Here is a 56,758-nt window from a genome sequence, read left to right on the forward strand (position 1 = left end):
AGTCCGGCATCGACTACACCGCAACCGCTTCGGTCGGCGACACCGTGAAGGCAGAGCGTTTCGAGCGTTCGCTGGAATTGTTCAACCGCTAAGACCATGACGACAGGATGAAGCCGGGTCCCTCCCGACCGGCTTCATTCGCTCTGACCTCCAGTCAAGAGCGTCCCTCAAAAAGCTCCGACCGAAAGGCCGGGGCTTTTTTGTATGCGGGTGCCCGCGGGGGCATTCCCGGTTCAGCGGCGGTAGGTGTTGCCGTCGGCGTCGAACAGATGAAGCTTGGCCTTGTCTGCGGTGAAGCGCAGCTTGTCGCCACGCTTGACCTGCTGGTGCCCCGGCATCTTGGCGATGATCGGTTCGTCCTCGGTCAGGTCGTCGACATAGATCAGCGTGACTTCGCCCAGTGCCTCGACAATCGATGCCGTTCCCTCGAACAGGAAATCATCGCCCGTGGTCGCGACCAGATCCTCGGGCCGGACGCCAAAGGAGGCCTTCTTGCCCTTGTCCGCGTCCGGGACCGCGATGCCGGTGTCGACCGATTTGCCATTGGCAAACGAGATGCTGGCACTTGCGCCGGCCTTTTCGATCGTGCCGGGGATGATGTTCATTGCCGGGGAGCCGATGAACTGCGCCACGAACAGGTTTTGCGGCCGGTCGTAGAGCTCCATCGGCGGGCCGACCTGCTCGATGACGCCTTTCGACAGGACCACGATGCGGTCGGCAAGGGTCATCGCCTCGACCTGGTCATGGGTGACATAGATCATCGTGGTTTCGGGCATGGACTCGTTGAGCTTGGCGATCTCGATGCGGGTCGCCACACGCAGGGCAGCGTCGAGATTGGAGAGCGGCTCATCGAACAGGAAGACCTTGGGATCGCGGCAGATGGCGCGGCCGATGGCGACGCGCTGCCTTTGCCCGCCCGAGAGCGCCTTGGGCAGCCGGTCAAGATAATCTTCAAGCTGCAGGATCTCCGCCGCGGAGCGGACCCGGCGGTCGATCTCCTCGTTGCTTTGGCCGGCAATGCGCAGGCCAAAGGCCATGTTGTCGTAGACGGTCATGTGCGGATAGAGCGCGTAGGACTGGAACACCATGGCGATGCCGCGCTTGGAGGGCGGGACATCGTTGACCACCATGCCGTCGATTTCCAGCGTTCCTTCGGTGATTTCCTCCAGCCCGGCAATCATGCGCAGCAGGGTGGACTTGCCGCAACCCGACGGGCCGACGAAGACGATGAACTCGCCCTGCTCGATTTCGAGGTCGACACCGTGAATGACCTTGACGGCACCGTAGGATTTCTTGAGCCCTTTAAGTTTCAAGCCGGCCATATTTTCTCCTCCCCATCACGCCTGACACGGTTTCATCCAAGCTTGGCGAAAAATGCATCGTAAGGTGATATTTCTATTGTATCGGGACGCAAAAATCCCGAGAAACCGTGACCATCCAGCAATTCGAGTTCGCCTTGCGGACGCGCGATGACTTGCGTTTCCTCGCTCAGATTGAAAGCGCAGAAGATTGCCTCATTGCCGTGACGGCGGATCATCGCGAGCACATCGTCGCCGGAATCAACGAATTCGAGAGTGCCTTTGACAAGCGCCGGGTGCGACTTGCGGAAAGCCACCAGCCGCCGGTAATGGTTGAGCATGGAGGCCTGGACATTGTCCTGCTCATCGACTGCCAGATGGCGGTGTTCGGGAGGAATCGGCAGCCAGGGCTGGCCGTTGGTGAAGCCGGCGGACTGTTCATGCCCGGACCAGACCATCGGCGTGCGGCATCCGTCACGGCCCTTGAAATCGGGCCAGAACTGGATGCCATAGGGATCCTGCAGGTCCTCGAAAGCCAGCTCGGCTTCGGTCAGCCCCAGTTCCTCGCCCTGATAGAGGCAGACAGACCCTCTGAGCGACATGATCAGGCCGGCGAGCAGCCGCAGGTAGTGCTCGCGGTCATTGACCTTGTCGCCCCAGCGGGTGGCGTGGCGGACGACATCATGGTTGGAAAAGGCCCAGCAGGCCCAGCCTTCAGGTGCTGCGGTCATGAAGTCCGTCATCACTGTGCGCACGCGGGAAACGGTCAGCGGTGTGCTGGACAGGAACTCGAAGGCATAGCACATGTGCATCTTGTCGCCGCCGGAAGTGTAGTCGGCGACGATCTGCAGCCCGATCTGCGCATCACCAACCTCGCCCACCGCCGTGGTGCCCGGATACTCGTCGAGCAGGGCGCGGAACCGCTTGAGAAACTCGAGGTTTTCCGGTCGGTTCTTGTCATAGACATGGAGCTGGTGGTTGTAGGGATTGACCGCCGGCGCGATGGAATCGTTGCGCAGCTCCTTGGCCAGCGGCGGGTTGTCGCGCAATTGCTCGTCGTGGAAGTAGAAATTGATGGTGTCGAGCCGGAAACCATCGACACCGCGATCAAGCCAGAAGCGCACGACATCGAGCAATGCTGCCCGGACTTCCTCGTTGTGGAAGTTCAGGTCAGGCTGCGAGGTGAGGAAATTGTGCAGGTAATACTGCTCGCGCTTGCCATCCCACTGCCAGGCCGAGCCGCCAAAGATCGACAGCCAGTTGTTGGGCGGGGTGCCATCGGGCTTGGGCTCGGCCCAGACATACCAGTCGGCCTTCGGGTTGGTGCGGTCCATCCGGCTTTCGACGAACCAGGGATGCTGGTCGGAGGAATGAGAGAGTACCAGATCGATGATGATGCGAATGCCGTGATCGTGCGCCACCCTGACCAGGTGATCGAAGTCACCAAGGGTGCCGAACATCGGATCGACATTGGTATAATCCGAGACGTCGTAGCCGAAATCCTTCATCGGCGAGGTGAAGAACGGCGAGATCCAGATGGCGTCGACACCGAGCGAGGCGATGTAGCCGATCCGTTCGGCGATGCCGATCAGATCGCCGATGCCGTCGCCGCTGGTATCCTGATAGGAGCGCGGGTAGACCTGATAGATCACGCCGCCGCGCCACCAGTCGGCATCAGGAACCAGCTCGGTGCCGGTTTGCAGCCGCTTGCCGGCAAGAGTCATGGTTTTCATAAAAGCCTCGTTACTTCACGGACCCGGCCAGAAGGCCGCGCACGAGATATTTCTGCATGGCGAAGAAGACCACCAGCGGCACCGCGATCGACACGAACGCCGAGGTGGCCAGGATCTCCCAGTTGCCGCCGCGGGTGCCGAGCAGTTCGACGATCTGCTTGGTCATGACCGTGGTCTCGCCGGTTGAATCGATGAGGAAGACCAGCGCCACCAGCAGATCGTTCCAGGTCCAGAGAAACTGGAAGATGGCAAACGAAGCCAGCGCCGGAAATGACAGCGGCAGGATGATCTTGACGAAAATCTGGAAATCGGTGGCGCCGTCGACACGGGCATTCTCGATGATGTCGCGCGGCAGGCCGACCATGTAGTTGCGCAACAGGTAGATCGCCAGCGGCAGGCCGAAGCCGGTGTGGGCGAGCCAGACACCGAGATAGCCCTTGCCGATGCCGATGTCATTGTGCAGCCGCAACAGCGGGATCAGCGCCAGCTGCAACGGCACCACCAGCAGGCCGACGACGGCTGCAATCAGCAGCGAACGGCCGGGAAAGCGCATCCAGGCCAGCGCATAGGCGGCAAAGGCGGCGATGACGATCGGGATGATGGTGGCCGGGATGGTGACGGTCAAGGTGTTGAAAAAGGCCTTGGCCATGCCTTCGCGATTGTTCGGGTCGAACAGCACGAAGCGGTAGTTCTCAAGGGTGAATTCGGGCGGACGGGTGGCCGTGGTGAAGACCCGCGGCAGCCGGTTGTCGCCGAAACTCTCGGGCGCGGAAAGGCGGAATGCCCCGTCGGTGGCGACCGTCAGGGTTTCGCCGTTGCCCAGATCGACCACCTGGTCCGGCTCATAGGCTTCGGGCGCACGCGAACTGGTGCCCCAGCGGCTGATGGTAACCTTGTCGCTTTCAAACAGATTGCCGGAAATGACGAACGCGCCGTCGATCTCTTTCTCGACACCGGCGATGCGGATTGCCGGCGCCTGGCGTTCCTGGGTGAACAGGGCTTTCCACCAGCCGGTGTTGGCGATCTGGTCGGCGGTTCGGAAAGAGGAAACGAACAGACCGACGGTGGGGAACATCCAGAGCGCGACCAAGAGCACGACCGAGATGTGAACGGCCCAGACGAGAGGTGACTTTTTCGATGATGTCGAGCGCATCGCCATCTCCCTCAGCGCATTTCTTTGCGGGCGTTGTAGACATTCCAGACCAGAATCGGGGTGACCAGCAGCATTATCACCATGGCGCTGGCGGAGCCGACACCCCAGTCATTGGCGCGGAACAGCTTGTCATACATGTAGTTGGCCAGAACCTGGGTTTCCCATTGGCCGTTGGTCATGGCGAAGACGATGTCGAACACCTTGAGCACGACGATGGTGATGGTGGTCCAGACCACGACGATGGTGCTCATGATCTGCGGCACCTTGATCTTGAAGAAGATCTGGAACGGATTGGCGCCGTCGATGACAGCCGCCTCGATGGTTTCCTCCGGGATTCCGCGCAGCGCCGCCGACAGGATGACCATGGCAAAGCCGGTCTGGATCCAGACCAGCACCACCATCAGGAAGATCGAATTCCAGAACGGGATGGTGAGCCAGGTCTGCGGTTCGCCGTAAGGCAGCCGTGCGGGGACGAGCGAAACAATCGCATCCAGCGAGAGCCAGATCATCCAGGCGGCTGCGATTGCGGCGAACGCCCTGAGAACGAACGCCCACCAATGCGACTTGCCATGGCCCTTTTCGCGACCGAGTACAGGGCGCAGGGTCCGGTAGATGGTGAAAGCCATCAGGGCAGCAAAGAGCGCAACCAGCAGCACCGGAACGATCTTGAGGAACAGGATGGAGAAGGCGCCGCCGTCAAAACTCAGCCACACCGCATTGAGAACGCCGATCTGGTCCTGATCGGCGGGCCGTGTGTCGTAGACCAGTTTCCAGATCACCGCCGCGCCGACAAAGGAGATCGCCATCGGCATGAAGATCAGCGACTTGGCGATACCGCCCCAGGAGATACGGTCGGTCAGCTGGGCGGCGAGCAAGCCGAAACCGGTCGAGAACGCAGGCACGATGATCAGCCAGAGCATGTTGTTGTGCATGGCTTCCCAGAACTTCGGCTCCTGGAACATCTGGCGATAATTGGCAAACCCGACGAAAGCGCCGCCGGCGTCACGGTCGGTCAGCGACAGCCAGAGGGTGGCGAAGACGGGATAGGCGAGATAGAGCCCGAGGGCGAAGAGGGCCGGAAACAGGAACAGCCAGGGCCGGATCTGATTGGCGCGGTTGATGTTGCGCCCGGCATTTTCGCCCTTCGCAGGAAAGAGAACCTTGTCGAGGAACTGGTTGGAAAAATAGAAGTAACCCACGCATCCGCCAACGCCGACGATGATGGTGATCAAGCCCTGAAGTGCCGGATGCATTCCCTTTTCCCCCAAAAGGCAGTTGCCAAGGCAGGCCCCGGAGTGATGCCGGGGCCTGCCGATTTGCTATCGCAAAGCCGTTACTTCAGCGCGTCCCAGGACTTCTGGATTTCCGAAGCCACTTCTTCTGCCGGTTTGCCGCCGGCATAATCGACCATGCCGGTCCAGAACGACCCGGCGCCAACGCCGCCCGGCATCAGGTCGGACCCGTCGAAGCGGAAGGTTGTGGCGCCCAAGAGAATGTCATTCATCTTCTTGAGAGTCGGATCGCCGAACACGTCGGTGTTCACAGCCTTGTAGGGGGTCAGGAAGCCCTTCTGCGCCATCCAGATTTCATGCGCGATCGGCGACTGCAGGAACTTGATCAGCGCCTGTGCACCGGGGCTGTCCTTGGTGATTGCCCAGACGGTGCCTGCGCCCAGAACCGGTTTGCCGAGATCCTTGCTTTCATAGGCAGGCATGTAGAAGAAATCAGCATCGGTGCCGACCTTGGTGCCTTCCGGGAAGAAGGCCGGGATGAAGGAGGCCTGATGGTGCATGTAGCACTGCGGCGGCGACGAGAAGAGACCCTTGGGGCTGTCGCGGAAATCGGTTGTGGCAACCGCGCCCGCGCCACCGGCAACGAACTTGTCGTTACGGGCGAACCAGCCGAATTCCTCGATCGCGCCAATGACGGCAGGATCGGTGAACTTGACCTCGTTGGAGACCCACTTGTCATAGACTTCGGGCGCCTGGGTGCGCAGCATCATGTCCTCGACCCAGTCGGTGGCCGGCCATCCGGTGGCGCCGCCTGATCCCAGGCCGATGCACCAGGGCGTGCCGCCGTCGGCGACGATCTGCTCGGTCAAGGCCTTGAGCTCTTCCATCGACTGCGGGACTTCGTAACCGGCATCCTCGAAGTTTTCCGGGATGTACCAGACCAGCGACTTCACATCGACCTTGTAGAAGAAACCGTAGAGATCCTTGGAGCCGTCCTTGCCGGCATAGGTGCCCAGATCAACCCAGGACTGGCCGGCGGCGTAGTTTTCCTTGACCCAGTCGCCCGTGCCTTCCGGCAGCGGCGACAGGAAGCCGCGCTTGGCCATATCGGCGGCAAGACCCGGCTGCGGGAAGACCGCGATGTTGGGCGCGGAACCGGCTTCGGCATCGATGACGATCTGCTGCTCGAAGCTGTCGGAACCGACATATTTGACGTCGGCGCCGGTGGCCTCGGCGAAATAGGCCAGAACGGCTTCGGCGTTTTCCTGGTCCGGTCCAAGCCACGGCCCGAAGACGGTGACTTCCTCGCCGTTGAGCTGCGTGGCTTTCAGCGCTTCGTAGCTCTCCCAGTTGAAATTGCCTTCACCCGGCGTGAACTTGAGATCGGCAGCATGGGCCGCTCCCAAGGTCAGCGCGACGGCTGCGGCGCTCATCATAAGCAGTTTTTTCATCGAATTCTTCCTCCTGGCCGACGCTGGCCACTCACGTGAAGCTGAACTAGGTCTCGGAGCCGGCGCCATGACTTTTCCAAAGCGCTTTGGCTTGCCTTCAGAGGATTACGAGTGCCTGCTTGAGTCAAGCTGAAATTTGCAATCCCTGCTTGAATTCGGGTCCGGCCTTGCGAGATCCCGAGATTGATGCTGCATTGCGGTACCTTTTCGCATCGCAATGTCCACTTTTTCGCTTTTTCCAGGCATCAAGCTACGGTTAGATGGCGCGGCGGCAAGGCTCGGGATCGCTTGAACGCAATCCCGTTGCCAAAGCGCTTTGAAGGAACTGGACCACGCATGGTGAATCTGAAGCAGCTCTCAGAGCTTCTCGAATTGTCACAGACCACCATTTCCCGGGCGCTCAACGGCTATCCGGAGGTCGGGGAAAAGACCCGGCAGCGGGTGCTCGAAGCCGCCCGCAAACATGGCTACAAGCCCAATTCCAACGCCCGCAAGCTCGCCACCGGCCGTGCGGGCTCGATCGGATATGTGCTGCCCGTCGGACACAATGTCGATCTCGATCCGCATTTTGTCGAGTTCCTGTCCGGCATGGGCGAACATGCGCTGACCCGCGAGGTCGATCTGTCGCTGACGCCTGCGCCGCGTGAACGCGAGACGGAGGCCTATCGCCGCATTGCTGCCAGCCGCTCGGTGGACGGGGTATACCTGTCCTCGATGCGCAATGACGAGCAGCGGATTTCGCTGGTTCGCGAGCTTGGCATTCCGTTCCTGGCGCATGGCCGGGCGCTTGAACCGGCCAATGGATATGCCTTTCTCGACATCGACAACGAGGGCGCCTTTCACGATGCGGCGCGGCTGCTGCTGCAGCTGGGCCATCAGCGCCTTGCCTTCATCAACGGCGACACCAATTTCGCCTTTGCTGTGCACCGGCTCAATGGCGTGATCCGGGCGATGAACGCACACGGCCTTCCGGTTAGCGCACTGCAGCACCATTCCGCCGCGATGAACGAGGAGAATGGCTACCGGCTGGCGATGGCGTTGTTTCGCGATGCCGACCCGGCAACCCGCCCGACCGGCGTGCTGAGCGCCTCTATGTTTTCGACGCTCGGGATCGTGCGCGCCTTCAACCAGCTGGGGATGCGGATACCCGACGACGTCTCGATCATCACCCATGACGATGTTTTCCCGTTTCTCAAGCCCGAGAGCTTCTCGGTGCCACTGACCACCACCCGGTCCTCGATCCGGGCGGCGGGCGCGCGGATCTGCGAACGGCTGGTCAACATCATTTCAGGCAAGGAAGCCGCGCACGTCCAGGAAATCTGGCCGGTCGAGCTGATCGTGCGTGCTTCCACGGGCCCTGCCCCGGCCGAGCGCAGGATTGTGCGGAGGCGGCCTGCGGAGGCGGCTGAATAGGCGCTTCAGGCTGATCCCGGTGTTCGGCTCACGGGAAGCATCACGGCAAGCGGACCGCTTCTTGACGGCGCAACGTTTCGGCAGCCGGCAAGCCATTTTTAACGCCCCGAAGCTATGCTTACGCAGATATGAGCAATTCTGCACAAAGCAATCACCGGGCACTCCGCCAGCGCATCTACAATGATGCGCTCAAAACGGCAATGACCGAGCGGGGCCTGCTTCCTGACCGGTTGCTGACGCCGGAAAGCCGTTTGCACGATGCTTCCCCGGCGCTCAACGCTCTTTACGAAAGCTATTCCTGGGCTGCGCATTCGCTCAAGGCACGCGCCTGGCTGCAAGCAGCTATTTTCTTCAACTTCCTGCTGATGTCATTCGACTATTTTGTCAGCCCCTCCCTTCTGGTGGCGACGCTGATCATCCGCGGCTTCATAATGTCATCCATTTTGCTGGGCCTCTACTTTCTCTGGGGACGGCAGCGTGCAAGCTGGATCCAGGGCGCAACACTGGTTGTAGTCTCGGCGACCATCATGATCGGGTCCGGCGCGCTGGGGGCACTGGGCGGAGTCTCGCTGTTTGAACGCTACACCACCGGGGCGCTGTTCACGGTGGCCACCGCGATCCTGTTCTTCCCGATCGGGTTTCGCTGGACGGTGGCTGCGGTTGTCACTGCGATCGTTCTCCATGCCGTCATGCTCGTCACCGGTCCGGTCCGCGATCCCTTGCTGGCGCTGAGCACCAGCTATTTTTACAGCGGTGCCATCGTTGCTTTCGCCTCGACGCGAAAGGCGACACTGAGGAGCCAGTGGAACAGCTTCAAATCGAAAATCCGGGAACTGCGCGACCAGGAAGCACTGGCCAAACTCAATGCCGAATTGAAGGTCGTCGCCAATCTTGACCCGCTGACCGGAATTCAGAACCGCCGTTCGACCCAGGAGAATATTGCCCGGATCTGGGACGACCCCGCTTATGCCAAGCCGGCGATCGCCGTCCTGATGCTCGATATCGACAACTTCAAACAGCTCAATGATACCCTCGGCCACGCCACCGGTGACGACTGCATAAAGGGAGTGGCCGACAAGATCAGCCTCGCTCTGCACGACGGCGGCATCGTCTCGCGCCACGGTGGGGAGGAGTTCCTCGTGGTGTTGACCGATACCACCGCAAGCGATGCTTTCGCAGTGGCCGAGCGGATACGCAAATCCGTGGAGTCGTTACAGTTGAACACCCCGGGAAATGCGCCGGCAAGCCCGGTGACCGTCAGCATCGGCCTGGCCCTGTGGGCGGGCGACCAGACACCCGACATGCTGATCAACCGTGCTGATGAGGCGTTGTACGACGCCAAGCGCAAGGGCAAGAACCAGACAGTGGTCGCGCAGCCTCCTCAGGATATCAGCGCGCACCCCGGACAGGCTCACAGCCAAAAAGCCCATGACGCTGCCTAGCAGCGCCAACGGTGCATCTGATTAACAACCCAGCTGCCGTTCTCGCGTTGAGGCGGAGGCGCGGCGCTGTTGCCGGACCGGTGTTTTTCAAAACCGATCAGCAGCCAGTACCGGCAACCGTTTAAAACCTTGGCGGCTTGAGGCCGTGGGCGCGCATGGCGGCGGTCACCGTGTTGGCCATCAGCATGGCGATGGTCATCGGGCCGACGCCGCCGGGAACCGGGGTGATGGTGCCTGCCACTTCGGCGCATTCATCAAAGGCGACATCGCCGACCAGCCGGGTCTTGCCTTCACCGCGCTCGGGCGCGTCGATGCGGTTGATGCCGACATCGATCACCGTGGCGCCGGGCTTGACCCAATCGGCCTTGACCATCTGCGGGCGGCCAACGGCGGCCACCAGAATATCGGCATTGCGGCAGACGCCGGGGAGATCCTTGGTGCGGGAGTGGGCCGTCGTCACCGTGGCGTTTGCGGCCAGCAGCAGCGCCGACATCGGCTTACCGAACAGGTTGGACCGGCCGATGACAACCGCATTGAGGCCGGAGAGATCCTCGCCGTGGGTCTGGCGGACAAACAGCATGGCGCCGGCGGGCGTGCAGGAGATCAGGCCGCCATCGAGATCGCCGGTCATCAGCTTGCCGGCATTGACGACATGCAGGCCATCAACATCCTTCTCCGGCCGGATCGACTGGATCACCGGATCGGAATCGAGATGATCCGGCAGCGGCAGCTGCACCAGGATGCCGTGAATTTCCGGATCCTCGTTGAGCCGGGCCACCAGCGCCTCGAGTTCGGCCTGGGTGGTTTCCGCGGGCAAGGTGTGCTGCACCGACTTGAAGCCGCACTGCTTGGCCATGCGGCTCTTGGATGAGACATAGACGTGGGAGGCGGGATCATCTCCGACGATGACCACGGCCAGTCCCGGGCGCGCACCGGTCTGCGCCTCCAGCGCATTGCTGGCCGCCGTCACCTGCTCGACCACGCCCGCCGCGACAGCCTTGCCGTCAATCACCTTCGCCATAATCCATCCTCTTCGATCTGCCGTCTTGCAGCCTGCGCGGCTCTACCGGAACCGTATCCCTTCGCGAACCCTAGAAAACAAGGTCCGAAGGCTGATAGCTTCTTTGCGTCTTCTGGTGACGAATTTCAAGCAGGGCGCGACTGTCAGGCGCTGCGGCGGTCTGAACCGTAGCCATCAATCCGGGAACGGAGCTGATCCATTTCCTTCCGAATCCGGTCGACCGCCTCGTCGTTGCGGACCGGCCGGGCGGGCTCGGCGGGCTGGTGCGCCTGGGCATCCGGCATTGCGGGCGCCTGTTGAACGGGCTGTGGCCAGGTTTGCGCGGGGACTGGTGCGGGCGCGAACTGCGGTTGAGGCGGATAGGCGGGCTGAGCCGGGTAGGCCGCGGCGTAAGGTTGCTGCGGCATCTGTGCGGACTGCGGATAGAACTGGGGTTGCGAAGCCGGCATCATCGGCGATGGCGGCACCGGATAGGGCTGCTGGGCTACCGAATATGCGGTGTTGTGGGCCGGGTGAACCGGCACATACGGACCCGCGGCATAACCGGGATGCTGCGGGTACGACGGCAATGGTGGCTGCTGGGGGTGCGGGTAAGCTTGCGCGTGCGGCTGCATGTAGGGCTGCGGCGCTGCCGGGTAGGCCGGCCATTGCTGCCCAGCCATCCGTGGATCCTGCATCGTAGCCATTGGTTGCTGGGGCGGCAGGGCCGGTCCGGCGTGATGCGACTGGCCATGCGCCGACATGAATGCCTGTGCGTTGCGTCCTGTTTCAGGAGCCTGATGGATTGAGTGCGTGACGGGACCTGATTGCGCCGGGAACCGGTCCCCTAAGCCGTTGTCCATGCGGCCCGGCTCGGCCTGTGCGGACTTCGCGACCACCGGCTCGACACGGACTGGCTCGTGACTGGCGGGATCTTGATCACCGGGTTCTTGCGCGAAATGAGCGCGGGCACCGGAAAATGGTTCGGCTGCGGGCTGGCCGGCAATTGTATTGGTTGCGTCCCTGGCATCGTTGCGGCGTGGCCAGAAACGGTGACCAGGCCCACCGGGAGGTGATCCAGGCGCAGGCGGCTGCGGATAGCCGCCGGAAGGTGATCCCGGGAACCGGGCTTGCGGCAGCATGCCACCATTGTAGGCACGAATGCTTTCGACCGCGCCGGCCAGCAAGGCCAAGCCCAGCCCTGCGAGGAAGCCCGCGATCATGCCGCCAAGGGCGATGAACTTGCGTGACGGGCCCATGGGCTGGAGCGGCGCTTCGGCCGGCGAAATGACACGGACGTTGCGTGTCGACAGGTTGGAGCGTTCGCTGGTCTCGCGCGAGCGGGTGAGGAAGGCCTCGTAGATGCCACGGGTGGCGTTGGCCTTGCGCTCGAGTTCGCGCAGGGTGACCAACTCCACCGACTGGTCGATGGCGCGGCTCTTGGCTACCGCCATCTGGCTTGCCAGTTCCTGCTCGGTTTCGACCGCGCGCTGCAGTTCTGTCTGGGAACTGGCGACGATGCGGCGCAGCTCGGCGCTGATCTCGTTGGTGATGGTCTGGAGCGACTGCCTTGCGGCAATGTACTGCGGATGCCGGGGCCCGAGCCGGGTTGCCAGCGATTCCGCGTTGGACTTGGTCTGGGCGTATTGCTTGCGCAGTTCGCTGAGGTTGGAAGACAGCAGCTCTTCGGGGAAGGCGCCCGAGAGGACATCGTCGATCTTCACCTTGGCCAGATTGTCGGCCTTGACCCGGATACCGACCTTCATGGCGCGCGCATTGGCGAGCTGATCGCTCAGCGCCAGGATCTCCTTGTCGTCGATATACTGCCCGCCAACGCCGACCAGACCGTTCTCGGCCTTAAAGCGCTCGACCTCGCGTTCGGCAGCATCGAGATCGGCGCGCAGCGAGTTGATCCGGGTGTCGATGGATTCCGATGTCCGCTCCAGCAGGCTGGATTGCGCCTGACCTTCGGAATCGAGGTAGGTTTCGACGATCTGGTTGGCGATCAGGGCTGACTTCTCGGGGTCCCTGGTATCGACCCCGACGATGATGACGAAGGTCTTGGCATCGCGGCCGACCGACAGCGCATCACGCAGATTGTTGAGCGCCTTCTGCTCGCCTTCGGAGGCCGGGTTCTTGCCGGTGAACAGCTCCTTGATCAGCGCCACGCCACCGCTGATGCCGCCGGACGACATCGATCCGTTGAACTCCGGATCACGGTCGAGATTCAGATCCTCGACCACTTTTTCCAGAACGCTGGTCGAGGACAATATCTGCAACTGGCTGTCGGTGATCGCCAGCATGGCTTCGGTGGAAAGCTGCTGGTTGCGGATGTCGTCCTCGGTCACCCGGATTTCGCGCGGATCAACAAACAGCCGGCTTTCGGCATAATAGCGGTGCGGCGTCGACAGGGCCATCAGCACGCCGAGCACGGCGCCGGCGACGGTCGCCGCGCCGATCAGGCGGCGGAACCGCCAGACTGCCGAAATCAGGATCGACGCATCGAGCAGCGGCCGGTTTCCATCCTCGTACTGACCGCCAGCGGAAGCGGCGTGCCAATGGTAATGATCGTCGCCGTTATACGGCTCATCACGCGGACGATCGCGGGGGAAAGACGGCTGCTGTGCCTGTTCAGCGCGTTGCGAAGGGCTCTCAGGACGGGCACGCGGCTGCGGTTCCGGCGCTGTCGCGGCAGGCTCGGGCCTGTCAGGCGCGGGTTCACGTTCGATGGCAATCGGTGCGGCCGGTTTGCTTTCCGGTGCGATCGTGCCGATCATGCGGGCGATCCGGTCGCCGAATTTCTCGCGGACGGAAGACGCGGCCCGGTCGGCGTCCGGCGGTGATGGCGCGGCGGCTGGCGCTGCCGGGGTGGCGGGAGCGGATGCGAGCAGGGATTCGGCAGGGCGCGCCGGAGCGTGACTGGCCGGTGGGGCATAGCGCGATGTGGAAATGCGGGCCGAGCGGGAGGGTGTGGCCAGAAGCGACGAGGCGGAGGCCATCGACGCCCTTTCCGTACGGGTAATTTGATCGTCGGTTCCGCGCACAGGCGCGGACGCAGCCGGTGGGGCGTCCCGGGCGTGGTCGAGCAGCGATCCGCGACGGCCGCGGGGTCTTCTGTCTTCGGGTGAATCGCTCATGTCCGGCTTTGGCCGCCCTAACTGGCAAGATTGTCGACTTCGTTAAGACAGGCTATAAATTCATGGGTAACAAATGGTTAATTTCCGGCGAAACATCTGCGAAATCGCCAGTTTTTCAGCAGTGGCGACATCGTCGGGCTTGGTGCCGCCTGGCGCGAAATCCGGACAGATTGAGCCGTTTCAAACGTCGAATTAACACATTCCCCTTATGAATAGACGGACGAAACGACGGGTGCGGCAGCTGCAGCCGTCTTCCCAAAACGGTACTCAATGATTGTTCGCCTGAGACATCTCGCAAGCGCCAATGCCGCAATCATCCGCGCCTATCTTTCCATGGTGGGGGGATCCGCAGGACGGCTGGTGATTTCGCTCGTCTATTTCATCGCGATTGCCAACACGTTGTCGATCAGCGAATTCGGGCTGTTTGCCACGGCGTCGGCCTGCGGCATCATGCTGTCACGGCTCCTGGCCTTCGGGTTTGTTTCACCGCTTTACCGGATCGCCACGGTCAAGACGCGCCTGCTCGGGGTCTATACCGCAGGCTTCCTGGGCGGAGTGGTGCTGTCCGCACCGGTCATTGCGCTGGCGGCGTGGGCGACACATGCCCTGATCTTCAGCGACCAGATGCAGCTTGCGAGCTTCGCAAAGATCATTGTCGCCGAAGTGCTGTGCTGGCGGATCATGGAAATCGTGGTCATCGTCAGCTATGGCACCAACCGTTTCGGCTCCGGTTCGGTGCTGGTGGTGGTGGCGACCGCGCTCAAGACAGTTGCCGCGGTGCTGTTTGCCTGGCTGTCCGATGCAACGCTTGCCAGCTGGGGCTGGTATTACCTTGCCGCCAACGGACTGGCGGCAGTGATCGCGATCCTGTTTTTCTATCCGCGGGTCAGGCTGCGCTGGAAGCTGGCGCTTTATACCCGCCGCTGGGTCGATGCGGTCTCCGTGGCCGGCGCGGAAGTGCTGTTTTACGTCCAGTCGGAGCTCGACAAGGTGCTGGTGCTTTCGCTGGGCGGACCGGAGACGGCCGGGATCTACGCCATCATCATGCGGCTGGTCGACCTGACCGCGCTTCCGGTGCGCGCCTTCCTGACGGTGCTGACGCAAAAACTGATGCGGGCCTCGGCCATGCTCAACAGCCTGAAGAACCGGATACTGCTCGAAGGCGTTGTGGCGGCGGTCTCGACGGCAGGGCTACTTGGCATGGCAGGCTTCCTGTGGCTGTTTCCCAATGCGCTGGGCAAGAATGTCGCCGTGGCGGCACCGCTTCTGATCTTCGTCGCCCTTGTGCCGGCATTCCGCAACCTGATCGAATACCATTCGGAGCTTCTGTATGCGACGGGCCGGACCGTGGTGCGCATGATGATCCTGGCATCGCTCGCCGTGATGAAGGCGCTGTTGCTGGCCTATGTGCTGGGGCTGCATACAGATGTGGTGATCTGGGTCGAGCTTCTGAACGCGGCGTTCCTGGTGCTCTACCTGCAATCGGCCTTGATGACGTACCGGGCGCTGCGCTCGATCAAGAAACGGCCGATCTGAAGCTCATCGCATTCCGGCGACGGGGCACGGCTTGTGAATCACCCCAGACACACGGCGCTTATTGCGGCGTGACTGAAAACGCCAGGCGGCGGATTTCGGATATCGGATGATGCACGAAAGACTGGACCCCGACCGCAACCTGGTCGGGACGCAGATCCCGCATGAAGATCTCGAGACCCTCGATTGTTTCGGGATAGGTTTCGCGGAACCAGAGCATATGACATAGCGCCTGGTCAGAGGGAGCATGCCCCTCCCCGCCCAGAACCTCGTCGGCAAACCGGCCGTAGATCGTGCATTCGGAAATGGCGCGCGAGGAGATCAGCGCACGGACCCAGTTGCGGCCGGTGGTTTTCTCGATGTGATCGAGCAATGCGCGGGCGGTGTCGGCCCGCCAGCCGATAAAGGTGTTGATGTAGTCATGTGCCGGGGTGACGGTCGCGGGCAAACCGAGCAGATGGCCGGCATGGGCCAGCCAGTCGTGATGCTCGGACATTGTCTCGCTGACACCGCCATCAATGCGGAACATCCGCATTTTCCCGTCCACCCACATGCTTGCGGGATCATAGGGACGCACCATCACCACGTCGGAATCGATCGACAACAGCATGTCGGCATCGATGTGCCGCGCCAGCGCCAGACGCCGGATCTGCTGGGCATGCCAGCCGCGCAAAGGCACGGAGAACGGGCTCAGCCAGACACGGCGGCGGCCGAAACTTGACGGATCGGGGAAGGATCGCAGCCAGCGCGGAAACAGATCGGTTTCACTGACAACGGTTCGGCGCGGACCTTCGAGTGGCTTGAATGCAGCAACATCGCGCGGCTCGACCAGAATGTAATGATGCCAGTCGCCCAACAGGAACCGGTCAAGGCTTTCACACATCAGGCTGCAACGTTCCAGGTCAGCGGACCAGGACGCGGTCATTACGGCTGTCTTCATTGCAGTTCCGGTCGGTTCCTGAAGGCGGGTATTGCGTTGGATGTCAGGCAGGCATCCCGGATTGCCGGCCCGCACCGAATACCTTGTAGCGCAAGAGATGGAAGAGGAAAACCGGGTTGCCGAGAATGTAGCGGCGCCACAGACGGGACGGTTCCTGAACCAGGCGCCAGACCCATTCGAGCCTCAGATTGCGGATGGTCTCAGGGGCACGCGGAACCGCGCCCGAGACGAAATCGAACAGTGCGCCGACGCCAAAGACAACACGGCCATGGCCCTGCCTGATGTTGCTGTCGATCCAGATTTCCTGTGACGGGCTTCCCATCGCCACAAGAGTGATGTCGGGATTGATTGCGGCGAGATCCGCGAGCACCTTCGCGCTGTCGGTCTTGTCGAAATACCCGTCCGATACGGCGACGAACTGATGCCACGGGGTGGCTGACCTGAAGTTGGCGACCGCACGCTCGAGAATTTCCGGGCGGGCACCGATCAGCGCCACTTTCAGCGGCTTCTCAGCATGTACCAGCAGTGCGGGAATGAAATCAGTGCCATTGAGGTTGGCCGGGAAGGATGTGCCGTGGAGCGCGCGTGAGGCAATATCGACGCCGACGCCGTCGGGCAGCACCTCGGACTTGCTGAGGCCCTGGCGATATTTGGCATTGCGCATGGCAAGGTTGGCATTGTTGGCGTTGAGGAAATTGAAAATGCGCTGCGGACCATTGCCGTAGATCGCATGCGTCAGCTCATCGAGCGCCTGGGCCCAGCCCAAGGCTGCGACACGGATGCCCATGATGTCGCGATGCTGACCTTTTTCCAATGCTGGCATGATAACTCCGAACACTCTGCCTTGATGCGGGCATTCCCTTGTGGGGCACCCTGACAGTGGTGTTAGCACTTCCTTAACTTTTCCGCAGCCGCATTTCACAAATGGGGTTAAAGCCTTAATTTACCTGTTGTTAACCATGCTGAAAGCCCCGTTCCAGACCATGCGCCAGGGCGGTCTTCAAACCATCCAGCTGCAGCGCATGAAAGGCTCTGCCATCGCGGTCGAGAGGCTCTCCTGCGCGTGAGCGGCCGACCATCTCGATCAGCGACCGGGCGAAGGCTTCGGGGTCATCTGCGACCGCACAATTTTCCGGCTGGGCGGAGATTCCGCGCAATGCGCTTGCCGTCGCCACCGATGGCAACCCCATCTCGAATGTCTCGATCGTCTTGAGCTGGACACCGGTGCCGGTGCGCGAGATCAGCGGCACGACCCGGCAGGATTGAACGAAGGCGCGGGCATCGGGGACACGCCCCAGAAACGCAACATTGTCCGGGGCACCCGGCAGGTCGGAGCCGATGCCGCCGGCAATCGCGATACGGAAATCGCCTGGCAGGCGCGGGGCGATCTCTTCAAGGAACCAGTCGAGACCGGACCGGTTGGCGGCCCAGCTCCAGGTCCCGATCATCCCGGCATCGTAGATCGGTGTGCGTGGCGAAGACGAATGCGGCGGCGTGACCGAGGTGACCAGGGGCAGAACCGTTGACCGGTCGTCGCCGGCAACACCAAGTGCCGCACGGTCAGGCTCGGCCAAGGTGAAGACATGGCCCGACATGGCACAGAGACCGTTCTCGAGTTCGGCCAGAAGCCGGGAATCGCGCCTGAACAGGAAACGGGTAACCGGATTTGCCGCATTGGCGGCATTGTCGGCAGCGCTGTCGGCCTCGACATTGTGGGCGATGAAGACCGAGGGGTAAGCCGCGAACACGTCTTTGAAGGCACCGGGCAGTTGCACCGAATTGAGGATCAGCCCATCAACCGGGCCGAGTTCGGCCAATGCGGCGCGGATGTCTGACGCTGTGACGGCGTGCATCTTGGCCACAGACACAGGTTCCCCGTGAACAAAGGCATCTTTCAGCCAGAGCGCCTTCTGCAACTTGCCGACACGCGCATTTGTCACTTCCAGCCGGCCCAGCAGCCTGGTGCCACCGGGATGGGCGGGCTTCTGGCCGGGCTGCAGGAAACCAAGCACAGACACCTTATGACCAAGCAGCCGGATCGCATCGACGATCACCCGGTTGGCAATGTCATAGCCAGACGTCGGGTTTGTCACCGGGACAAGCGATGAGATGAAGACAAGATGCATGCGAATTCCGTTCCGATGTTGGCGCAGACTATAGCGCGACGGCTTGAAAGGCCCGTTAAATGCCTGATTCAAATGCTGCATATCGCCTTCAGGCATTCTTCAGACACCTGTGATTGGATGGAAACGTACCAACCGGATATCCATCATGACGCCTGATCCCGTTTCCGTGTCCGAGCACGCCCGCTCCACAGACCTCAAGCCGGACCGTATCCGCGTCGTCATCACGCTGCCGACATTCCGCAGGCCCGACCACCTGATGATGACGCTGGACTCGCTGCAGGCGCAAGGATTTGGCGACGATACGGCCGTGGTGGTCATGGACAATGACGCCGAAGGGCTGCAGGGTGCGCGCGCCGCAGCCGACTGGCTGACGAACTCGCGGCTCAAGGGCATCGTCATCGTGGCGCACCAGCGCGGCAACTGCCACGCCTACAATGCAGGCTGGGAAACCGCGCTGGCGGAATTTCCCCGGCTCACCCATGTCGCCGTCATCGATGACGATGAAATTGCAGGTCCTGACTGGCTGTCCGGGCTGATGAAGACCGCGCAGAAGACCGGCGCGGATATCGTCGGCGGCCCGCAAATCCCGGTGTTCGCCGACAAGAGGCTGGACGGCTGGCGCAGGCATCCGGTCTTTACCCCGCATTACCAGGAATCCGGCATCGTGCCGATCCTCTATTCCTCCGGCAATGTGCTGATCTCGCGGCCGGTGCTAGACATGATGCCGAGGCCGTTTCTCGATCCGGCCTTCAATTTCATTGGCGGGGGCGACAGCGATTTCTACCGCCGCGCCAAGGCACGCGGTTTCTCCTTCGGCTGGAGTGCGGAAGCGGCGGTGATGGAGACGCTGCCATCGCGGCGGGCCGAGTTTTCGTGGCTGAACGCGCGGTCGCTGCGGAACGGGGCGATTTCGGCAATCCTGGAAAAACGGCAATGGCCGGGCATTCCAGGCCGGGCCCGCACGCTGGCCAAATCGCTGGCGCTGCTGGCCGCTTCACCGTTGCGCGGCCTCCGGCTCGGGTTTCAAACCGGTTCGGCGGTGATCGGGCTCTATCATATCCAGGTGGCTGTCGGGCGGCTGATGGCAGAATTCGGACTGGTCAACGAACAGTACCGCAACCCCGAAAGCAACTGACGCTACATCGTCAAATTCGCAATGATCGAGCCGCAGCATCTGCTGCTGCGGCTCGCCATGTACGGATCAGTGTGACTGTGCTTCAGCTGCAGGCGGCGGGGCCTCGCGTTCGATTGTCGGGTTGTTCTTGAGAGAACGGCCCTGCTGCACATTGGAGCGGATATCTTCCTTGGACAGGAAATCGATCTGTTCGACGATGACATCGTGGAACAGCTCTTCGCCGACCCGCTCGTTGAGGGTGGTTCGAATGTGGGTCTTGAACGCCTCGAGATCAAACCTCTCCATGTCGGGGAAGTCGATAACCGGTTCGCCCACCAGCGCCGTATAGAGCGCGTCGGTGATCAGCTCGTTGACCGGGACACTGAGCTTCTCGGTCTTGAGCGGATCGACCGTGTAGGACAGCCGGGTCAGGAAGTATCCCTGCACGGCTCCGCTGCTGATGACCGGAATTGATGTGACTTCACCGCGGATGGTCTCCAGGCCGCCGAACATCGCAGGATCGGGCTCAACCACTTCCTTTGTGTTGGTGACCTGGACCGAGACATAGACCGATGCCAGCGCCACCACGCATATCCAGACGCCAGTGGCGAGCAGTTTGATCATGACAGTTCGATAGCCTTGAACTGGTCAGCGGAATAGGTGCCGTCCGCTTCCCATGCCGCAACGGTTTCCTTGATCATGTCGGCAATGTCGCGAACCGCCTCCATGTGCGCCCTGACCTTGAGGTTGTTGATTTGCAGCTTGGCCCGCACAGTTTCCAGATGGGCCTTGTGCTCGGGCTCGAGATCTTCGGGACGAATGCCGTTGAACAGCATTGTCATGTCATAGAGGCAGCGGCTCTTGATGGTGTTCGACCGCGTGATGTCAAACTCGGGATCGGCGCCGATCGCCGCATTTTCAGCGTCGATAACAGCTTCAAGACGGGACAGGACGCCGATGATCCGGTGATCGTGTGAATTCATTTCGCTCATGCTGTTTGTTGCCCCTGGCTGGATTTTTCTATCGCGTCTTTGGATTCAACAGATCCGGCAACATCTGCGAGGACCTGTTTCTGGATTTCGTTGATCAGTCCGGCTGCGCGGTTGGACACGTTGGAGCCCAAAGCATCGGCCGATTCAGGCGCCAGCCCAGTGCTGAAACGGTCACCCATCATGCGCGCGGCAATGCCGATGCCGCCGCCCTTGGAGAGCACGGCACCGAGCTGTTCGGCCATCATGCCTTTCCAGATGTCACCTGCAGTCCCCTCGCCGTAGAGCTGTTCGCTGTCTTTGGGCAGCATGGAGCCGATGAAATTCTGCAGGATCATCGCTTCGAAGCGCTGATAGATTTCAAGTGACTTGTCGGGAACCGCGTCCTTGGCTGATGCCCCGTCCTTGCCGGACGCGACGGAGACCGATGACGAATCGGCGGATGCCAGCAGCTGGTGCTGGAATGCTGGCGTGCCGGCGGCCTGCTCGGATTTGCGAACCGAAGCCGCTTCGAGCATTGCTTCCGCCCGCTGCGCCACCGCGGGATCCGCCGCCCGGACAACATCAAGAATAATATCGGTTGCTGTTTGTATGGACAAAGAGCCTGCCTCGCAGAAACTGACCGGAAATGATCACCGTCACTTTGCCCTATGAAGCTTACGCTGGCCTTGCGCAGCCGAGCCGGCAGCAGGCGTGATTCAGTCGGACCCGCGGTGCTGAAGCGAGCTGTCGAGCAGATCGAACAGGGTTTCGTCGGTGGCCAAACGATCCTCGGCCTCGGCCGCCCGGTCAGCCTGGTCGGACAACCGGTCGGCCTTGGTCTTTTCTGTCAGCATGCGGCGTTCCTGCACGCCCTTGGCGCCTTCCAGCAACTGCGATTTTGCAGACAGCCGCTGAAACCGCTGGGCGTATTGATGCGACATCGCCGCATGGATCGGATTGAAAGAGCCGACAGCCTGCACCAGGGCGTCCTGGGTCGCCTCCGTCAAGGCCTGCTCGCGCAAGGTGAGGGACAACTCGTACTCGGCCATCCGCTCAACCTGGCGCTGAACGCGGACGAGACGGGCGAGTTTTTCCGAGCGCGACGTCGCCATTTCAGATCAACCCCATGAACAGGGCTTCAAACCCGTCGATGAACTGCGAGAAAAACGTGTGGGAGCCGAAATAGAACAGGATCAGTCCGCCGGCGAGGATGTAGGGAATGGAGATGAAGTAGACCGGAATCTGCGGTGCGAGCTTGTTGACCATGCCGATCGACAGGTTGAAAATCAGACCATAGACCATGAACGGACTGGCCAGCCTGAGAACCAGCATGAACGAGCCTGCAAGCGTGTCGGTGAGGGTCATCAACGCAAGCCTGGGCTCGAACCCGGTGCTCATCGGCATGAAGCTGTAGGAGCGGACCAGCGAGCCGATTATCATGTGGTGGAAGTCGGTCAGGAACAGGATGAACAGCGCGGTAAAGGTGATCAGCGACGTCAGCTGGCCTTCCGGTTCGTTCTCTATGACCCCGCCGCCGGGCGAGGAGTTGAAACCGATCGCCATCGACATGGCCGTGCCGGCATATTGAAGCGACAGAACAATGAAGCGGGCAACCAGGCCCAGGGTGACGCCAATGAGAATTTCGGCGCCGACAAGAAGGATATAGTCGCCGTTGCCGCCCTGCACCTTGGGGTAGATGGTGTCCCAGAGGATGGGAAGCAGCGCCATGGAAACGCCGACCGCAACGAAAAGGCGAACCTGGACCGGAACCCGAAAACTGGAGAAACCCGGCAGCACCATGAAGCAGCCGCCGATCCGGCAGAACGCCAGGAACAGCGCAAGAACCGTTCCTTGCGGGTCCTCGATCACGAAATCGAGCCGAGAAGCTTGATCTCGATACCCTTCGCGATTTCGACGTGCGAGAGCACCGGCAATGTTGCAAAAATCCGTTCGACAATCATGCGGACATAAGGCCGTGAGTCGGGCGAAGTTACCAGCACAAACGGCACGCCCTTGTCCATGTGTTCACGGATAACCTTGGTTGCTTCCTCGGAAAACTCCTCAAGCATGCGCGGATCGATGTCGAATTCGATGATCTCGCCCTTCGGATCGCGCTTGAGCGCCTGGTGGAAGGCCAGATCCCAGCGGTTGCCGAGCCTGAGCACGTTGAGCTGACCGTCGCGGGCAATGTCGCCGCAGAGCTGCTGGGCCATGCGGATGCGAACATGCTCGACGATCTGCTCGGTCTTGCGCACATGCGGCGCGAGTTCGGCAACGGCTTCGAGAATGAGATGCAGGTTGCGGATCGAGACCCGTTCGGCAAGCAGGAGCTTGAGAACCGCCTGGAAACCGGAATAGGTCATGTGCGAGGTGCAGATCTCGTCGGCCAGCTTGCGGTATTCCGGATCGAGCCTGTCGATGAGGATCTTCATGTCCTTGTAGGACAGCAGCTGCGGTAGGTTGTTGCGGATCACCTCGGAAAGGTGGGTCAGCACGACGGAGACGTTGTCGATCGGCTGGAAGCCTTCACGCTTGAGGTCAGCACCAAAGCTTTCAGGCACAGACAGTGCGGGCAGACCGAACGCGGGTTCGCGGATCTCGTCGCCGGGAATCGACGGACGATGCGAACCGGCAAGAACCACAAGAAGCTCGCCGACCCGGAGGTCATTGGCGGCCACCGTGGTTCCGTGAATCCGGATATGATAGCTCTTGTCCTTGATCGAGATGTCGTCGGTGACCTTGATCTCGGGCACGACGAAGCCGTACTGGGTGGCGAATTTCTTGCGCATCTTGGCGACGCGGAAGGCCAGTTCCTCGTGCGATCCGAGCAACTTGGTGGCAACCTGCTTGCCGAGCACCAGTTCGATTTCGGCGGTCTTGAGGATGTTTTTGACGGAATCCTTTTCCTTGTCCTTTTCCTCCTGCTCGGAGCGATGGATCTCCTGCGCCTCGGCGCGGGCCTTCTGGTCGCGCTGACGCGGGATGATCCAGCTTCCGAAAGCCATGCCGGCGCCCAGCAGCACGAAGGGGATGAACGGCAGGCCTGGCATGACGGCCAGCAGGAACAGCAATCCGGAAGATGCAAACAGCGCGCGGGGATAGCCGCCGAGCTGATCGATGACAGCCTCGTCGGTGGAGCCCAGCTGACCACCGCGGGAGACCAGGAGGCCCGCTGCCAGCGACACGATCAGGGCCGGGATCTGGCTGACCAGTCCGTCGCCCACGGAGAGCCGTACGAACACATCGGCCGCTTCGCCGATCTGCATGTCATGGCGGGCGTAACCGATGATCACGCCGCCGAACATGTTGATGCCGGTAATCAGCAGGCCGGCAATGGCGTCGCCGCGCACGAACTTCGAGGCACCGTCCATGGAGCCGAAGAACGAGCTCTCCATCTCCAGTTCCTTGCGCCGGTCGTGGGCCTGCTTGTCATCGATCATGCCGGCCGAGAGATCGGCGTCGATGGCCATCTGCTTGCCGGGAATGGCGTCAAGGGTAAAGCGGGCGCCGACTTCAGCGATACGGGTGGCGCCCTTGGTGATGACGATGAAGTTCACAGTCACCAGAATGAGAAAGACGATAACGCCGATGACGAAGTCACCCGACATCACCATCTGCGAAAAACCGCCGATGACCTTTCCGGCCGCCTCCGGGCCAAGATGGCCTTCGGACAGGATCACACGCGTGGTCGCGATGTTGAGCGACAGGCGCATCATCGTGGCGATCAGCAGAATGGTCGGGAACGAGGAGAAATCGAGCGGACGCCGGATCCACAATGCCACCATCAGGATAAGCACCGAGAACGCGATCGAGAACGCCAGTCCGATATCAATAAGGAAAGCCGGAATCGGCAAAAAGAGAATAGACAGGATGACGACAATGCCAAAGGCAAAGCCCATGTCCTTTCCCTGAAAGCTTGTTTTCTGGATCGCCAGCGCTTGCGGGTTGGCCATGTTTGCGGAGCTCCGGAACACAGCGCAGGCATCATGCCCACGCAATAAGTCACCGGGACCCTAGAGGCCGAAGCTTGCGCGAAGGTGGCATTGTGATTGCTGGTGCGGGATCATGGCGTTTTCCGCCGCAGGCTGTTTGCCCGGTTCGCGCAGCATATCGCCAGCATCAGGAGAGTGCGAAACACCACGGTCAGCCGTCGTGTTTTTCCAGGCCTTCTGTCAGTCCCTGAGACTGAGTTAGAAGCCGGATTCGATGCGCTGGAAAACGATATTGGTGAAGGTCGAAATCTGGGCGCCGACGAAAGGCGCGGAGATGGCCACGGTAATGAGAATGGCCACGATCTTGGGAACGAAGGTCAGGGTGATTTCCTGAACCTGGGTCAGGGCCTGGATGAAGGCGATGCCAACGCCGACGAACATTGCGACAAAGACCGCAGGGCCCGAGCAAACCAGCACGGTCCAGATCGCAGTCTGTACAATATCGAGGGCGTCAGCTTCGTTCATCTCAGCTGATCGTCACGCCGGCACCGACCAGAACCTTGCTGCCGTCTTCAAGCACGGCAATAAGTCCGTCAGAAAAGACCTGAACTTCCTTGATAACGCCCGAAACGGTCTCGTCAGCACTGGTAATCGTGCGACCGATGATGGTTCCGGCCTGATTAAGGGTCGAGGACTGAAGCAGGTTTTCCAGGTTTTTGTTGGTCTGGATGGTCTGCTCTACCTGGCTGAAGGTCGCCAGCTGGGCGATCTGCTCGGTCGCGTCCATCGGCTCTGTCGGGTCCTGGTTCTTCATCTGCTGGACAAGCAGGGTCAGAAACGTGTCGTAATCGAGCGTGGCCTTCTTGGATGCGCTTTCAGCTGCCGAACCGGCTGCCGCTGAAGAACTGCTGACTGCACTTACGTCCATGGGGCCAACTCCTTGCGAATCTGTTCGATGGTGCCGGCAGACATTCCGGCGGTATCGAGGATCTGCTCCTCGATCGGGTAGAGCGCACGAATCGCCTTGAGCGCTTCGAAGGCTCGACCCTGGGTGACCATACCATCAATATGCTTGAGCTCGGTAAGAACTTGTTCATTTTTGAAGCAGGTCAACAACATGACGACCGACTTGCGGAACATCCCCATCGCCTGTTCGGCACCTTCCGGGTTGATCAGCATCATCTGGACGATGAAATAGAGCTGCCTGAGCGGTGTGGTTGCCTGTTCGGGCTGCAGAACATGGTTCTCCAGCAGGAAGGTAACGTCATTGAGGAACTCAAGCGCCACCTTGCGGTCGACACGAAGCACCGCCCCGTTGATGAAGATCCGTTCGCCCGCCTTTAGGGAGATGCGCAGAGAGCTTTTCATTTCAAGCCGTCCCTGATGATGATCGAAATATCGATAATGCCCTGGAAATTGTCGGACTCGCGTTTCCGGATCCGCTCGGATTCCTTGATTATCCAGATGCCTATGGAGATCAGGTTAGCCCGGAGCTCCTCGGCGAGTTGATTGTCAGGCGAGGCCAGATCCTCGACAAACCGGACCCAAAGGCGGCTGACAAAGTAGACAGCTTCGATTGCGTCGCGGGATTCAAGACCATTGGTCTTGGCTGCTTGCAGCAGCGAAATCGAATGATTGATAGCCTCACGCTCGCGTTCGCGCGCTTCGGCAACACCATCCTCCTGAACATCCGCATAGGAAAATTGGTACATTCAGACGCCCTTCATGTTTGTCCACTCACGCCCGATAACTCCGGGCCATGCAGCTACAAGTAATTCATCAAACTCATCTGCTGGATCCGGGCCGTGAGCGTGTAGGATGTCTCGACCTGGGCCAGCAAAGATTTCATGCGCGTGGAAGCCTCGTAGGCATCCACACCTTCGACATCACCCAAGTGCAGGGTGATGATACGTAATTGAGATTCGAGCGCGGTGTTTGCCTTGGTGATGCGGTTTTCCGACACCCCGAGCATACTGCGTTCATTGTCGATCCCGGTCGCGGCAGCACCGGCATACTTGATCGCGGAATCATTGAGCGAGGCGCGGACTTCGGCCGAAATCGGCGAATTGAGCAACTCAACTCCGATGACCGCGGCCATCGCAAAATTACGCATCCCCGCAGTGTTGGTGTTGGTACTGGATTCCACCACCTCGTTGATCTTGATGCGGCTTGATATGTTGGTATCCGATGCGCTCGACCAGTTCGTATTCCAGTCGGTGCCGCTGAAGGCCGGCTCGAGATAGTTGTCGAGGAAATCCTGCATGTCGGCGACCGAGATGGTCGAAGCCAGCGGGTCATCCTGGGCAAAACCAAACTTGCTGACAAAGAGCGCATCAAAGGCGACCTTTGGCGGCGATCCTGCCGTGAGAAAATCCTGGAGCGGCTGCGTGTTGGTGTTGATGCCGGCGAACAGATATTCGCCATTGGATGAGGTGTTGGCAGCAACTGTAAACTCGCCGAGAGCCGTTTCTACATCGCGCTGGGCGATCAACAAGCGGTTGGCATCGTCTGATCCACTGACAGCGATGAATGCCCCCATCATCTGCTGGGCGGCATCTGCCATCAGGTCCAGCGCGGACTGGGAAGCCGAAAGCCGCTGGGTCACCAGCGCGTTCGAATCCAGGATAGCTTGCAGCCTGGACACGTCACTGTTGAGGGTGACGCTGTTGGACGCCTTGGCGCCGAGCGCCAGACCGATGTCAGCGTAACGGCCGGTGACAATTTCCGTGTTCAGCTTCTGGATTTCATTCTGCCCGCGGCCGATGGTCAGCCGCATGGCGTTCTGCATTGCTAGATTTGAAACGAAACTCGTTTTCATCTGATTACCTCGCCACCGCCAAGAGGGCCTGGAGCATTTCGTCGACCGCCGTGATCAAACGGGCCGACGCCTTGTAGGACTGCTCCAGTTCGAGCAGGATCGACATCTCTTCATCCAGCGAGACGCTGGTGATGTTCGAAAAGGCCTCGACCGACCGGAACCGCGAAGCCTCGCGTGCTTCAGCTGCCGATTCCGCATCGCTGCGGTTGAGTTCGAGCCAGCCGATCGATTCGGCGGCAAATCCAAGAATGCTGGCTGACGTGGAAATCCCGGCCGCAGCATCGAACGCAACCGGCTCATCAAGAGCCTGCACATGAGCATCCAACAGAGTGGAAAACCCGGAAGCCCCGGAGGGATTGGAGCTGTATGCAGCGCCGTTGATGCCGCCGTCGCGCAACAGATTTGGATCGCCGCCAAGCGACTGTATCAGAGCCGGATTGACCTTTATCGAAGATGCAATACCGGGAATGATCGTTGCGCCAACAGGAACTGCCGGTCCGCCGGACCATGTAAAGAGGCCAGTCTGATCCGGCAGCGCACTGGCCGTCTGATCCGATTCGGCGAATGCGACGACAAGTCCACGCGCGATTTCATCGAGGTGGTCCTGCATTGATGGAGCATAGTCATCACGGATCTGTATCAGCGACTGCAGAGAACCGCGACCAGTCGTGTTGGCACCCTGACCTGCCGCCAGCGGCACTCCATCGATGAAGACCTGCTTGCCGACAAGCGAAGCAGAGAAACCCGATGAGGTTTCAAATTCCACCGGACGCGCCACTGTTTCAAACAGCGTGACGCCATCGCTCGTGTAGAGCGCCATGTCATTGCCTGAGCGGGTAACCTGGGTAACACCGATGATCGACGAGATCTGCTTGATCAACGAATCGCGCTCGTCCAGGTCGGCACTGACATCCTTGCCTGTCTGGGTGCCGCTATAGACCTTGTTGTTGGTGGTTTCGAAGCGCGCGAGCAATTCGTTGAGCTTCTGAACCTGTTCGCCTATCGCCTTGTCAGCTTCATATCTGACACTTTGAACGGACTTTGAAGCATCCTGAAGCCCGTTTGCAACGGTAACCGCATCGGCGATCGCCATTTGAGCAAGCGTGGCTTCACCGGGCTTTGCCGCATATGTCGCGAGAGTATCGCGCATGGTTGCGATCAATACAGCCGGTGACGTTTCGTAATCATTGCCACCCAGTATGTTCTTCAGGTCCGACAACCCGGTGAGCAGGGTTTCCTGAGCACTGGATGTCGAGGTGTCGGTAATGCTCCGCACAAACAGAGCCATATCCTGGGCGCGCTGAATGCTGACGCCCTGCGCTCCGATGGTCGAGTTCGTCAGAACCGCATCCCGCCGGACATAATCCGGATTGGAGGCGTTGGATATGTTGCGCGAAATCACACTTGTCTGTGTCGCATAGTTGGACAGAGACGATTGCGCTGTACTGAGTGCTGATGTCAGAGACATTGACTGTTCTTTCTAGCTCCCGAGTCGAAATTTATCGCTTGAGATTTACGAGGACGTCCAACAGGTCCGAACCGGTCTGGAAGACCTTGGAATTGGCCGTGTAGCTGCGCTGTGACGCAATCATGTCGGTCAGTTCTGTGGCCAGATCGACATTCGATCCTTCAGTGGCGCCGGAGATGATATTGCCGAAGCCGCCCGAACCGCCGAAACCGGTGGTGATGACGCCGGACTCGATGCCTTGCGAGTAGACGTTTCCGGGAAGCGGAATGAGATTGTTCGGGCTGGCGACATTTGCAAGCGCCACGCGGTAGAGCGGCTTCAGGTCGCCGTTCTCATACTTCGCATAGACCGTACCATCAGCGGAAATCTCGACATCGGTCACGGAGCTGGGCGCATTGCCGTCCACATCCGCATCATCGACGGTGAAGGGATAGTTCAGCTGCGTCATGTCGGCCAGGTCGATGGTCAATGTTGCGCCGCCCGGGACGTTGACAACGATATCGGTCGCACTACCGGCATCGAGGGCGCCATTGAGTGCAGGATCGAATGTCAGTGTCTGGCTCTGGAGAAGGGTCGCGCCGCCATAAGGGAATGCCGTTCCCGGCGCGGCGTCCGCACGGTCATAGATGGCCACCTCCCAGACGTCATCGGCAGTCTTGGAATAGTAGATATCGAGCAGAACTTCCTTGCCGACCGTGTCGTACACCACCAGCGAGCTCTTGTGATTGTATTGCGCAGTGGCGGCGTTAGCCGACGGAAGGTCGGCAGCGGGGATGATCGCGGCGCTGTCATCAAGGTTTGCGTAGAACAGACCGGTGGTGGACGGCGTGGCGGTCAGGCCCGCGGAGTTAACGTTCACGGGAACCAGCCCGTCAAAACCGTTGACCACCGGTGCGGGCGTTCCGCCGGTATAGTCGTACCCCATCAGGGTGAAACCGGCCGCGTTGACGAGATTGCCATCGCCGTCTTTGACGAAGGATCCGGCCCGCGTCAGAAACGAGCTGTCATTGCCGTCATTGACGATGAAGAAGCCGTCGCCATCGATCGCCAGGTCGGTATTTGACGTGGTGAATTCGAGAGGGCCGGCATCGGTAATGGAATAGCGGACACTTGTCTGCACCGCACCGGAGTTGTAGGTGCCGGCGCTGCTGGGCAAAAGGAGCGACGAAAATGCCGTGCTCGCCTTTTTGTAACCAGGCGTGCTGGAGTTCGCAATGTTGTCTGCAACGGTGCTCAGGCGGTTGGCTTGTGCGTTCATACCAGACGCACCGGTTTGCATCATTCCATAAAGGCTCATCGCGTAATCCCTCGTTTGCTACTGCGATTTAGATTAGCTCGCGGGCCTTGCGTGAACCTGATTGCCTGTGATGCATTTGGTGTCGGCCAACTGATTTTTGCCAGCTGGCCAAAGCCCGCTTACTTCCAATCGATCAGGTATCCGAGGAACCGCTTTGAATCGATCGGATCAAAACCCAGACGCTTGCGCAGCTTCTTGCGCAGCTTGGAAATGTGGCTCTCGACAACGTTCTCTTCCACGTCTTCATCGAAGATGCCGTAGATAGCGTTGAAGATCTGCTGCTTCGTCACCCGGCGACCGCGGTTTGCGACAAGATACTCAAGGATGCGGCGTTCGCGCCGCGGAAGCGCAAATGTGCGATCCTCGATTTCCGGATCCCGGCCATCGGAAAAGACCCGGATAGGACCGATTTCGATATGGGTGGTGATTGCCTTGAGCCGGCGGCGGATAGCCGCTGCCCGCGCCAGGATTTCCCGGGGATGGACCGGCTTGCGCACCACGTCGTCCACGCCGCTGTCGTAAAACGCCAGAGTGGATTCAAGTGACGGCGTATCGCTGACCGCGATCACCGGAGCCTGCGAACGATCACGGATCGCCCTGGGCAAATCCATCATCTGCTTGCCATGCCCGATCAGGAAAGCCTCAACGGCCTCGAGATCCGAATCTGCCGCCGCATGCACCCACTCGCCGAACTCAATGGAATCGAAGCTCGCCGATGGAACCCCTTCCCGCCCGAAAAGTGATGTGTACCCGTCTTTTACCAATTGTCGATCATCAACCACTACGATCATTCGTTCGCCTCCGAATCAGTGTGGTGCCCCGTTGACTAAGAAGTACGAATCCGCTGAATCTTGGTAAACTATGAAATGAATCCGGTGACAATTAATAATTGATTAACCATATTTTCCGCTGATTTGCCTAGATATGGTATGTCTTGGCGGCGGCAGACACAATTTTGTTGGGAAAAGTTAACAAAAGGTTAATTTTTTCCTTGCGTCGTTTAGAAACGCCTAAATCTTAACAAATTGTTACAAATCGGGCAGGAAGATGGCGGCTGCTATTTCTGGTTGCATTATCCGCAGAACGATTTGGCCTGTTTTGTCCATGCTCCGTGACCGGTTGCGATCAGATTTGCGATCACCCGGCAAACATATCTCTTCTGTGCCGGGTCGTTGTTCGGGCCGGCGTGATAGCGCGCGACTGCCATTGTCCATGTTTCATGGCGCGCGTGCAGCCGGGCAAGAAAGCGGGCGGCGTATTCGACATTGGCGTGAGGGTCGAGCATTGCGCTCACCGACGGGAATTCAGCGCCATGATAGCGATGATTGATCTGCATGCATCCGAGATCGATCAGGGTCTTGCCCTCGGCTCGGGCCTTTTCGAACTCGCGCAACGCTTCCCGGCGGTTTTTCGCATAGACCGTGCGGCCTTCGATATTCAGGGCGTAAGGGTAGAGCGATCCCTTCCGCCCGGTCTCGGTCAGGCCGACAGAATGGAGGATACCCGGGGGCACGCCGTGAGCTCTTGCCGCGGCGAGAATTTCAGCCTCGCAGACACCCGTTGCCGCTTGTGCCTGGCGTGGCGCCAATCCGTCAGAGATAGACGCCGTCAGTGCGGCCAGTACCAGGACCAGCATACGAACCTTGGTCATGGCCTTGCCCTCCCTGGGTGCCGGATCCCTGCTGCCTTGCATTGTTGCGACCGTTCTCGCTGCCGGAAGACTGTGCATCACTTGACCCCGGACCCTGCTGGTTTGGCTGGAACCCCTGCTGAGCGGTCTGGTTTGATGCGCGGTCAGATCCGGTGACATGCTGGACCGTGATCTGCTCAACACCGAACCCCTGCCCGCGCAGAGCCTTGATAATGGACTCATTGTCTTGCTTGATCTGCCGGTAGGCTTCAGCGGTCTGAACCTTGATTTCGACCGACAGGTCATCACCGGAAAGCTTCAGTACCGCGGTGACGCTGCCAAGCGAGACCGGATTGAGCTGAAGCTTGAGGGTGTGGAGTGTCTGCCCTGCCTGCGGCGCCCCGGTCTGGGCAAGCGGCTGGGCCGGAGCGGTGCGCTGCGCCGTCAAGGCGGTATTGCCGGCATCCACCAGCGTACGCGTCAGCAACTGGGCGTTTGCCGACATGTTCTGGACCGGCATGAACCGGCGCGATTCAATCACTTCGACCTTGCCACCCTTGGGGTTCATGGCCTCGTCACTGCGCCGGTCAGCGGCCTCGCCCTGCCTGCCTGCATTGCGGCCCCGGATCCTGACATCTTCAGCCGGCCGGGCTTCACCATCCATACCGAGGGCGCGCATGGCTTCCTTGATCGCGGACTGATCCTTCTGCCGGTCAGAGCCAGGCTCTGCAGCCGGAGCCTTTGCCTGAGCCTGGGTACCCTGCCCTGCCGAGCCCGCGGCGGCAGCTGAGGCCAAGGCGGCGGGCGCTGCGACTGATGATCTTGCATCAACGTCGGCCTGTTGACCCGCCTGGGTCCCGCTTGCCTGAACAGCGGCTGCCTTTTGCGCGTCGGCTGACTTCTGGGTATTGGCTGCCTGCTGAAGCAGGTTGGCGGCGGCCGTCTCTGTCTGGGCCTTGGCGCTCTTGGCGCCGGCGGCCTGCAAGCCGGCTTCGCTCACATCATCAGTTTCCGTCATGGCCGGCATGTTCGCAACGGCAACAACGGCCGGCTTGCCGGCGGGCGTTTCCTCTGCCACATCGGCATCAACCGCGTCTTCGGTTGCAATCTCTTCCGTCTGCGAATTCTTGCCGAGATCGGCGTCATCGGAATAGGCAGCGCTCGACATCAAGCCCGACAGCAGGTTGAGAACCTCGTCTGACTGTCCGGAATTGGAGGCGAGCTGATCGTCAGGTTCCGTGGTTTCGGCGCCTGTATCGGTTTCGCTATTCGAACCGACCCGGTCGCGCTCGGCTGTTGCGCTGCGCTTCTCCTGCGAAAGGGCAGCCGAGAAAGCATCGTTCCTGTTGTCTCCGGCAGCATCCGCGCCAGCGGCCCCTTCGCCAATCCTGGCGACCGGCCGTGCAGGTACTTGCCGCTGCAATACCATATCAAGTGCACTCACGACGCTTTCCTTCCCAATTCACTCAAGCAGCTTGTCTATACGCTCGAGCGCTTGCTTCCGGTCCGACACATAACCCTTGAATGCTTCTTCTTCTGCCGCCAGGTTCACCTCTTCAGCGGCAGTGGTCCGTCTGAAGATCGAGCTTCCGGCTTTCTTCTCTCCGCCGGTTGCGATCTTCGGGCTATCACCACCCTGCCGCATTTCCGGTTGCGCTATCATGGATGGCAATGCTTGCGTGAAGCTGTCGGGTATAGGTTTCCTGACAACCTCGCTCGCGACGACCTTTGCCGCCTCGCGCAATGCACGGTCACGCCGCGACAAGCGCGCGCCCGAAAGCGAGTTTATGCTTTCAAGAACATTGCCAACGCCATCAGTGGGTATTTTGGCCATGCCCGAATAGAGCTCGGCCATTGCCTGGGGCGTCTTGTCATTGGTGCCCAGCAATGCCTCGGCCTTGTCGGAGGCAAACACCGCGAGTTCGCGAAGGCCGGTGATTGCCGCCTTGCGGGCGATGCGGAGATAGATCTCGCGCTTTCTCGGACGGTCCATGAACGACAGGATTTCGCTCAGCCCCTCGTCGCCGACTTTCTCGTAATTGAGGAGCACGAGATCAACCACAAGATCGGCATACTGGCCGGCATAGGGAGAGTTGATGAACCGGCGCGCGTAAAGCTGCGCGTAATGCAGTGCCTCGTCGACCATGTTCTTTTGCGCCGCAATGAACAGCGACCGCCTCAGCGCAGCTTCCTCGACCAGGGTTCCCGGAGCGGTCAATCTCGCCCAGTCGAACAGCTCCAACGCGGCCACGTCATTCATCGAGGCCATGACATTGGCGGCCACCAAAGTGATGTAGGGGCCGATCTCGGTATCGCGATAGATCTTGACCACGTCGGTCAGCGCCGTCTTGGTCCTGGCCGCACGGCCGTTCAGATAGGCGCGGAGAACGGTGGTGACTTCATTGTCGAAATTGCCGAACTTGTCCTTGATTGCCAGAATGTCGAGCGTCGCCGGATTGCCGCCGCTCATGGCATAGATCAACGCCGCGTCGACATTGCGGGGGTCGTCAAAGACGGACTGGTCGGCCTGTCGAAGACGGCTGTCGATGACGCCGATGAGAAAGCGTTGCATCTCCATCGCCGAATGGTCGCCCTGCACCACGGCATCCTGAACAAACTGCAGCGACCGGACCAGTTTGTAAGGCTCGAGCGCCTCCATCTGGTCTTCCATCTCGAAACCGGCCACTTCACCAGGTTCCGAAAAGGGCGCCTTGACGCCTTCAGCTGCATCGGTCTTGTTCTCGTCCGTGCCGGCATGGGCTGGCCCGGCTTCATTTCCGGCTTCGCCTTCATGCGGCTTGGCCGCCGTGTCGGCATTGTCTTCCGGCGCTGCTTCGGAACGAACGTTCGGGAATGCTTCCGCGCCGTGAAACAGCTCGAATGGCAGCGGAGCCTCCGGCTCTTCCGCACACGCTCCAAACGCAAACATCGCCGCGATAACGGCGAGGCTCACAGGCGCAATTTGTCCGGCGCGCCGCACCATCAGCTCCCTTTGGCCTCAACCAGAATCTCTATCCGGCGGTTGACCTCGGAATAGGGATTGTCCGGATCCTTGAGACGGCGGTCCGCAAAGCCGGTGACCTGGGTGATGCGTTCTTCGGGCACACCGCCGCGAACCAGCATGAACAGGGCGGAATGCGCACGCGCAGTCGACAGGCGCCAGTTGTCATCATTGCCGGATGTATAGGGCCGGGCATCGGTGTGACCGCGGATGGCGATCGCTCCGGGGCGCTTTGCCAGCAACTCGCCGATTTTCTCCATCGCGACCACGAGATCCCGTCCGGGTACAGCCGAGCCGACATTGAACATGCCGAAATCGAGTTGATCGGTAAGCGAGACCAGCAGGCCACCCTCGGCAGGCGTCACCGTGAGACCTTCGGCGAGCTTGCCGACCCCACCGCCGAGCGCCTTGGCGATTTCCTGCTTGAGGACTTCGGCTTCGGCTTCGATCTTTGCCTTCGCCTGCTCGGCCTTTGCCTGCTCTGTCTCCTTGCCGGTACCGCCCTCGCCGGCGATCTCGGAAGCCTTGTTGCCCTGCGGTCCATCCTGCGTCTTGCCGCCAAAGTTGCCGGCCTGGGCATAAGGATCATCCTGCAGGCCGAAATCATCAACAGCGTCAGGTGGAGGTATGTTTCTCAGATTGTCTTCGGACTCGACCATCGACTGCGTGTCTTGCAGGGACTTCTTGTCCTGCTCGACCTGCTTCGACCAGAAATCCGGATCGAACGGATCGCGATAGGCGTCGCCGCCGGAAGCGCCCGTAGACGGTCCGGATTGGGCGGCTCCGCCGTCGCCCTTTTCGGAGATGTTGGACTGGGTTCCGGTTTCCTGGGCAATTTCGGCCAGAACCGAGAACGGGTTTTCGAAATAGTCGGATTCCGAATAGTCCTGCTTTTCGCCCGCCGAAGCGTTTTCCTGGTTGCCTGCATCGGCGCCCTGTCCGTCAGTTTTCCCGTCACCGTCGGTCTTGGATTTCGGCGCCTTGGCCTCACCGTCCTGGGTGTTGCCGACCTGCTTGATGCCGCGGTCGGTCGGCTTGTCGTCCATCAGCTTGATCGGGTTGAAGTAACTCGCGACGGATGCCTTGCTTTCCTCGTTGGCGGCATTGACCAGCCACATGACCAGGAAGAAGGCCATCATGGCTGTCATGAAGTCGGCGTAGGCGATCTTCCAAACACCACCATGGCTGCCATCGTCTTCACCACCACCACGCCTTTTGACGATGATGATTTCATTCTTGCCTTGGTGTGTTGAGTCGCCTTCTGCCATCAGAGAACCCCGGCAAGGGCTTGGGACCAGTCGGACAAGCGGCTGGCGAACTGGGTGCGGTTGACTTCGATCTCGATGTCAAATCCGTCGGTTTCCTCGATGGTCATCCGGTCGGCGTCTATACCTATCTGCTCCCGGAAGGCGTTGACGAGCGCTTCCGGACCGGTCACCCGGATCTGGCTGGCATTGTCGAGCGCGAGGATCTTGCGGATCTCGTCGGACAGGCCGGAGAGAACGCGCTTTCGCACCGCCTCGTCGATCAACGGCTTCAACACGGCCTCGACATCGCCGGCAATCAGCTCAGCGATTTCCGCGCTTCTGGCGGCAATGGCATCCGGGATGGTCTTGGCGGCGTTCGTTTCCAGTTCCACCCGCAATGCTTCCAGTTCGGCTGCGTGGAGGTTTTCTATGGCGAGATGCTCGGCTTCGAATTTCTTCGTCAGCTCTGCCCGGGCTTTCGCTTCGCCTTCAGCCCTGGCCTCGGCGCGAATGCTCTCTGTGTCTATATGTGGCAATGCCACGGGTTTTTCATCGTCATTCACATGCTGGTCAGCGTGAAACCCGCTCATGTCAGTGAATTCGAAATCAGGAAGATACCGTGCGAAACTGGCCGTCATGAGCCTCTCCGATTGGTGGCGATTGCTGACGATAGCCGGATCAATGTCTTTCCCTTCAAATTCAGAAGGCGGGGACTGTGGAATCCGACTGCGCCTTCATGCGCGTGAGAAACCTAGAGAGTTAAACTTGTGTGAGAATGACCTCAGGCTGCCCGACCTGATGAGAAATGTCGTCCCACACACGAATTAGGTGCCGGTCCGCACCAAGGGCAATTTTGGCGCGGACCAGCCAATCCACCATGTCCGTTGACCGGCGGCACGGTAGAATTGCTTCACTCCATGCGCCCCTTGGCGGGGCGCGCCAGGCTTACTGCTGGAAGAGGGAGAGAATATTCTGTGAGTTGGTGTTGGCGATCGACAGCGACTGAATGCCCAGCTGCTGCTGTGTCTGCAACGCCTTCAATCGCGTTGATTCCTCGTTCATGTCCGCATCGACCAATCGACCAACGCCCTGATCGATGGAGTCCATCAGATCGGCGACAAAGTCTTCCTGCATCTCGACACGCTTCTTGACCGCGCCGAGATTGGATGCCGCGTCCGTCATCTCGGTCAGGATCTTGTCCGCCACCCTGATCATGTCATCGACCTGGGCATCGGTGGTGTTGGCGGTCAAGGCAATGGCTGTGCCGGAACCCGCGGTTGCGGCAGTGCCATCGGCGTCGATCAGGTAATAGTTGCGAGCGGTACCGGTTGCGTTCGGGTCAAGCGCATCTGCATCAATGTCCTTGGTCAGGATACCGAGGCTTTCGTTGACGGCTCCGACCATAGTCAGACTGGTGACGTTGATGTCGAGCGTTGTGATCGAGACCAGGCCATTGACGTCGCGGTTGAAACCACCGACCACGGACTTTGTGCCTGCTGCAGCGGTGGCGGTGTTGTTGAGCCAGTTTTCACCGGAGAACGATGCCGATTCCGCAATCGAGCGAAGCTGGTTCTTCAGCTCGGTCAGTTCCTTGTCGATCTTGGTCTTGTCGACGCCAGGCTCGCGGGCTGCCACAAGCTTGGCCTTGATTTCGGAAACGACGTCGATGGAGCTGTTCATCGCCGTGTAGGCAATGTCCACCTTCGCGGCGCCGAGCCCCAAAGCATCCTTCACGGTGGAAAGAGCCTTGTTGTCGGACCGCATGGTTGTTGCGATCGACCAGTAAGCCGCGTTGTCGCCGGCTGTTTCAACGCGATATCCCGAGGATACCCGCGCCTGTGTCATCTGCATTTCGGTGTTGATGCTACGAAGAGTCTTCAGTGCAGCCATCGCGGCTGCGTTGGTCATGATGCTGGTCATATTTAAATGCCCCCTAAAATTGCCCAGGGACATACCGGCCACGATTCCGGTTACGATGAACTTGCTTCATGCAACCGGTTTTGAGTGCGTTTCACTCTTGCCGGTTCACCGTCGGTAACTAAGGAGTAAACGTTTATGGTTAACAGGGCGTTAATTCAACCCCTAAATCTACTAATGAAAAGTTCCAGCTTTTTAAAGAAACTGCTTTTTTAGCACATTTGGAAATTTGCAAATTCAACAGGTTACCGCAACGCACACAGAACGCGGCAAAACCGCTTAGACCAGAACTGCCGAATACAGAAAAGGCCGCATCGTTTCCGATGCGGCCTTGCGAAATCCACCACCGGAGACCGCCTTGTGGCGGCCCCGGGGCTGGTCGCTCTTAACGGAAGAGCGAGAGGATGTTTTCCGAGTTGGAGTTGGCAATCGACAGCGACTGAATGCCGAGCTGCTGCTGCGTCTGCAGGGCCTTCAGGCGGGTCGATTCCTCGTTCATGTCCGCATCGACCAGACGTCCCACACCAGTGGTGATCGAGTCCATCAGGTCTGCAACAAACTCTTCCTGCATGGAAACGCGCTTGTTGACGGCACCGAGGTTGGATGCTGCATCCGTCATCTGAGTGAGGATCTTGTCGACAACGCGGATCATGTCATCAACCTGGGCGTCGGAAGTGCCGGTGGCCAATGCAATGGCGGTACCCGAACCGGCACTGGCAGCCGTGCCGTCAGCATCGATCAGGTAGTAGTTGCGAGCGGTACCGGTTGCGTTCGGGTCAAGCGCATCGGCATCAACGTCGTTGGTCAGGAGGCCGAGGGTTTCGTCCTGGCTCGAGATCAGCGTGGTCGAGCTGGCGTTGACGGCCAGCGTCGTGATCGAGACCAAGCCGGCGGAGTCACGGTTGAAACCACCAACGATTTCCTTGGTGCCGAGTGCAGCGGCACCGTCGTTGTTGAGCCAGTTTTCACCGGAGAACGATGCCGATTCAGCGATCGAGACCAGCTGGTTCTTCAGCTCGGTGAGTTCCTTGTCGATCTTGGTCTTGTCCACACCAGGCTCGCGGGCTGCAACCAGCTTTGCCTTGATTTCGGAAACCACGTCGATGGCGGAGTTCATGCCGGTGTAGGCAACGTCAACCTTGGCAGCGCCGAGGCCGAGAGCGTCCTTGACGGTCGAGAGCGCCTTGTTGTCGGAACGCATGGTGGTTGCGATCGACCAGTAGGCAGAGTTGTCTGCAGCCGTTTCAACCCGGTAACCGGACGAAACGCGGTTCTGCGTCATTTCCATGTCGGAGTTGATGGAACGAAGGGTTGCGAGTGCAGCCATTGCTGCGGAGTTTGTCATGATGCTTGCCATTGAGGTGTCCCTTTTGACAAATTACGCGGGACATACCGGACTCTGCTACCGGCAACGGTGGCCAGGCATCATGCCCGTCGCTTCAGGTCATTAACAATCTGCGACCCACCATTTCTTGAGAGTGAAAATCACAGATTATGGTTACTGAAGACTTAATCAGATTCAGCTAATTCGAATTTTTTTGGGATCGATTACCGGCGGCACGAAAACCAAAAACGCCGGGGATCTCTCCCCGGCGTTCCGTTGGTTCAACTCTTGGATCGAACCTGTCGCGTTCCTTAACGGAAGAGCTGCAGGATGTTTTCCGAGTTGGAGTTGGCAATCGACAGCGACTGAATACCGAGCTGCTGCTGTGTCTGCAGGGCCTTCAGGCGGGTCGATTCCTCGTTCATGTCCGCATCGACAAGGCGGCCCACACCGGTGGTGATCGAGTCCATCAGGTCGGCAACAAAGTCTTCCTGCATGGAAACGCGCTTGTTGACGGCACCGAGGTTGGATGCAGCATCCGTCATCTGGGTGAGCATCTTGTCGACAACACGGATCATGTCGTCAACCTGGGCGTCGGTGGTGCCGGTTGCCAATGCAATCGCGGTACCCGAACCGGCACTGGCAGCGGTGCCGTCAGCATCGATCAGGTAGTAGTTGCGAGCGGTACCGGTTGCGTTCGGGTCAAGCGCATCGGCATCAACGTCGTTGGTCAGGATACCGAGGGTTTCGTCCTGGCTGGAAATCAGCGTGGTCGAGCTGGCGTTGACGGCCAGCGTCGTGATCGAGACCAGACCGGCGGCGTCACGGTTGAAGCCGCCAACGATTTCCCTGGTGCCGAGTGCAGCAGCGCCATCGTTGTTGAGCCAGTTTTCACCGGAGAACGATGCCGATTCGGCGATCGAGACCAGCTGGTTCTTCAGCTCGGTGAGTTCCTTGTCGATCTTGGTCTTGTCGACGCCGGGCTCGCGGGCTGCAACCAGCTTTGCCTTGATTTCGGAAACCACGTCGATGGCGGAGTTCATGCCGGTGTAGGCAACGTCAACCTTGGCAGCGCCGAGGCCGAGAGCGTCCTTGACGGTCGAAAGAGCCTTGTTGTCCGAACGCATGGTTGTTGCGATCGACCAGTAGGCGGAGTTGTCTGCAGCGGTTTCAACCCGGTAGCCGGACGAAACGCGGTTCTGCGTTGTTTCCATGTCGGAGTTGATCGAACGCAGGGTGGCGAGTGCAGACATTGCTGCGGAGTTGGTCATGATGCTTGTCATAGAAGTGTCCCTTTTGACAAAGTTACGCGGGACATACCGGACTCGGTTACCGGTAACAGTGGCCAGGCATCATGCCCGTCGCCTTTTTGTTTTTCAGTTCAGCGACCCACTATTTACTGAGGAGCAAAATGCAGGACCATGGTTACCGAAGCTTTAATCGCGAATTATTTATTTGAACTATTTTTCAGATCAAGAAAAAGCGCCGGGAATCTCTTCCCGACGCCTCGATTTGTTACTAATTTGTAAATTAGTACTAACTTTCCCTTAACGGAACAGGGACAGCACGTTCTGCGAGCTCGAGTTGGCGATCGACAGAGCCTGGATACCGAGCTGCTGCTGTGTCTGCAGAGCCTTCAGGCGGGTCGATTCCTCGTTCATGTCCGCATCGACGAGACGGCCAACACCCTTGGTGATGGAGTCCATCAGGTTGGAGACGAAGTCTTCCTGCATGGAAACGCGCTTGTTGACGGCGCCGAGGTTCGATGCAGCATCCGTCATCTGGGTGAGCATCTTGTCGACAACACGGATCATGTCATCAACCTGGGCGTCGGTGGTGCTGGCGGTCAACGCGATCGCGGTACCCGAACCGGCACTGGCGGCGGTGCCATCGGCATCGATCAGGTAGTAGTTGCGAGCGGTACCGGTTGCAGACGGGTCAAGCGCATCGGCATCGACGTCGTTGGTCAGGATACCGAGGGTTTCGTCCTGGCTGGAAATCAGCGTGGTCGAGCTTGCGTTGATGCCCAGCGTGGTCAGCGAGACCTTACCGCTGGAGTCACGGTTGAAGCCGGCGACGATTTCCTTGGTGCCGAGTGCAGCAGCACCGTCGTTGTTGAGCCAGTTTTCACCGGAGAACGATGCCGATTCCGAGATCGAAACCAGCTGGTTCTTCAGCTCGGTCAGTTCCTTGTCGATCTTGGTCTTGTCCACACCAGGCTCGCGGGCTGCAACCAGCTTTGCCTTGATTTCGGACACCACGTCGATGGCCGAGTTCATACCCGTGTAGGCAACGTCAACCTTGGCAGCGCCGAGGCCGAGAGCGTCCTGAACAGTCGAGAGAGCCTTGTTGTCCGAACGCATGGTGGTTGCGATCGACCAGTAAGCAGCGTTGTCTGCGGCCGTTTCAACACGGTAACCGGAAGAGACGCGGTTCTGCGTGCTTTCCATGTCATTGTTGATCGAACGAAGAGTGGCCAGTGCAGACATAGCTGCGGAGTTGGTCATGATGCTAGTCATGGGATTGTCCCTTTAAAAATTACGCAATACTGATGAGGGACATACCGGGCTTATGGATTTACCGGTCATGCGGTTCGGCATCATGCCTGTCGGAACCCTCTGACTTCGCAAAGGTGTTCCTCCCCGTCATGTTGGCACCATAATCCCATCCATGGCTTTCAATTTGATTAATCGAAATCCAAAATAGCGTGTAATTTCAACATAGTTAACCGTGAATTAAATCGACAGCACGGCCGATTAACCAGTCTGGCACAGCATGGCTTCGCCACCCGGCATCATCGATACCGGGGCGAGAAACAGCGTTGGGTTTTTCAGATGAAGGACCGCACGAGACTTCCGACCATCAGGTTCCAGCCATCGATAAGGACAAAGAACAGGATCTTGAAAGGCAGCGATATTGCCGTGGGCGGCAGCATCATCATACCCATCGACATGGTGATGGTCGCCACCACGAGATCGATGACCAGGAATGGCAGGACCACGAGGAAGCCGATTTCAAAACCGCGCCTGATTTCGGAAATCATGAAGGCGGGTACCAGAACGCGCATGTCGATCTTGCCTTCGGTTTCCGTCGCCTGACCACGCTCATCGGCAATATCGATGAACAGGGTCAGATCCTTGGGACGCGTGTTGACCAGCATGAACTCGCGAAACGGGTCAGCGACCAGTGCGATTGCTTCCTGCTCGGTGATCTCGTTTTCCAGAAGCGGGCTGATGCCCTTTTCCCAAGCCTGATCAAATGTCGGCGCCATGACATAAAAGGTCATGAACAGAGAAAGGCTGACCAGGATCATGTTGGCGGGAGTGGTGGCCAATCCCATGCCGGACCGCAGGATGGCGAAGGCAATGATGAACCGCGGGAAGCTGGTCACCATGATCAGGATGCCCGGAGCCACCGAGAGGACAGTCAGCAGCCCGAAGGTGCGAATGATCCAGCTCGCTACCGAACCGTCGACCGGCGCCTGCAGCAGATTGGGGTCCAGGATCTGGCCGTGGGCCGCCGTTGCAAAAGCCATCATGGCTGCAAAGGCTGATAAAAATCGAATCATTCGATCACAAAAGTCCTCAAAAGGAGATCGTTGACGCGGCCTTCCGACCGCAACTTCACACGTTCACGCAGGTCCTCGCGCAAATACTGAAAGCCGCGCGGTCCTTCTATCTGCTGAAGCGAGACTGTGCGCAGATAGGCAAGAATGTCCTGGTGGATCCGGTCGGCAAGCGCAATGTCGGGTTCATTGGTGAACACAAGAGACACTTCGACTCGAATCCAGTTGTCAGAAGGGTATGACAGGTTTGTGGTAATAGGATCCAGCGCGACGACGTTTTCCCGAGGTTTGTCTTCGGCTTTGTCCTCTTTTTTGTCTTTTTCCCCGTCGCCCTTGCCGTCAGCGGCCATTTCAGGCTGATCCACCTGTGGCGCAATCAGTCCGCCGACCATCCAGCCGCCACCCGCAGCGATCAGGCTGAGAACCAGCACAATCGCTATGGTGACGATAAGTCCGGACTTCTTCTTGCCGTCGTCTTCTTCTTCGCTGTCAAAATCAGCCATGGATCAAGCCATCAAATTGGGGAGAGAATGTCGACAAGCTGCTGACCGATCGGCGGTTGCTGGACTTCCGTCAACCTTCCACGGCCACCGTAGGAAACACGGGCTTCGGCGATCTTGTCATAGGCCACGGTGTTGTTGTGATCCACATCCAGGGGCCGCACGATGCCTGCAACGTTGAGAATGCGGAGTTCCTGGTTGACCCGCACTTCCTGGCTGCCGCTGATGACCAGGTTGCCGTTCTGCAGGATCCCGGTGACGACGGCCGCTACCCGCAACTGCAGTTTCTCGGAACGTTCGGTGGTCCCGGAGCCCTTGGTCGAGGTGTCTGAACCATAGGTCAGGTCATTGCTGCCGATCGTCGAGATGACCGGGAGATTGAGGCTCGCATTGATGCCGCTGGAATTCTTGCGGCTGCGGTCGGTGGCATTGTCGAAGCTGGCCTTGTCATTGATGGCAAGGTCGACGGTAAGAATGTCGCCGATACTGACCGCGCGGGCATCCTGGAACAGTTTCGACCGGCGGTCATCCCACAGGGAGAAGTTGCTCGACCGCACCGGCGGCTGCTTGGGATAGGCCGCCATCTGCGGGGTCTCGCCATAGGCAAGACCCGAGCCCACAGGGCTCATCGAAGGCGCCCGGCCAACCTCTTTGAGAGTTTGCGAACTGCACCCGGACAGGGTGAGCGCAAGAACGGTAATGGCTAAGGCCCTAATCATGACGGATCCTCGGGTTGCTCGGGCGCTGCGGCAGCAGCAAGAATGCTGGTAAGCGCCGCAGCCTTTTTGGTATCCATCTCGTTGAGAATCTGGCTCGCCAGCCGCGGACTGAGCTTCATGACGATTGCCGCCGCTATTCCCGGCTTGACGATTTCCAGTTGCTTGGCAGCGGAATCAGCCGCCATGTTCTTGTAGATTTCAACCAGTTGTGTATCGGCGACGCGCATGAAGTCTTCACGTTTCTTCAGCCAGTCGCGGTATTTGACAGTGCGCTCCTCGAGCAGGCGGATTCTTTCGTCCACGCCGGCCTGAAGCTCTTCGAGTTCTTTCTTCTGCAGAAGATAGCGCTGATCACGCGCGGCATCGGCAATGTTGCCGCAAAACGCACGGATCTCGTCTTCGAGACTTTGCGCCGGCGCCTGCTGTGCCAGGGCACCGGGCGCGATCATGCCGAGCATGACGACCAGCGCGGCGCCTGCGCCACGCGACCATCTGCGGGAGGTCAGCTTCCGGTTTGTGCTCATTGCAGCACCAGTTCAGCATGCAATGCCCCTGCGGACTTGATGCCCTGGAGAATGGCGATGATGCCATCAGGCTTGACCCCGATCGAATTCAGACCTGCAACGAGGGTTCTGAGATTGGGTCCGTCGATGATGGCGACCTGGCCGCCCTCGACGCCAGCAGTGATGTCTGTGAGCGGTTCGACCGCAGTCACCCCGTCGGTAAACGGCAATGGCTGCACGATCGTCGGGGTTTCATTGATCTGCACGGTCAGCGTTCCGTGGCTGACGGCGACCTTGGAGATGCGAACGTCATTGCCGATCACGATTGTGCCGGTGCGTTCATTGACCACCACGCGTGCCGGCGAGTCGGTTTCAACGACCAGGCCCTCGAGTTCCGCCGTCAAGCGGGCAAGGTCAGCGCGCGGAGGTTTGCGAACCGCCACCGTGGTGGAGTCACGTGCCTCGGCAATGGCAGTGCCGTAACGCGCTTCGGAGAAGGCGTTGATGACATCGGCCATTCCCACCGCGGTGGTGAAATCGGGATTGCGAAGCTGGTAGACAAGTCCGTCGACCTGCTTGAAGGACGCCGGAATTTCGCGTTCGATGATCGCGCCTCCGGGCAACCGGCCGGCAGTGGCTATGCCCTGCTGCAATGTTGCTGCATCGCCCTGCGCGTTAACGGCAGAAACGATCACGGATCCTTGCGCGACCGCATAGATCTGGCCGTCGGCGCCCGACAGCGATGTCATCACCAGCGTACCGCCGCGCAACGATGTCGCGTCTCCGAGAGAGGAGACGGTCACATCGATCCGCGACCCCAGGCTGGCGAAAGGCGGCAGATTGGCGGTAACGATCACGGCGGCGACATTGTTGACCCGCGATGCACCGCCTTCGGTGGAAATGCCAAGATTTTGCAGCATGGCGCGCAATGATTGCTCGGTAAACGGTGAATTGCGCAAGCCATCCCCCGTGCCCTGCAATCCGACAACGAGACCGTAACCGATGAGCTGGTTGTCGCGTCCTGCCTGCAGAGAGGCAATATCCTTGATGCGCGAGGAGGCACCGGCAGGCCGGATGAAACTCAGGCCCGATCCGGATACGAATTGCTCGACGGAACCTGCTCCGGTTCCGGTTCCCGTTGCGGGACCAGGGCCGGAGCCGGCCAGGCAAATCATGGCCATCCAGATGCTGACTATCTTGGCAAGTTTACGGATCATTTCGCGGCCACCCGAACGCTGCCGTTCTGCATCACCGTTCCGGAGATGATGACACCGGATTCAATGTTGCGGACACGAATGAAATCGCCAATCGCCGCATTTTGAAGCGGAGTCCCCGTTGCCGTGATGGTCAGGCCTGTGCCGCTGAATATCAGCTGAACCGGCTTGCCGCGCACCACGGCCCAGGAATCGCGCAATGCCGCGACCGGAATGGTCCGGCCCGGCAGCAATGTGCGGGTTGTCACCTTGCCCACCACTTCGCTGGTGACTTCGGCATAGCCGCCGCGCAGGTTCGGATTGGTAACCTCGACCTCGCGGAGCAGTTCCGCCGCGAGTTCCTCGCCGGGGTAAATGGTTCGTTCGGGAACCACCGCAGTCCCGCGGCCGGCCTGCGCCATGGGCATGGCGCAGAGCAGACCGAGCAGGACAATGGCCGCGCGAACGAGGCCTTGCAAAGGCAAATTTGGGCGAAACGTCATGTCTGCCTTGTCCTTTGTTACCTAGAGGTTCTGGGAAACGACGGACGCCATTTCATCCGCCGCCTTGATGATCTTCGAATTCATTTCATAGGCGCGCTGCGCAGAGATCAGGTCGGTGATTTCCTTGACCGGGTCGACGTTGGAAGCTTCCAGGTAACCCTGCTGGATATGGGCAAATCCGGGATCAGCCGGAGCGCCGATGATCGCCGGGCCCGATGCCACCGTCTGACGGAAGAGATTGTCGCCCAGAGGCTCCAGACCTGCTTCGTTGACGAAGTTGGCCAGGGTCAGCTGACCCAGATCCTGCAATTCGACGTCGTCACCGACACGGGCCAGCACCTGGCCGGTACGGGAAATCTGAACTTCGCTGGTTTCATCGGGGAAGGTGATGCCGGGAACGACCACATAGCCATCGATGGTAACCAGCTGGCCGTCGGCATTGGTATTGAAGGCGCCAGCCCTCGAATACTGGGTTTCCCCGTCCGGCGTTTCGATCTGGAACCAGCCGCGACCGACGAGCGCCAGATCCAGCTTGTTGGACGTGCCGACCAGGCTGCCCTGAATGTGCAGGTTACGGACCGCAGACGTCTGCACGCCAAGACCGATGTGCGCGCCTTCAGGCACGATCGCCTGGTTGGAAGCGTTGGGAACGCCGGAGTTGCGCTCGACCTGGTAGAGCAGGTCGGAAAATTCCGCACGGGCCCGTTTGAAGCCGGTGGTGTTGATGTTCGCCACGTTGTTGGCGATCACTTCAAGATTGAGCTGCTGGGCATTCATACCGGTAGCTGCGATGGCCAAAGCCTTCATGGCGAGTTCCTCAGATTTGCATACGTGCGATTTCGAGATAAGCGGTGACCATCTTGTCGCGGATGGCGACAGCGGTCTGCAGCGACTGTTCGGCTGCCATGATGGCGTCGACAACTTCACGCGTCGGCACCTCGCCGCGTATCGCGGCAAATGACTGGCCTTCGGCAACCTTCAGGTTGCTGACAACACCTTCGCCGAGACTTTTCATGGTTTCAGCGAAAGAAGACGGCGAAGGCGCAACCGCGGCAGCTGTCAGGTTCGACATCCCTGCGGCGCTGGCCATATCCGTCTCGCGCGGGCCCGCAAGCCCTGACAGGGCAGACATTCCAGAAATCTTGTCAATCATTGACTGGCCCTCAGCAGATCTATCGTCATGGAAATCAACTCCCGGGTTTGCTTGACGGTTTGGAGGTTGGCCTCATACGTCCGGTTGGCTTCCCGCATGTCAGCCAGCTCGATCAGCACATTGACGTTTGGCAGCTTGACCATGCCCTTGCTGTCAGCTGCCGGATTGCCGGGATCGTACTCGATGGTGAAATCTGCCGGGTCGACATCGATTTTCGCCACTTCGGCGCGCGAGGCGCCAATGGTGCGGTCGAGTTCCCAGGAGAAACTGATCGTCTTGCGGCGGTATGCATCGGCTCCCGGCGTGTTGCCGGTCGACTGGGCGTTGGCCAGGTTTTCGGAAAGCACACGCATCCGGGTTTCCTGAACAGTGAGACCCGACGAAGCAATGCGCGAGGCGAGTGAAAGAGGATCAACCGGCATAATCAGCGCCTCACAGTCAGAAGCATCATCCGGTGAAAGGCTTTCACCATGCCTGTATTGAGTTCGTACTGCCGCTTGATTTCCCCGGTCTTGGTCATTTCCTCAGGCAGATTGACCGAGTTGCCGGAAGGCTGGACGTCGACGTCTCCAAAGCTGCCAGCGCGAACCGCACCGCGCATCGGATCTTCGTGAATATGGCCGGGATGGGTCGCTGCCATGCGGACCGGAGCCTTGGTCTGGTCGAGCACGGCTTCAAACGGCGCCACATCCCTGGATGCGTAACCGGGGGTATTGGCATTCGCAATGTTTCCGGCAACCACACTTTGGCGCACTGTGAGCCAGTGCGATTGGCTGGATGCCAGTTCGAAAAGCTGAATCGGCTGCATAGCGTTTCCCTGTCCTTAACAAGTGCAGAGATTAGGCCGTTAATCTTGCGTGTGCCTTACGGGAAATGTGCCTGCGTCATGCACCAATCTTCAAGTATAACGCTGCCGGTTTGCCTGCCGTGTTGCGGCCGGAAATACAAAACTTGGCAAGGAAAACAGAGCATGTCGGCAGGGTATTGACGCTCGAATCATGAGCGGCGGCGCTTTCGGGAACGTCACCGGCGCGGGCTGGCCAGAGCAATCGCCGGCGCGGCAAACAGATCAAACGGGCGGCAGGCCGCCCGTGTAGAAAGCCGATGCTTCCGGTCGCATCAACGCCGGATGACTTCGCCGTTGGAGGTGATGATCACCCATTGGCCTTCGCGCTTTTCGAGCTTGGCGAGACGGGAATTGTCCGGCAGAACCGAGCCAATGCGAACAATATACATGCCCGACTTGTCCTCGATGAGCACACGTCCGTTGGCAACATGCAAGAGCTTGTAGCGCGGCTTGCCGGGAAAGGTCTTGTCGGGGTCGACGGTGGTCAACTGCGGCGCGCCATTGCCCTCCTCGCCGATACTGGACACGGTCGCAGTTGTAATCGGGTCAAAAGCCGACGGCTCTGCGCTTCCATCCCTTTCGTCGGGAATCGCAAGCGGCGACACGTTGACGAAAGAACGCCCACCGGTTTCAGGAAGATCGCGGGTTTCGCTGTAGCCCATCGGCGCGATTCCGAAACTCTCCTGGTTGAAGAAGACGTACCAGGGGAAGAACGCCGCGGCAGTTGCCAGCATGAAGCCGGCGACGGCCAATATGCGGTCGCCGTTCCGCTTCGGGGCCGCAGCGCGAACCGGTGCTTCATCTTCACTCTCAATGGCTTCAAGCGCGGCTTTGACAACGTCGTCGGTCACTGTTTCGTCCTTTCCTTGGCGGGCGATGAAACGGGCAACCCGGCCGCAGCCTTCATTGCATCCGCGAGTTCGGCAAACGCATCGGCGCTTGGCGGCTGTTCCGGCGTCTGCCGCAGTGTCTCGTAGATCACCGGCGTCTGCTTGATCGCCATTTCCAGTTCGGCATCAGAGCCCGCGCGATAACCGCCGATCAGCCGCAAATCGCGGGTTTCCTCGAAGCGGTGAATCAGTGCCTTCAGGCGCATCACGAGCTTTTCCTCGTCGCCGCGCCAGGCCTTGCGGGCCAGACGGGAAATCGACGTCAGCGGATTGACCGGTGGATAGCGGCCTTCATCTGCAAGCGCACGGTCGAGCACCAGGTGCCCGTCGAGAATGCCGCGGGCCGAGTCCGCCACCGGGTCGTTGTGGTTGTCGCCATCGACCAGGATCGAGACAATCGCGGTGATTGCTCCGGCGCCTTCCGGTCCGGGGCCGGCGCGCTCCAGCAAGCCCGGCAGGGCTGTGAAAACAGATGCAGGGTAACCACGGGCGACCGGCGGCTCGCCTGCCGCCATGCCGATCTCGCGCAGCGCATGGGCGAAGCGCGTCAGGCTGTCGACGATCAGGAGCACGTTCTCGCCGGCGTCGCGGAAATGTTCGGCGATGGCCATCGCCGTCAACGGCGCGAGCTTGCGCTGCATCGGGCTTTCATCGCTGGTGGCGACCACGGCAACGGTCTTTGCCATGTTCGGGCCAAGCGTATCCTCGATGAATTCGCGGACTTCACGGCCACGTTCGCCCACCAGCGCCACCACGGCGCGGTCGAAATCTGCGGCCTTGGCGAACATCGACAGAAGCGTTGACTTGCCGACGCCGGATCCGGCGAAGACCCCGAGGCGCTGCCCCTGGCACAGTGGCGTGAAAACGTCGACGACGCGGATCCCGGTCTTGAGCGGCTTGTCGACCCTCTGGCGCAACATCGACGCCGGGGCGGCGCCGGTTACCGAACGGGGAACCGGTCCCTGCTTGAGTGGTCCGAATCCGTCGACCGGCTCTCCAAGTGCGTTGATCGTCCGCCCGCACCAGCTCTGGTCAGGCGACAGCCGGAACGGGCCGCGACGCCAGACGCGTTCACCTATATTGGCCTGGGATGCCCCATCGACCGGACAGGCAATCAGTTCATCGGGACCGAGGCTGACAACTTCAGCAAGCGTTGCAGCATCGCCGCCGCGAAATGTGAGGAAATCTCCGATCCGGACATGCCGCGACAAGCCGGCGACAACGCAGTGGCCGGGCGCGACAGCGGTGACGGTGCCTGAAATATCGTAGGCGCCTTCCGGCTTGGAAAAGCTGCGCACGTTCTCGGCAAGCGTGGCCAGACCCGACCTGCCGGTCATAGCGCGCAGTCTCCCTGCACAGAGACAGAATTATCCGGCATGCCCGGCATCAGCCTCAATTTCCGCTGCCGAGAGTGCGGATGGCTTCCCTGAACACTTCCTCGGTCGACTTGGTCATCGACGAGATGTTGTCGAACGCGCGCGAGATTGTGATCAGGCGGCTCATTTCAGCCATGGCATTGACGTTCGAGTTCTCGATGTAGCCCTGCAGCAGGCCGGCGCTGTCAGCGTCGAGTACTGGTTCAGGCGGAATTGTCGGCACGATGCCGATCGGGGCCTTACGCGTAAAGCCATCCCTGAAATCGGCAGAGAACAATCCGATGGCGCCGCGCCGGAAGCCATCCTGGCTCAGTCCGCCGTCGCGCCCTGCCTTTGGCGGCTCGCCATCGGGATCGAGCTGAATCGGCGCCTCGCCCGGGTCGAGCACGGGATATCCATTGATGTTGACCAGCTGGCCGGCATCGGTGAGCGTAAAGCGACCATCGCGGGTCAGCATTTTTCCGGTCGGTGTCTCGATCATGAACCAGGCGTCGCCGCGAATGGCGAAATCGAGCGCGCTGCCGGTGGTCTTCAAACCGCCATTGGCCGTGCTCAGATAATCCTGACCCTCGTCGACAAAGGACACATCGGTCGAGCCGGTGTTGGCCAGCACTTCATTGAACTTGACCTCCGTGGCCCTGAAGCCGGTGGTATTGGCGTTGGCGACGTTGTCGGCCAGCGTGGTCAGGCGGCGCTCAAGCGCAATCTGGGATGACAAAGAAACATAGATAGAACCCTGCATCAGCGGCCCCCGAGTTTGAGATTGTTGATGGAGAGCATCAGCTCCGGCGTGATGCCGAAACCGGTGGACGAGCTCAGCAGCAGGCTGGAATCGGCAGATCCGTACGAGGGATTGTCGAGCTCCCAGAGAGCGGTGAAGCGCTGCATGAACGTGTTGAGTTTTTCCGGATCCTTGAAGTCTTCGATGTCGAGACGCGACTTGAGCATCTCGGCCTGCTTGTCGATGTCGGAAGCGGCGACTTCCGCCGGGATGCCGAGCGCTGTCCGGACGACTTCGTAAAGGGCCGTATCGGCGAGAATGCCGTAGACGGAATCGAGCTCCGGGGCTGTCCGCTCGAAATAGAGCGCCAACCGGACACCGGTATTGTCCTGGCCGACTTCTTCTTCCAGCGTTATCCGGTGATACTTGTCGACCGTGCCCTGCTGCGCCTTGTTGAAGATGGTCGCGGTTTCGCCATTGCGGGCAAAATTGTAGGTCTCGGCGAATTCCTTGTACTTGGAATCGGCAAGCTTGTTGGCAAAGGCGTCCTCGTTGTCGACACCTTCCGTCAAGACCTTGCGCATGAACGCCTTGGCGTAATCCATGTCCTCAAGACCATGCGCCTTCATGGCGTAGTTGAACACGCGCGTGTCGGCCATGAATTCGTCAATGGATTTGATCTCGGAAATGCGGCTGAGATAGTATTCGCTTTCCCGCGCGACCTGGGGCTGGCTGGCAATCCGTTCGATCGACTTGGGAAGATCCCGAGTGATCAGATTGTAACTGGTGTATGTTGATGTCACCGGATGTACCCTTCCTGTTTTCCAGGGCGCATTGCGCAGTTGGCGACAGGCACAACCCCCGCAAGCCTGTCCCGGATTAGGCCATCTTGCTTGTGCGAAGCTGAAGATTTGCAGGAAGCCATTCATCACACAGACAGATTCAGCTTCACACAAGGCTCAAGCCGTAGTGATTGTCCTGCATCTCAATTACCGTGGCGGGACGTTATGAATATTATTGTTGGTTTTGTTATTACCATCGGTTGCGTACTCGGCGGCTTCATGGCCATGGGCGGGCATATCGAGGTGCTCAACCAACCGTTCGAGCTGCTGATTATCGGCGGCGCGGGTATCGGCGGTTTCATCATGTCCAATCCGGTCAAGACCATCAAAGACACGGTGAAAGCATGCGGCGAGGCATTCAAGGGCACGGTTCCCAAGGAACGCGAATATCTCGACACGCTGAGCATTCTGTATTCGCTGATGCGCGACCTGCGGACCAAGAGCCGCAACGAAATCGAAAGCCACATTGACAACCCGGAAGAGTCGGAACTGTTTCAATCGGCGCCGACGATCCTGAGGAACAAGGAACTGACCTCGTTCATCTGCGATTACGTCCGCCTGATCATTATCGGCAATGCCCGTCCGCACGAGATCGAAGCCTTGATGGATGAGGAAATCCACACAATCGCGCAGGACCGCCTGAAGCCCTACAACGCCATGAGCACGATGTCCGACGCCTATCCGGCTATCGGTATTATTGCCGCGGTTCTGGGCGTGATCAAAGCGATGGGCGCGATCAATGAATCGCCTGCCGTGCTTGGCGGACTGATCGGCGCGGCCCTGGTCGGTACCATGCTCGGAATTTTCCTGTCCTACTGCGTTTTCAGCCCGATCGCCCTGAACATCAAGATCGTGCGGACCAAGCAGAACCGGCTTTACACGATCGTCAAGCAGACCCTGCTGGCCTACATGAACGGTTCGGTTCCCCAGGTTGCTCTCGAGCACGGCCGCAAGACGATCTCTTCCTACGAGCGCCCATCCATCGATGCAGTCGAACAGGAAATGATGAATCCTGGCGGCGGCGAAGCGAAGGCGGCCTGATCCGATGAGCGTAGCGACCGAAAACCAGGAACCGACAGGCGGCAACGGATTTGATCCGGACCTGCTGGACCGGATGATCGGCCTCAAGGGCAACACCCCGGATATCCAGACAAGAAGCCAGAACCTGCTGAATGCGCTGTGCCCGATGCTGTCCACGGCTTTCCAGAGTGCGACCGGCGTCATGATCGACGCCCGCCCTGGCGAAATCCACCTGGGGCGCCGCCGTGAACTGCTCGCCGAATTGAGCGGCGACACGGTGTATTGCGAAGCGACCATCGCCAACTGGTCAAGTGAAATTTCCAGCCTGTGCGGCACGAAGCTGATCATCGGCATGGTCGAATGCCTGCTGGGCGGTTCTGACCCCGATCATCTCGACATCGCGGCACGGCCGCTCTCGGGTATCGAACTCGACATGTCGCTGGTGGTGTTCGAACAGCTCAACGACAGTCTGCGCAACCTGGTATCGGCCAAGCCCGACGCAAGGGCGCGGGCGAAAAACCCGCAGCCGGAGCATCCCGAGGAAGAGGACGATCCGATTCCGGATTTTCATGCCGTCGCGTTGACGCTTGATATCGAATTCGGCGCCATCGCGGCGCCCCTCACCCTCATCCTGCCGCAATCGGTCCTGCTCAAGACAAAGACCAATGCGGCCAAGCTCGACAAGAAGTCCGACCCGAACAAGGGTGAATGGACCGAACGGTTGAGCGACCGCGTTTCCAAATCGCAAATCAGCCTGCAGGCCGCGGTGGCACTGCAATCTCTGGAGCTCGGCGAGATCAGCCGTTTGCAGCCTGGTGACCTGATCGCATTCGCAAACAATGGCGATATCGAGGTTACCCTGAGCGCGAACGGACAACCGCTTTACACCTGCGCACTGGGCCGGGCTGGCTCGCGCTACATGGTCAAGGTCGAAGGTCAGGCCGGGCCGGACGAAAACTGGAAAACCGATTTTAGATGAGATGAAGCCCGCGAGCCGCATGGAAGGCTCCGGGCAAGCTTCAGACGGGATAAAGATACATGGCTGGCGAAAAAGCACTTGATGGCACTGACGATCTGATGGCGCAGGATGACGGCGCGATAGATGAAGCCGTGGGTGATCTTCGCGACGTATTGAAGAAAGATGCCGGCATGGAGCCGGATCTCACTGAAGAAAGCGTGGATGGTATGGGTGGCGCAGCAGCCTTTGGTTCCGATTTTGACGCAGACTTCGGGGAAGACACAGCGGCCGACGATCCGTTCAACATAGGCGATCCGGCAGCGGACACCTCCGATTTCGGCGGAGTTGACCTTGATGCGGCAGGGCTCGGCGGTGGAGATTTCGGCGGCGACTTCGGCGGACCGGATCTCGGCGAGCCTTCAGCTGCAGTAGCGGCCGGCAATGCCCTGGTTCAGGACTTCGGATCACCGCAGGCTGCCGACCCGGGCGTCAAGATCGGCGCCAGCGGATCCACCAACCGGGTGGATCTGGTTCTCGGTATTCCGATCGACGTCCAGATCATTCTCGGTTCGAGCCGCATGGCTGTTTCCACTTTGATGAACCTTTCCGAAGGCGCGACAATCGCCCTGGACCGGAAAATCGGAGAACCTGTGGATATCATGGTTAACGGCAAGCTAATCGGCCATGGAGAGATTACAGTTCTGGAGACAGACGACACCAAATTTGCTGTCAAGATAATCGAAGTCATCGGCGAACCGCAGAAGAAATCGAACTGATATGACAGACTATGATGAGTTCACCCCGGAAAGCACCGAAGTCGGCACAGTCCTGACTCCGTCTGAAAAGGCCGCAGCCGTGCTGCTCGCCATGGGAAAACCGGTGGCGGGCAAACTGCTGAAATTCTTCGAACATGAAGAGCTGCAGCAAATCATCAAGAATGCCCAGAACCTGCGCACCATCAAGCCGCAGGAACTGGTGGAACTGGTCAACGAATTCGAGGATCTGTTCAGCGAAGGCACCGGCCTGATGGACAATGCCAAGGCGATGGAAGGCATTCTCGAAGAAGGCCTGACGCCGGACGAAGTCGACGGTCTACTCGGACGCCGCACCCAGTTCCAGAGCTTTGAAACCTCGATCTGGGATCGTCTTCAGGATTCCGATCCCGATCGCGTCGGCAAGTTCCTGCAGAGCGAACACCCGCAAACCGCGGCCTACATCGTTTCGATGCTGCCGACCGCATTTGCCGGCCGGACGCTGATGAAGCTGCCGGAAAAGGCCCGGGTCGATATCGTCCGTCGCGCCGTCGACCTCAAGAACGTCAATCCGCGGGCTGCAGAAATCATCGAGGCCCGGGTCCGGGACCTGGTCACCGCCATCGAGGCGGAACGGTCGAGCACCGGCTCGGTCAAGGTCGCAGAGATCATGAACGAGCTGTCCAAGCCGGATGTCGAATCACTGCTCGGCGCGCTTGAGACTGTCTCCAAGACCGCTGTCGAAAAGGTCCGTCCGCGGATCTTCCTGTTCGACGACATCATCCTGATGCCGCAGAAGAGCCGGGTTACGCTTTTCAACGATATTTCCGGCGACATCATCACCACCGCCCTGCGCGGTGCGGATCAGGAGCTGACCGACGCGGTCCTGTCGGCCATCGGTGCCCGTCAGCGGCGGATGATCGAATCGGACCTCGCCGCAGGCGCAGGCAATGTCAGTACTCGTGAAATCGCCGTTGCCCGGCGCAGCATCGCCCAGGAGGCCATCAGACTGGCCGGGCTGGACCAGCTGACGCTGCGTGAAGACGCAGACGCCGAAGCTGCCGCAGCTTGACCTGAGCTACGATGGCTGAGAGCGAAGACAAAGACAGCAAAACAGAAGAACCAACAGAGAAAAAGATCCGGGACGCGGTGGACAAGGGCAATGTGCCCTTCAGCCGCGAGGTCCCGATCTTTGCATCCACGCTTGGCATGCTGGTTTTCCTCGTCTTCTTTCTGCCCAACAGTGCCGGACGGTTTGCCGAAACACTGAAGGATCTGTTCGAGCAATCGGACGGCTGGCGGCTAACCAACGGCGGCGATGCGATGGCCCTGTTCGAGCTGCTGTTTTTCGAAGCCGGCGGAATCCTGCTGCCGGCTTTCGCGCTTTTGATGGGGTTTGGCATCTCCGCCTCGGTTCTGCAGAACATGCCGAGCCCGGTTCTTGACCGGATCCAGCCAAAGCTCGAGCGGATCTCCATCGCCAAGGGCTTCGGCCGGATATACGGCGCCAAGGGTTTTGTCGAATTCGGCAAGAACATTTTCAAAATTGCGGCGGTCTCGACGATCGTCGCAGTGGTGATGCAGACCGAATATTTCCGCTCGCTGGACTTCATGTTCATGGACCCGATGCTGGTTGTGCCCGACATGGCGCGGATGGCCGGCAAGGTGATCGTGGTGGTGCTGATCTGCACGGCCACACTGGCTGTTCTCGACCTGTTGTGGACCCGCTACAGCTGGCACCAGGACCTGAAGATGAGCAAGCAGGACATCAAGGACGAGCTCAAGCAATCGGATGGCGATCCGATCATGAAAGCCCGCCAGCGCTCGCTTGCCCGTGACCGTGCGCGGCGGCGGATGATCGCGGATGTTCCGCGTGCCACGCTGGTGATTGCCAACCCGACCCATTATGCCATCGCCTTGCGCTATGTGCGCGAGGAAGGCGGGGCTCCGATCGTCATTGCAAAGGGCAAGGACCTGATTGCGCTGAAGATCCGTGAAGTGGCCGAAGCGCACGGAATTCCGGTTTTTGAGGACCCGCC

At 59.7% G+C, this 56,758-nt stretch carries 56 protein-coding genes (1 of these 56 cut by a window edge); 9 read left to right on the forward strand and 47 right to left on the reverse strand.

All coding sequences use genetic code 11. The features are described 5' to 3' along the window. Positions 1-233 precede the first annotated feature (233 nt). From ugpC to WNY80_RS15140, 5 genes are all read right to left on the reverse strand, one after another. Complete coding sequence (gene ugpC, locus WNY80_RS15120) at positions 234-1,322, reverse strand: sn-glycerol-3-phosphate ABC transporter ATP-binding protein UgpC (RefSeq protein WP_342888236.1); 1,089 nt, start codon at positions 1,320-1,322, stop codon at positions 234-236. A gap of 32 nt (positions 1,323-1,354) precedes the next feature. Next, positions 1,355-3,022: an alpha-glucosidase gene (locus WNY80_RS15125; protein WP_342888452.1), complete on the reverse strand. Its 1,668-nt coding sequence runs from the start codon at positions 3,020-3,022 to the stop codon at positions 1,355-1,357. Positions 3,023-3,041: 19 nt separating this feature from the next. Then, complete coding sequence (locus WNY80_RS15130) at positions 3,042-4,184, reverse strand: carbohydrate ABC transporter permease (protein ID WP_342888237.1); 1,143 nt, start codon at positions 4,182-4,184, stop codon at positions 3,042-3,044. 11 nt (positions 4,185-4,195) lie between these two features. Further along, complete coding sequence (locus WNY80_RS15135) at positions 4,196-5,437, reverse strand: sugar ABC transporter permease (RefSeq protein WP_342888238.1); 1,242 nt, start codon at positions 5,435-5,437, stop codon at positions 4,196-4,198. 80 nt (positions 5,438-5,517) lie between these two features. After that, positions 5,518-6,867, reverse strand: coding sequence for an ABC transporter substrate-binding protein (locus WNY80_RS15140; protein ID WP_342888239.1), 1,350 nt, complete (start codon positions 6,865-6,867; stop codon positions 5,518-5,520). A 339-nt stretch (positions 6,868-7,206) separates the two neighbouring features. Between WNY80_RS15140 and WNY80_RS15145 the strand changes: the two genes are divergently transcribed. Both WNY80_RS15145 and WNY80_RS15150 read left to right on the forward strand, forming a co-directional pair. Next, positions 7,207-8,280 carry a substrate-binding domain-containing protein gene (locus WNY80_RS15145; RefSeq protein WP_342888453.1) on the forward strand — a complete coding sequence of 358 codons (1,074 nt, stop codon included), beginning with the start codon at positions 7,207-7,209 and terminating at the stop codon, positions 8,278-8,280. A gap of 128 nt (positions 8,281-8,408) precedes the next feature. Continuing rightward, complete coding sequence (locus WNY80_RS15150; protein WP_342888240.1) at positions 8,409-9,722, forward strand: GGDEF domain-containing protein; 1,314 nt, start codon at positions 8,409-8,411, stop codon at positions 9,720-9,722. 121 nt (positions 9,723-9,843) lie between these two features. Here WNY80_RS15150 and folD read toward each other — a convergent pair whose 3' ends face one another. Beyond that, positions 9,844-10,743, reverse strand: a complete 900-nt coding sequence (folD, locus tag WNY80_RS15155; RefSeq protein WP_342888241.1) for a bifunctional methylenetetrahydrofolate dehydrogenase/methenyltetrahydrofolate cyclohydrolase FolD — start codon at positions 10,741-10,743, stop codon at positions 9,844-9,846. 143 nt (positions 10,744-10,886) lie between these two features. Further along, positions 10,887-13,859 carry a GNVR domain-containing protein gene (locus WNY80_RS15160; RefSeq protein WP_342888242.1) on the reverse strand — a complete coding sequence of 991 codons (2,973 nt, stop codon included), beginning with the start codon at positions 13,857-13,859 and terminating at the stop codon, positions 10,887-10,889. 270 nt (positions 13,860-14,129) lie between these two features. On the opposite strand from WNY80_RS15160, the gene WNY80_RS15165 reads away from it, so the two are divergent. After that, positions 14,130-15,395: a lipopolysaccharide biosynthesis protein gene (locus WNY80_RS15165; RefSeq protein ID WP_342888243.1), complete on the forward strand. Its 1,266-nt coding sequence runs from the start codon at positions 14,130-14,132 to the stop codon at positions 15,393-15,395. Positions 15,396-15,453: 58 nt separating this feature from the next. On the opposite strand, the gene WNY80_RS15170 is transcribed toward WNY80_RS15165, so the two are convergent. The 3 genes from WNY80_RS15170 to WNY80_RS15180 all read right to left on the reverse strand — a co-directional run bounded on the left by WNY80_RS15170 (position 15,454) and on the right by WNY80_RS15180 (position 18,458). Then, the gene (locus tag WNY80_RS15170; protein ID WP_342888244.1) at positions 15,454-16,332 is read right to left on the reverse strand and encodes a DUF6492 family protein; all 879 of its coding nucleotides are present in this window, start codon (positions 16,330-16,332) and stop codon (positions 15,454-15,456) included. 43 nt (positions 16,333-16,375) lie between these two features. After that, the gene (locus WNY80_RS15175) at positions 16,376-17,155 is read right to left on the reverse strand and encodes a WecB/TagA/CpsF family glycosyltransferase (RefSeq protein WP_342888245.1); all 780 of its coding nucleotides are present in this window, start codon (positions 17,153-17,155) and stop codon (positions 16,376-16,378) included. A 130-nt stretch (positions 17,156-17,285) separates the two neighbouring features. Next, positions 17,286-18,458, reverse strand: a complete 1,173-nt coding sequence (locus WNY80_RS15180) for a glycosyltransferase family 4 protein (RefSeq protein WP_342888246.1) — start codon at positions 18,456-18,458, stop codon at positions 17,286-17,288. 145 nt (positions 18,459-18,603) lie between these two features. Here WNY80_RS15180 and WNY80_RS15185 point away from each other — a divergent pair, with 145 nt between their 5' ends. Continuing rightward, positions 18,604-19,593 carry a glycosyltransferase gene (locus WNY80_RS15185; RefSeq protein WP_342888247.1) on the forward strand — a complete coding sequence of 330 codons (990 nt, stop codon included), beginning with the start codon at positions 18,604-18,606 and terminating at the stop codon, positions 19,591-19,593. A 66-nt stretch (positions 19,594-19,659) separates the two neighbouring features. Here WNY80_RS15185 and WNY80_RS15190 read toward each other — a convergent pair whose 3' ends face one another. The 37 genes from WNY80_RS15190 to WNY80_RS15370 all read right to left on the reverse strand — a co-directional run bounded on the left by WNY80_RS15190 (position 19,660) and on the right by WNY80_RS15370 (position 51,950). Continuing rightward, positions 19,660-20,196 (reverse strand): hypothetical protein, encoded by a 537-nt coding sequence (locus WNY80_RS15190; RefSeq protein WP_342888248.1) that lies wholly within the window; start codon positions 20,194-20,196, stop codon positions 19,660-19,662. Beyond that, positions 20,193-20,564: a hypothetical protein gene (locus tag WNY80_RS15195; RefSeq protein ID WP_342888249.1), complete on the reverse strand. Its 372-nt coding sequence runs from the start codon at positions 20,562-20,564 to the stop codon at positions 20,193-20,195. Before WNY80_RS15195 ends, WNY80_RS15190 begins: the two co-directional genes overlap by 4 nt. Further along, positions 20,561-21,160 (reverse strand): rod-binding protein, encoded by a 600-nt coding sequence (locus tag WNY80_RS15200; RefSeq protein WP_342888250.1) that lies wholly within the window; start codon positions 21,158-21,160, stop codon positions 20,561-20,563. Before WNY80_RS15200 ends, WNY80_RS15195 begins: the two co-directional genes overlap by 4 nt. A 99-nt stretch (positions 21,161-21,259) precedes the next feature. Then, positions 21,260-21,655, reverse strand: a complete 396-nt coding sequence (locus tag WNY80_RS15205; protein WP_342888251.1) for a hypothetical protein — start codon at positions 21,653-21,655, stop codon at positions 21,260-21,262. A gap of 1 nt (position 21,656) precedes the next feature. Further along, positions 21,657-22,412 (reverse strand): flagellar biosynthetic protein FliR, encoded by a 756-nt coding sequence (gene fliR / locus WNY80_RS15210; RefSeq protein ID WP_342888252.1) that lies wholly within the window; start codon positions 22,410-22,412, stop codon positions 21,657-21,659. Beyond that, positions 22,409-24,496: a flagellar biosynthesis protein FlhA gene (flhA, locus tag WNY80_RS15215; RefSeq protein ID WP_342888253.1), complete on the reverse strand. Its 2,088-nt coding sequence runs from the start codon at positions 24,494-24,496 to the stop codon at positions 22,409-22,411. The genes fliR and flhA overlap by 4 nt, the downstream gene beginning before the upstream one ends. A gap of 237 nt (positions 24,497-24,733) precedes the next feature. Further along, the gene (gene fliQ, locus WNY80_RS15220) at positions 24,734-25,000 is read right to left on the reverse strand and encodes a flagellar biosynthesis protein FliQ (RefSeq protein ID WP_342888254.1); all 267 of its coding nucleotides are present in this window, start codon (positions 24,998-25,000) and stop codon (positions 24,734-24,736) included. A gap of 1 nt (position 25,001) precedes the next feature. Then, positions 25,002-25,403 carry a flagellar hook assembly protein FlgD gene (flgD, locus tag WNY80_RS15225; protein ID WP_342888255.1) on the reverse strand — a complete coding sequence of 134 codons (402 nt, stop codon included), beginning with the start codon at positions 25,401-25,403 and terminating at the stop codon, positions 25,002-25,004. Beyond that, complete coding sequence (gene flbT / locus WNY80_RS15230) at positions 25,394-25,843, reverse strand: flagellar biosynthesis repressor FlbT (protein ID WP_342888256.1); 450 nt, start codon at positions 25,841-25,843, stop codon at positions 25,394-25,396. The genes flgD and flbT overlap by 10 nt, the downstream gene beginning before the upstream one ends. Beyond that, entirely contained in the window at positions 25,840-26,187 is a 348-nt protein-coding gene (flaF, locus tag WNY80_RS15235) for a flagellar biosynthesis regulator FlaF (protein WP_342888257.1), read from the reverse strand. Before flaF ends, flbT begins: the two co-directional genes overlap by 4 nt. Positions 26,188-26,240: 53 nt before the next feature. Continuing rightward, entirely contained in the window at positions 26,241-27,293 is a 1,053-nt protein-coding gene (locus WNY80_RS15240; RefSeq protein ID WP_342888258.1) for a flagellar hook-associated family protein, read from the reverse strand. Positions 27,294-27,297: 4 nt separating this feature from the next. Then, entirely contained in the window at positions 27,298-28,761 is a 1,464-nt protein-coding gene (gene flgK / locus WNY80_RS15245; protein WP_342888259.1) for a flagellar hook-associated protein FlgK, read from the reverse strand. A 31-nt stretch (positions 28,762-28,792) separates the two neighbouring features. Then, complete coding sequence (locus WNY80_RS15250) at positions 28,793-30,058, reverse strand: flagellar hook protein FlgE (RefSeq protein WP_342888260.1); 1,266 nt, start codon at positions 30,056-30,058, stop codon at positions 28,793-28,795. 119 nt (positions 30,059-30,177) lie between these two features. Next, positions 30,178-30,849 (reverse strand): response regulator transcription factor, encoded by a 672-nt coding sequence (locus tag WNY80_RS15255; protein ID WP_342888261.1) that lies wholly within the window; start codon positions 30,847-30,849, stop codon positions 30,178-30,180. 281 nt (positions 30,850-31,130) lie between these two features. Beyond that, positions 31,131-31,709, reverse strand: a complete 579-nt coding sequence (locus tag WNY80_RS15260) for a transglycosylase SLT domain-containing protein (protein WP_342888262.1) — start codon at positions 31,707-31,709, stop codon at positions 31,131-31,133. Next, on the reverse strand, positions 31,651-33,132 hold the full coding sequence (locus WNY80_RS15265; RefSeq protein WP_342888263.1) for a flagellar hook-length control protein FliK: 1,482 nt from the start codon (positions 33,130-33,132) through the stop codon (positions 31,651-31,653). Before WNY80_RS15265 ends, WNY80_RS15260 begins: the two co-directional genes overlap by 59 nt. Before the next feature lie 18 nt (positions 33,133-33,150). After that, positions 33,151-34,641: a chemotaxis protein gene (locus WNY80_RS15270; RefSeq protein ID WP_342888264.1), complete on the reverse strand. Its 1,491-nt coding sequence runs from the start codon at positions 34,639-34,641 to the stop codon at positions 33,151-33,153. Between the two features lie 29 nt (positions 34,642-34,670). Beyond that, complete coding sequence (locus tag WNY80_RS15275) at positions 34,671-35,957, reverse strand: MotB family protein (protein ID WP_342888265.1); 1,287 nt, start codon at positions 35,955-35,957, stop codon at positions 34,671-34,673. Beyond that, positions 35,957-36,574: a hypothetical protein gene (locus WNY80_RS15280; RefSeq protein WP_342888266.1), complete on the reverse strand. Its 618-nt coding sequence runs from the start codon at positions 36,572-36,574 to the stop codon at positions 35,957-35,959. The genes WNY80_RS15275 and WNY80_RS15280 overlap by 1 nt, the downstream gene beginning before the upstream one ends. Positions 36,575-36,881: 307 nt before the next feature. After that, positions 36,882-37,856, reverse strand: coding sequence for a flagellin (locus WNY80_RS15285; protein WP_342888267.1), 975 nt, complete (start codon positions 37,854-37,856; stop codon positions 36,882-36,884). Between the two features lie 382 nt (positions 37,857-38,238). Continuing rightward, a complete protein-coding gene (locus WNY80_RS15290; protein ID WP_342888268.1) occupies positions 38,239-39,210 on the reverse strand; it encodes a flagellin in 972 nt (323 codons plus the stop codon). Between the two features lie 278 nt (positions 39,211-39,488). Then, on the reverse strand, positions 39,489-40,460 hold the full coding sequence (locus WNY80_RS15295; protein ID WP_342888269.1) for a flagellin: 972 nt from the start codon (positions 40,458-40,460) through the stop codon (positions 39,489-39,491). Between the two features lie 264 nt (positions 40,461-40,724). Next, positions 40,725-41,696 (reverse strand): flagellin, encoded by a 972-nt coding sequence (locus tag WNY80_RS15300; protein WP_342888270.1) that lies wholly within the window; start codon positions 41,694-41,696, stop codon positions 40,725-40,727. A 311-nt stretch (positions 41,697-42,007) separates the two neighbouring features. Continuing rightward, positions 42,008-42,745, reverse strand: coding sequence for a flagellar type III secretion system pore protein FliP (gene fliP, locus WNY80_RS15305; RefSeq protein WP_342888271.1), 738 nt, complete (start codon positions 42,743-42,745; stop codon positions 42,008-42,010). After that, positions 42,742-43,245, reverse strand: a complete 504-nt coding sequence (locus WNY80_RS15310) for a flagellar basal body-associated FliL family protein (RefSeq protein ID WP_342888272.1) — start codon at positions 43,243-43,245, stop codon at positions 42,742-42,744. Before WNY80_RS15310 ends, fliP begins: the two co-directional genes overlap by 4 nt. 11 nt (positions 43,246-43,256) lie before the next feature. Further along, positions 43,257-43,961: a flagellar basal body L-ring protein FlgH gene (gene flgH / locus WNY80_RS15315; protein ID WP_342888273.1), complete on the reverse strand. Its 705-nt coding sequence runs from the start codon at positions 43,959-43,961 to the stop codon at positions 43,257-43,259. Then, the gene (locus WNY80_RS15320) at positions 43,958-44,485 is read right to left on the reverse strand and encodes a MotE family protein (protein WP_342888274.1); all 528 of its coding nucleotides are present in this window, start codon (positions 44,483-44,485) and stop codon (positions 43,958-43,960) included. The genes flgH and WNY80_RS15320 overlap by 4 nt, the downstream gene beginning before the upstream one ends. Next, positions 44,482-45,681, reverse strand: coding sequence for a flagellar basal body P-ring protein FlgI (locus WNY80_RS15325; protein ID WP_342888275.1), 1,200 nt, complete (start codon positions 45,679-45,681; stop codon positions 44,482-44,484). The genes WNY80_RS15320 and WNY80_RS15325 overlap by 4 nt, the downstream gene beginning before the upstream one ends. Next, entirely contained in the window at positions 45,678-46,160 is a 483-nt protein-coding gene (gene flgA / locus WNY80_RS15330; protein ID WP_342888276.1) for a flagellar basal body P-ring formation chaperone FlgA, read from the reverse strand. Before flgA ends, WNY80_RS15325 begins: the two co-directional genes overlap by 4 nt. 21 nt (positions 46,161-46,181) lie before the next feature. Next, positions 46,182-46,967 (reverse strand): flagellar basal-body rod protein FlgG, encoded by a 786-nt coding sequence (flgG, locus tag WNY80_RS15335; RefSeq protein ID WP_342888277.1) that lies wholly within the window; start codon positions 46,965-46,967, stop codon positions 46,182-46,184. 10 nt (positions 46,968-46,977) lie between these two features. After that, positions 46,978-47,313, reverse strand: a complete 336-nt coding sequence (locus tag WNY80_RS15340; protein WP_342888278.1) for a flagellar hook-basal body complex protein FliE — start codon at positions 47,311-47,313, stop codon at positions 46,978-46,980. Continuing rightward, the gene (gene flgC, locus WNY80_RS15345; protein ID WP_342888279.1) at positions 47,310-47,735 is read right to left on the reverse strand and encodes a flagellar basal body rod protein FlgC; all 426 of its coding nucleotides are present in this window, start codon (positions 47,733-47,735) and stop codon (positions 47,310-47,312) included. Before flgC ends, WNY80_RS15340 begins: the two co-directional genes overlap by 4 nt. 2 nt (positions 47,736-47,737) lie before the next feature. Continuing rightward, positions 47,738-48,121, reverse strand: coding sequence for a flagellar basal body rod protein FlgB (flgB, locus tag WNY80_RS15350; protein ID WP_342888280.1), 384 nt, complete (start codon positions 48,119-48,121; stop codon positions 47,738-47,740). Between the two features lie 311 nt (positions 48,122-48,432). Further along, positions 48,433-49,011 carry a flagellar protein gene (locus WNY80_RS15355; protein WP_342888281.1) on the reverse strand — a complete coding sequence of 193 codons (579 nt, stop codon included), beginning with the start codon at positions 49,009-49,011 and terminating at the stop codon, positions 48,433-48,435. Beyond that, on the reverse strand, positions 49,008-50,387 hold the full coding sequence (gene fliI / locus WNY80_RS15360; protein ID WP_342888282.1) for a flagellar protein export ATPase FliI: 1,380 nt from the start codon (positions 50,385-50,387) through the stop codon (positions 49,008-49,010). The genes WNY80_RS15355 and fliI overlap by 4 nt, the downstream gene beginning before the upstream one ends. A 55-nt stretch (positions 50,388-50,442) precedes the next feature. Then, entirely contained in the window at positions 50,443-51,168 is a 726-nt protein-coding gene (flgF, locus tag WNY80_RS15365; protein WP_342888283.1) for a flagellar basal-body rod protein FlgF, read from the reverse strand. Continuing rightward, on the reverse strand, positions 51,168-51,950 hold the full coding sequence (locus tag WNY80_RS15370) for a DUF1217 domain-containing protein (RefSeq protein ID WP_342888284.1): 783 nt from the start codon (positions 51,948-51,950) through the stop codon (positions 51,168-51,170). Before WNY80_RS15370 ends, flgF begins: the two co-directional genes overlap by 1 nt. Positions 51,951-52,154: 204 nt before the next feature. On the opposite strand from WNY80_RS15370, the gene motA reads away from it, so the two are divergent. The 5 genes in view from motA to flhB are tightly spaced (at most 59 nt apart) and all read left to right on the forward strand, a layout consistent with a single transcriptional unit that may run on beyond the window. Continuing rightward, a complete protein-coding gene (gene motA / locus WNY80_RS15375) occupies positions 52,155-53,030 on the forward strand; it encodes a flagellar motor stator protein MotA (RefSeq protein ID WP_342888285.1) in 876 nt (291 codons plus the stop codon). A 4-nt stretch (positions 53,031-53,034) separates the two neighbouring features. Further along, positions 53,035-53,988, forward strand: coding sequence for a FliM/FliN family flagellar motor switch protein (locus WNY80_RS15380; protein WP_342888286.1), 954 nt, complete (start codon positions 53,035-53,037; stop codon positions 53,986-53,988). Between the two features lie 59 nt (positions 53,989-54,047). Then, complete coding sequence (gene fliN, locus WNY80_RS15385) at positions 54,048-54,743, forward strand: flagellar motor switch protein FliN (RefSeq protein ID WP_342888287.1); 696 nt, start codon at positions 54,048-54,050, stop codon at positions 54,741-54,743. Between the two features lies 1 nt (position 54,744). Continuing rightward, positions 54,745-55,791: a flagellar motor switch protein FliG gene (locus WNY80_RS15390; RefSeq protein ID WP_342888288.1), complete on the forward strand. Its 1,047-nt coding sequence runs from the start codon at positions 54,745-54,747 to the stop codon at positions 55,789-55,791. 11 nt (positions 55,792-55,802) lie between these two features. Beyond that, positions 55,803-56,758: the 5' portion of a flagellar biosynthesis protein FlhB gene (gene flhB / locus WNY80_RS15395; protein ID WP_342888289.1), read on the forward strand. It continues 130 nt past the right edge of the window; only the first 956 of its 1,086 coding nucleotides appear in the window; its start codon is at positions 55,803-55,805; its stop codon lies off the right edge, out of view.

This window comes from Hoeflea sp. AS16 (assembly GCF_038900095.1).
Lineage (GTDB): Bacteria > Pseudomonadota > Alphaproteobacteria > Rhizobiales > Rhizobiaceae > Hoeflea.

What these genes read in the sequence shown, in the direction of transcription:
- ugpC (WP_342888236.1), bottom strand. Translation starts at nt 1,322, where the DNA reads ATGGCCGGCTTGAAACTTAAAGGGCTCAAGAAATCCTACGGTGCCGTC.
- WNY80_RS15125 (WP_342888452.1), bottom strand. Translation starts at nt 3,022, where the DNA reads ATGACTCTTGCCGGCAAGCGGCTGCAAACCGGCACCGAGCTGGTTCCT.
- WNY80_RS15130 (WP_342888237.1), bottom strand. Translation starts at nt 4,184, where the DNA reads ATGCGCTCGACATCATCGAAAAAGTCACCTCTCGTCTGGGCCGTTCAC.
- WNY80_RS15135 (WP_342888238.1), bottom strand. Translation starts at nt 5,437, where the DNA reads ATGCATCCGGCACTTCAGGGCTTGATCACCATCATCGTCGGCGTTGGC.
- WNY80_RS15140 (WP_342888239.1), bottom strand. Translation starts at nt 6,867, where the DNA reads ATGAAAAAACTGCTTATGATGAGCGCCGCAGCCGTCGCGCTGACCTTG.
- WNY80_RS15150 (WP_342888240.1), top strand. Translation starts at nt 8,409, where the DNA reads ATGAGCAATTCTGCACAAAGCAATCACCGGGCACTCCGCCAGCGCATC.
- folD (WP_342888241.1), bottom strand. Translation starts at nt 10,743, where the DNA reads ATGGCGAAGGTGATTGACGGCAAGGCTGTCGCGGCGGGCGTGGTCGAG.
- WNY80_RS15160 (WP_342888242.1), bottom strand. Translation starts at nt 13,859, where the DNA reads ATGAGCGATTCACCCGAAGACAGAAGACCCCGCGGCCGTCGCGGATCG.
- WNY80_RS15165 (WP_342888243.1), top strand. Translation starts at nt 14,130, where the DNA reads ATGATTGTTCGCCTGAGACATCTCGCAAGCGCCAATGCCGCAATCATC.
- WNY80_RS15170 (WP_342888244.1), bottom strand. Translation starts at nt 16,332, where the DNA reads ATGAAGACAGCCGTAATGACCGCGTCCTGGTCCGCTGACCTGGAACGT.
- WNY80_RS15175 (WP_342888245.1), bottom strand. Translation starts at nt 17,155, where the DNA reads ATGCCAGCATTGGAAAAAGGTCAGCATCGCGACATCATGGGCATCCGT.
- WNY80_RS15180 (WP_342888246.1), bottom strand. Translation starts at nt 18,458, where the DNA reads ATGCATCTTGTCTTCATCTCATCGCTTGTCCCGGTGACAAACCCGACG.
- WNY80_RS15185 (WP_342888247.1), top strand. Translation starts at nt 18,604, where the DNA reads ATGACGCCTGATCCCGTTTCCGTGTCCGAGCACGCCCGCTCCACAGAC.
- WNY80_RS15190 (WP_342888248.1), bottom strand. Translation starts at nt 20,196, where the DNA reads ATGATCAAACTGCTCGCCACTGGCGTCTGGATATGCGTGGTGGCGCTG.
- WNY80_RS15195 (WP_342888249.1), bottom strand. Translation starts at nt 20,564, where the DNA reads ATGAGCGAAATGAATTCACACGATCACCGGATCATCGGCGTCCTGTCC.
- WNY80_RS15205 (WP_342888251.1), bottom strand. Translation starts at nt 21,655, where the DNA reads ATGGCGACGTCGCGCTCGGAAAAACTCGCCCGTCTCGTCCGCGTTCAG.
- flhA (WP_342888253.1), bottom strand. Translation starts at nt 24,496, where the DNA reads ATGGCCAACCCGCAAGCGCTGGCGATCCAGAAAACAAGCTTTCAGGGA.
- fliQ (WP_342888254.1), bottom strand. Translation starts at nt 25,000, where the DNA reads ATGAACGAAGCTGACGCCCTCGATATTGTACAGACTGCGATCTGGACC.
- flgD (WP_342888255.1), bottom strand. Translation starts at nt 25,403, where the DNA reads ATGGACGTAAGTGCAGTCAGCAGTTCTTCAGCGGCAGCCGGTTCGGCA.
- flbT (WP_342888256.1), bottom strand. Translation starts at nt 25,843, where the DNA reads ATGAAAAGCTCTCTGCGCATCTCCCTAAAGGCGGGCGAACGGATCTTC.
- flaF (WP_342888257.1), bottom strand. Translation starts at nt 26,187, where the DNA reads ATGTACCAATTTTCCTATGCGGATGTTCAGGAGGATGGTGTTGCCGAA.
- WNY80_RS15240 (WP_342888258.1), bottom strand. Translation starts at nt 27,293, where the DNA reads ATGAAAACGAGTTTCGTTTCAAATCTAGCAATGCAGAACGCCATGCGG.
- flgK (WP_342888259.1), bottom strand. Translation starts at nt 28,761, where the DNA reads ATGTCTCTGACATCAGCACTCAGTACAGCGCAATCGTCTCTGTCCAAC.
- WNY80_RS15250 (WP_342888260.1), bottom strand. Translation starts at nt 30,058, where the DNA reads ATGAGCCTTTATGGAATGATGCAAACCGGTGCGTCTGGTATGAACGCA.
- WNY80_RS15255 (WP_342888261.1), bottom strand. Translation starts at nt 30,849, where the DNA reads ATGATCGTAGTGGTTGATGATCGACAATTGGTAAAAGACGGGTACACA.
- WNY80_RS15260 (WP_342888262.1), bottom strand. Translation starts at nt 31,709, where the DNA reads ATGACCAAGGTTCGTATGCTGGTCCTGGTACTGGCCGCACTGACGGCG.
- WNY80_RS15275 (WP_342888265.1), bottom strand. Translation starts at nt 35,957, where the DNA reads ATGGCAGAAGGCGACTCAACACACCAAGGCAAGAATGAAATCATCATC.
- WNY80_RS15280 (WP_342888266.1), bottom strand. Translation starts at nt 36,574, where the DNA reads ATGACGGCCAGTTTCGCACGGTATCTTCCTGATTTCGAATTCACTGAC.
- WNY80_RS15285 (WP_342888267.1), bottom strand. Translation starts at nt 37,856, where the DNA reads ATGACCAGCATCATGACCAACGCAGCCGCGATGGCTGCACTGAAGACT.
- WNY80_RS15290 (WP_342888268.1), bottom strand. Translation starts at nt 39,210, where the DNA reads ATGGCAAGCATCATGACAAACTCCGCAGCAATGGCTGCACTCGCAACC.
- WNY80_RS15295 (WP_342888269.1), bottom strand. Translation starts at nt 40,460, where the DNA reads ATGACAAGCATCATGACCAACTCCGCAGCAATGTCTGCACTCGCCACC.
- WNY80_RS15300 (WP_342888270.1), bottom strand. Translation starts at nt 41,696, where the DNA reads ATGACTAGCATCATGACCAACTCCGCAGCTATGTCTGCACTGGCCACT.
- fliP (WP_342888271.1), bottom strand. Translation starts at nt 42,745, where the DNA reads ATGATTCGATTTTTATCAGCCTTTGCAGCCATGATGGCTTTTGCAACG.
- WNY80_RS15310 (WP_342888272.1), bottom strand. Translation starts at nt 43,245, where the DNA reads ATGGCTGATTTTGACAGCGAAGAAGAAGACGACGGCAAGAAGAAGTCC.
- flgH (WP_342888273.1), bottom strand. Translation starts at nt 43,961, where the DNA reads ATGATTAGGGCCTTAGCCATTACCGTTCTTGCGCTCACCCTGTCCGGG.
- WNY80_RS15320 (WP_342888274.1), bottom strand. Translation starts at nt 44,485, where the DNA reads ATGAGCACAAACCGGAAGCTGACCTCCCGCAGATGGTCGCGTGGCGCA.
- WNY80_RS15325 (WP_342888275.1), bottom strand. Translation starts at nt 45,681, where the DNA reads ATGATCCGTAAACTTGCCAAGATAGTCAGCATCTGGATGGCCATGATT.
- flgA (WP_342888276.1), bottom strand. Translation starts at nt 46,160, where the DNA reads ATGACGTTTCGCCCAAATTTGCCTTTGCAAGGCCTCGTTCGCGCGGCC.
- flgG (WP_342888277.1), bottom strand. Translation starts at nt 46,967, where the DNA reads ATGAAGGCTTTGGCCATCGCAGCTACCGGTATGAATGCCCAGCAGCTC.
- WNY80_RS15340 (WP_342888278.1), bottom strand. Translation starts at nt 47,313, where the DNA reads ATGATTGACAAGATTTCTGGAATGTCTGCCCTGTCAGGGCTTGCGGGC.
- flgC (WP_342888279.1), bottom strand. Translation starts at nt 47,735, where the DNA reads ATGCCGGTTGATCCTCTTTCACTCGCCTCGCGCATTGCTTCGTCGGGT.
- flgB (WP_342888280.1), bottom strand. Translation starts at nt 48,121, where the DNA reads ATGCAGCCGATTCAGCTTTTCGAACTGGCATCCAGCCAATCGCACTGG.
- fliI (WP_342888282.1), bottom strand. Translation starts at nt 50,387, where the DNA reads ATGACCGGCAGGTCGGGTCTGGCCACGCTTGCCGAGAACGTGCGCAGC.
- flgF (WP_342888283.1), bottom strand. Translation starts at nt 51,168, where the DNA reads ATGCAGGGTTCTATCTATGTTTCTTTGTCATCCCAGATTGCGCTTGAG.
- motA (WP_342888285.1), top strand. Translation starts at nt 52,155, where the DNA reads ATGAATATTATTGTTGGTTTTGTTATTACCATCGGTTGCGTACTCGGC.
- WNY80_RS15380 (WP_342888286.1), top strand. Translation starts at nt 53,035, where the DNA reads ATGAGCGTAGCGACCGAAAACCAGGAACCGACAGGCGGCAACGGATTT.
- fliN (WP_342888287.1), top strand. Translation starts at nt 54,048, where the DNA reads ATGGCTGGCGAAAAAGCACTTGATGGCACTGACGATCTGATGGCGCAG.
- WNY80_RS15390 (WP_342888288.1), top strand. Translation starts at nt 54,745, where the DNA reads ATGACAGACTATGATGAGTTCACCCCGGAAAGCACCGAAGTCGGCACA.